The organism is Sphingopyxis sp. UBA6723, from assembly GCF_002454115.1.
Taxonomy (GTDB): domain Bacteria; phylum Pseudomonadota; class Alphaproteobacteria; order Sphingomonadales; family Sphingomonadaceae; genus Sphingopyxis.
Map to the genome: position 1 here is coordinate 50668 of NZ_DKIH01000011.1, position 57671 is coordinate 108338.

The 57671-nt window shown below is 64.1% G+C and carries 39 protein-coding genes and 1 pseudogene (1 of these 40 running past the window's edge); 13 read left to right on the plus strand and 27 right to left on the minus strand.

The window, feature by feature from the left end; genetic code table 11:
- Window positions 1-2516: 2516 nt before the first annotated feature.
- The 4 genes and pseudogenes from B4F07_RS11310 to B4F07_RS11325 form a co-directional block, all read right to left on the minus strand.
- Window positions 2517-3594: pseudogene (locus B4F07_RS11310) on the minus strand (glycosyltransferase family 4 protein).
- On the minus strand, window positions 3591-4472 hold the full coding sequence (locus tag B4F07_RS11315; protein WP_293703793.1) for a UDP-2,3-diacylglucosamine diphosphatase: 882 nt from the start codon (window positions 4470-4472) through the stop codon (window positions 3591-3593). The pseudogene B4F07_RS11310 and the gene B4F07_RS11315 overlap by 4 nt, the downstream one beginning before the upstream one ends.
- Before the next feature lie 233 nt (window positions 4473-4705).
- A complete protein-coding gene (locus B4F07_RS11320; protein WP_293703792.1) occupies window positions 4706-6139 on the minus strand; it encodes an aldehyde dehydrogenase family protein in 1434 nt (477 codons plus the stop codon).
- A 111-nt stretch (window positions 6140-6250) separates the two neighbouring features.
- A complete protein-coding gene (locus B4F07_RS11325; protein WP_293703880.1) occupies window positions 6251-6970 on the minus strand; it encodes an HAD family hydrolase in 720 nt (239 codons plus the stop codon).
- Window positions 6971-7059: 89 nt separating this feature from the next.
- Between B4F07_RS11325 and B4F07_RS11330 the strand changes: the two genes are divergently transcribed.
- The 5 genes from B4F07_RS11330 to B4F07_RS11350 all read left to right on the plus strand — a co-directional run bounded on the left by B4F07_RS11330 (window position 7060) and on the right by B4F07_RS11350 (window position 11465).
- Window positions 7060-8166 (plus strand): ABC transporter permease, encoded by a 1107-nt coding sequence (locus B4F07_RS11330; RefSeq protein WP_293703882.1) that lies wholly within the window; start codon window positions 7060-7062, stop codon window positions 8164-8166.
- Complete coding sequence (locus tag B4F07_RS11335) at window positions 8166-9020, plus strand: ABC transporter ATP-binding protein (protein ID WP_293703884.1); 855 nt, start codon at window positions 8166-8168, stop codon at window positions 9018-9020. The genes B4F07_RS11330 and B4F07_RS11335 overlap by 1 nt, the downstream gene beginning before the upstream one ends.
- Before the next feature lie 9 nt (window positions 9021-9029).
- On the plus strand, window positions 9030-9971 hold the full coding sequence (locus B4F07_RS11340; protein WP_293703886.1) for an MlaD family protein: 942 nt from the start codon (window positions 9030-9032) through the stop codon (window positions 9969-9971).
- 8 nt (window positions 9972-9979) lie between these two features.
- On the plus strand, window positions 9980-10579 hold the full coding sequence (locus B4F07_RS11345) for an ABC-type transport auxiliary lipoprotein family protein (protein WP_293703887.1): 600 nt from the start codon (window positions 9980-9982) through the stop codon (window positions 10577-10579).
- A 250-nt stretch (window positions 10580-10829) separates the two neighbouring features.
- Window positions 10830-11465, plus strand: coding sequence for a hypothetical protein (locus B4F07_RS11350; protein WP_293703888.1), 636 nt, complete (start codon window positions 10830-10832; stop codon window positions 11463-11465).
- A 60-nt stretch (window positions 11466-11525) separates the two neighbouring features.
- On the opposite strand, the gene pepN is transcribed toward B4F07_RS11350, so the two are convergent.
- The gene (pepN, locus tag B4F07_RS11355) at window positions 11526-14123 is read right to left on the minus strand and encodes an aminopeptidase N (protein WP_293703889.1); all 2598 of its coding nucleotides are present in this window, start codon (window positions 14121-14123) and stop codon (window positions 11526-11528) included.
- A 46-nt stretch (window positions 14124-14169) separates the two neighbouring features.
- Here pepN and B4F07_RS11360 point away from each other — a divergent pair, with 46 nt between their 5' ends.
- On the plus strand, window positions 14170-14961 hold the full coding sequence (locus tag B4F07_RS11360; protein WP_293703891.1) for an SDR family NAD(P)-dependent oxidoreductase: 792 nt from the start codon (window positions 14170-14172) through the stop codon (window positions 14959-14961).
- A gap of 104 nt (window positions 14962-15065) precedes the next feature.
- Here the strand turns inward: B4F07_RS11360 and B4F07_RS11365 are convergent, their stop codons facing one another.
- The 15 genes from B4F07_RS11365 to B4F07_RS11435 form a co-directional block, all read right to left on the minus strand.
- The gene (locus tag B4F07_RS11365; RefSeq protein ID WP_414711732.1) at window positions 15066-16358 is read right to left on the minus strand and encodes a DUF445 domain-containing protein; all 1293 of its coding nucleotides are present in this window, start codon (window positions 16356-16358) and stop codon (window positions 15066-15068) included.
- Between the two features lie 63 nt (window positions 16359-16421).
- Window positions 16422-19838 carry an efflux RND transporter permease subunit gene (locus tag B4F07_RS11370; protein ID WP_293703892.1) on the minus strand — a complete coding sequence of 1139 codons (3417 nt, stop codon included), beginning with the start codon at window positions 19836-19838 and terminating at the stop codon, window positions 16422-16424.
- A gap of 37 nt (window positions 19839-19875) precedes the next feature.
- Window positions 19876-21057, minus strand: a complete 1182-nt coding sequence (locus tag B4F07_RS11375) for an efflux RND transporter periplasmic adaptor subunit (RefSeq protein WP_293704061.1) — start codon at window positions 21055-21057, stop codon at window positions 19876-19878.
- Between the two features lie 319 nt (window positions 21058-21376).
- Window positions 21377-21646, minus strand: a complete 270-nt coding sequence (locus tag B4F07_RS11380) for a GlsB/YeaQ/YmgE family stress response membrane protein (RefSeq protein WP_088441227.1) — start codon at window positions 21644-21646, stop codon at window positions 21377-21379.
- Between the two features lie 125 nt (window positions 21647-21771).
- A complete protein-coding gene (locus B4F07_RS11385; RefSeq protein ID WP_039572182.1) occupies window positions 21772-22035 on the minus strand; it encodes a GlsB/YeaQ/YmgE family stress response membrane protein in 264 nt (87 codons plus the stop codon).
- Window positions 22036-22968: 933 nt separating this feature from the next.
- The gene (locus tag B4F07_RS11390) at window positions 22969-23688 is read right to left on the minus strand and encodes a toll/interleukin-1 receptor domain-containing protein (RefSeq protein WP_293703902.1); all 720 of its coding nucleotides are present in this window, start codon (window positions 23686-23688) and stop codon (window positions 22969-22971) included.
- A gap of 1 nt (window position 23689) precedes the next feature.
- Window positions 23690-24679 carry a quinolinate synthase NadA gene (gene nadA / locus B4F07_RS11395; protein WP_293703904.1) on the minus strand — a complete coding sequence of 330 codons (990 nt, stop codon included), beginning with the start codon at window positions 24677-24679 and terminating at the stop codon, window positions 23690-23692.
- Between the two features lie 70 nt (window positions 24680-24749).
- Entirely contained in the window at window positions 24750-25397 is a 648-nt protein-coding gene (locus B4F07_RS11400) for a DUF4230 domain-containing protein (RefSeq protein WP_293703906.1), read from the minus strand.
- Entirely contained in the window at window positions 25394-26194 is an 801-nt protein-coding gene (locus B4F07_RS11405) for a hypothetical protein (RefSeq protein ID WP_293704791.1), read from the minus strand. The genes B4F07_RS11400 and B4F07_RS11405 overlap by 4 nt, the downstream gene beginning before the upstream one ends.
- 1 nt (window position 26195) lies before the next feature.
- Entirely contained in the window at window positions 26196-27113 is a 918-nt protein-coding gene (locus B4F07_RS11410; RefSeq protein ID WP_293703908.1) for an MBL fold metallo-hydrolase, read from the minus strand.
- Between the two features lie 347 nt (window positions 27114-27460).
- On the minus strand, window positions 27461-29134 hold the full coding sequence (locus tag B4F07_RS11415) for a M56 family metallopeptidase (RefSeq protein WP_293703910.1): 1674 nt from the start codon (window positions 29132-29134) through the stop codon (window positions 27461-27463).
- Complete coding sequence (locus B4F07_RS11420; protein WP_293703912.1) at window positions 29131-29499, minus strand: BlaI/MecI/CopY family transcriptional regulator; 369 nt, start codon at window positions 29497-29499, stop codon at window positions 29131-29133. Before B4F07_RS11420 ends, B4F07_RS11415 begins: the two co-directional genes overlap by 4 nt.
- A gap of 672 nt (window positions 29500-30171) precedes the next feature.
- The gene (gene grxD / locus B4F07_RS11425; RefSeq protein WP_293703914.1) at window positions 30172-30501 is read right to left on the minus strand and encodes a Grx4 family monothiol glutaredoxin; all 330 of its coding nucleotides are present in this window, start codon (window positions 30499-30501) and stop codon (window positions 30172-30174) included.
- A 45-nt stretch (window positions 30502-30546) separates the two neighbouring features.
- A complete protein-coding gene (locus tag B4F07_RS11430) occupies window positions 30547-30780 on the minus strand; it encodes a BolA family protein (protein WP_293703916.1) in 234 nt (77 codons plus the stop codon).
- Window positions 30781-30784: 4 nt separating this feature from the next.
- Window positions 30785-31111: a DUF1476 domain-containing protein gene (locus tag B4F07_RS11435; RefSeq protein WP_293703918.1), complete on the minus strand. Its 327-nt coding sequence runs from the start codon at window positions 31109-31111 to the stop codon at window positions 30785-30787.
- Between the two features lie 210 nt (window positions 31112-31321).
- Here B4F07_RS11435 and B4F07_RS11440 point away from each other — a divergent pair, with 210 nt between their 5' ends.
- From B4F07_RS11440 to B4F07_RS11470, 7 genes are all read left to right on the plus strand, one after another.
- Entirely contained in the window at window positions 31322-34420 is a 3099-nt protein-coding gene (locus B4F07_RS11440) for a CHAT domain-containing protein (RefSeq protein WP_293703920.1), read from the plus strand.
- Window positions 34421-34424: 4 nt separating this feature from the next.
- The gene (locus B4F07_RS11445; RefSeq protein ID WP_414711733.1) at window positions 34425-36512 is read left to right on the plus strand and encodes a CHASE2 domain-containing protein; all 2088 of its coding nucleotides are present in this window, start codon (window positions 34425-34427) and stop codon (window positions 36510-36512) included.
- A complete protein-coding gene (locus B4F07_RS11450) occupies window positions 36499-37257 on the plus strand; it encodes a hypothetical protein (RefSeq protein WP_293703922.1) in 759 nt (252 codons plus the stop codon). The genes B4F07_RS11445 and B4F07_RS11450 overlap by 14 nt, the downstream gene beginning before the upstream one ends.
- A gap of 217 nt (window positions 37258-37474) precedes the next feature.
- A complete protein-coding gene (locus B4F07_RS11455) occupies window positions 37475-39262 on the plus strand; it encodes a ShlB/FhaC/HecB family hemolysin secretion/activation protein (protein ID WP_293704793.1) in 1788 nt (595 codons plus the stop codon).
- A 30-nt stretch (window positions 39263-39292) separates the two neighbouring features.
- Window positions 39293-46336 carry a hypothetical protein gene (locus B4F07_RS11460; protein WP_293703926.1) on the plus strand — a complete coding sequence of 2348 codons (7044 nt, stop codon included), beginning with the start codon at window positions 39293-39295 and terminating at the stop codon, window positions 46334-46336.
- Between the two features lie 46 nt (window positions 46337-46382).
- On the plus strand, window positions 46383-47882 hold the full coding sequence (gene cysS / locus B4F07_RS11465; RefSeq protein ID WP_293703928.1) for a cysteine--tRNA ligase: 1500 nt from the start codon (window positions 46383-46385) through the stop codon (window positions 47880-47882).
- A gap of 113 nt (window positions 47883-47995) precedes the next feature.
- Window positions 47996-48940 (plus strand): D-2-hydroxyacid dehydrogenase, encoded by a 945-nt coding sequence (locus tag B4F07_RS11470; RefSeq protein WP_293703930.1) that lies wholly within the window; start codon window positions 47996-47998, stop codon window positions 48938-48940.
- Window positions 48941-49040: 100 nt separating this feature from the next.
- On the opposite strand, the gene B4F07_RS11475 is transcribed toward B4F07_RS11470, so the two are convergent.
- From B4F07_RS11475 to B4F07_RS11505, 7 genes are all read right to left on the minus strand, one after another.
- Window positions 49041-49889: a metallophosphoesterase gene (locus B4F07_RS11475; RefSeq protein ID WP_293703932.1), complete on the minus strand. Its 849-nt coding sequence runs from the start codon at window positions 49887-49889 to the stop codon at window positions 49041-49043.
- A 42-nt stretch (window positions 49890-49931) separates the two neighbouring features.
- Window positions 49932-51866, minus strand: a complete 1935-nt coding sequence (locus B4F07_RS11480) for a cytochrome c3 family protein (protein ID WP_293703934.1) — start codon at window positions 51864-51866, stop codon at window positions 49932-49934.
- A gap of 10 nt (window positions 51867-51876) precedes the next feature.
- Window positions 51877-52758, minus strand: a complete 882-nt coding sequence (locus B4F07_RS11485; RefSeq protein WP_293703935.1) for a hypothetical protein — start codon at window positions 52756-52758, stop codon at window positions 51877-51879.
- Entirely contained in the window at window positions 52758-55193 is a 2436-nt protein-coding gene (locus B4F07_RS11490) for a cyclic nucleotide-binding domain-containing protein (RefSeq protein ID WP_293703936.1), read from the minus strand. Before B4F07_RS11490 ends, B4F07_RS11485 begins: the two co-directional genes overlap by 1 nt.
- A 225-nt stretch (window positions 55194-55418) precedes the next feature.
- Window positions 55419-56183, minus strand: coding sequence for a hypothetical protein (locus B4F07_RS11495; RefSeq protein WP_293703937.1), 765 nt, complete (start codon window positions 56181-56183; stop codon window positions 55419-55421).
- Between the two features lie 61 nt (window positions 56184-56244).
- Complete coding sequence (locus B4F07_RS11500) at window positions 56245-57330, minus strand: hypothetical protein (protein ID WP_293704795.1); 1086 nt, start codon at window positions 57328-57330, stop codon at window positions 56245-56247.
- A gap of 249 nt (window positions 57331-57579) precedes the next feature.
- On the minus strand, window positions 57580-57671 hold the 3' end of the coding sequence (locus B4F07_RS11505) for an arginyltransferase (RefSeq protein WP_293703939.1). 682 nt of this gene lie beyond the right edge of the window; 92 of the gene's 774 nt are visible here — the last part of the coding sequence; the start codon falls outside the window, past its right edge; its stop codon occupies window positions 57580-57582.

Sequence of the window (57671 nt, forward strand, 5' to 3'; positions counted from 1 at the left end):
GTTGGTGGAACTGCGATGGCTCCGACACATTGTTGCGACAATTGCGACATAAATGAACCGCCGACAAAGACGCGCGTCAGCCGGGGTTCAGTCCTGCGGCGCCAATAAGAAGCAAGAAAAAACAAAAGGCTCTCCCCCAATGACCTATGCCCACCTCTCTCTTTCCGCGCGCGCGATGTTGCTCACCGCCAGCGCCGCGCTCGCCTGGCCTGCCATGGCCGAAACCGACGCGATGCCCGTCAGCGCCGCGGTGGCCGCGGTTGCCGACCAGCCGGCGGCGCCAGTCGTCAGCGCGTCCAGTGATCCCGAAGATGATTATGACGACATCGACGGCGACGAAATTGTCGTGACCGCGCCGCGCCTTGCCGGGCAGCTGGAAACCGACATCAAGGCCGAGGCGGAGCTCGATGAGGCGGCGATCGCCAGCTATGGCGTGTCGAATGTGTCCGAACTGCTTGAGGCGCTCGCGCCGCAAACGCGCTCAGGCCGCGGGCGCGGCGGCGGGCGGCCGATCATCCTGGTCAACGGACGCCGGATCGGCGGCTTTGGCGAGGTGCGCAACCTGCCCCCCGAGGCGATCGCCAAGGTCGAGATCTTCCCCGAAGAAGTCGCACTGCAATATGGCTATTCGGCGGACGAGCGCGTCGTCAACATGGTGCTCAAGCCCAATTTCCGTCAGGTCGCGGTCGAGGCCGAGGGCGGCATTCCGACCCAGGGCGGGCGCTTCCAGAGCGAAGTCGAGGGCAGCTTTCTGGCCATCGGCGAGAATGGCCGCGTCAACATCAACGCGGGCTGGGAACAATCGACCATGCTCACCGAGGATGAGCGCGGGCTGGGCCCGTCGACGCGCAGCTTGCTGCCCGAAAGCGATACCTATCTGATCGACGCGACGATCCAGCGGAGCCTGGACAAGGTCACTGACGCCTCACTCAACGTGCGGCTGGACCAGACCGACAGCCTGTCGCTACTCGGCCCCGTGGTGTCAGGCGGCGATGTCCCGCTCGAACGCGACAGCCGCAGTCGTAACCTGACGACGACCGCCAGCGTCAACGGCATGCTCGGCGACTGGCGCTGGTCGCTGTCGGGCAATTATGGGGATGCCGATCAGCGCACCTTCACCGACCGGGTGACCGGCGCGCGCGACCGGTTCGACAGTAGCCAGCAAAGCTTTGGCGGCAGCGCCAACCTGTCGGGCACGGTGACCGAGGGTTGGGCCGGCCCGATCCGTCTGTCGATGACCGGCAGCTATTCGGGACTGCGCTTCGACAGTCAGTCCGAACGCTCGGGCCTGATCACGACCACCGACCTTGGGCGCGATACGCCCAGCGTGTTCGGGTCGCTGACCCTGCCGCTGCTCGATCCCGAATATGAAATCGGCAACATCGGCCGCGTTTCGCTGACGCTGAGCGGTCAGGTCGCCAATCCCAGCGATTTCGAAGCGCTCAAAAGCTGGGGCGCGAGCCTCAACTGGGGCGTCACCGACAATCTGTCGCTGCTCGCGAGCTTCAACAATGACGAGGCGGCGCCCGGAATCCAGCAGCTGGGTGCGGCGCCGCTGGTGACACCCGCGGTCACCTATTACGACTTTGCGACCGGGCAGACGGTGGAGATCACGACGACGACCGGCGGCAATCCCTTCCTGCTCGCCGAACAGCGCCGCGACCTGAAGCTCGGGCTGAACTGGGAAGTGCCGATGGTCGAAGGGCTGCGCCTGTCGGTCAATTACAACCGCAACAAGAGCAATGACACGTCGAACAGCCTGCCGCTGCTGACGCCCGAGATCGAAGCTGCGTTCCCCGACCGCGTGACGCGCGACGCCAACGGCGTACTGATTGCGCTCGACCAGCGACCGGTCAATTTCGATCAGGTCGAAAATTCGCAGATTCGCTGGGGGCTGAATTTCGGCAAGAGCTTTGGCCAGCAACAGCCGGGCGGTCCCGGCGCAGGCCGCCCCGGTGGCGGACGTCCTGACGGCGCTGGGGCGGGCGGCCCGCGCGCTGGTGGCGGTCCGCGCATGGGCGGTGGCGGTCGCGGTCGCGGTGGTCCCGGCGGAATGTTCGGCGGGCCGCAGGGCGGGCGCTGGCAGGTGTCGCTTTACCACACCTATAAGCTGACCGACAAAATCCTGATCCGCCCAGGCGTTCCCGAACTCGACCTGCTGGACGGGTCGGCGACCGGGAGTGGCGGCGGCAGTAACCGCCATCTGCTCGAACTCGACGGCGGGCTGTTCAACAAGGGGATGGGGGTCAGGCTCAGCGCCAAATATGACAGCGGCAGCACGGTCACCGGCGGCACTGCGGGTGACCTAAAATTCGGCGACCTCGCGACGTTCAACCTGCGTTTCTTCGTCGATCTGAACCAGAAGCCGAAACTGACCGAGAAACTGCCGTTCCTGAAAGGTTCGCGCGTGCGCCTCGCCATCGACAATCTTTTNNNGGGTTGGTGCCGCTGAACTATCAGCCCGGCTACATCGACCCGCTGGGCCGCTATATCGAGCTGGAGTGGCGCAAGACGTTTTAGGCTGTGAGCGGTTGCGTGCGAGGTGCAGTCTCGGGCGCGGCATCGGTCGGTACGAACGTCAGCGCGTTGGCAAACTGCGTTGTGCAACTGGCCCAGCTATATCGTGCACCAAGCGCCGCGGCATCGGCGCGGTCGCATGACAGTGCGGTGTCGATCGCGCGGCCCAGATCTTCGTCGAGCGCCCCGGCGCCCTCGCGGATGATGTCGCCGGGGCCGGGAACCGGGAACGCGGCGACCGGGGTGCCGCAGCTCAGCGCCTCGATGACGACCAGGCCGAAGGTGTCGGTGCGGCTGGGAAAGACGAAGACGTCGGCGCCTGCATAGGCTGACGCCAGCGCTTCGCCGCTGAGCTTGCCGAGGAACAGCGCGCCAGGATGCTGCGCCTTGAGCACGCCAAGCGCAGGGCCATCGCCGACGATGACTTTTGTCCCCGGGCGGTCGACATCCAGAAACGCGCCGATATTCTTCTCGACCGCGACGCGCCCGACGTAGAGCTGGATCGGCCGCGGCAGCTCGGCGTAGGCGGGGTGCGGGGCCCGGTCGGCGTGGAACAGGTCGTGGTCGACGCCGCGCTCCCACATCATCGTCTGGCCCAGCCCCTGTTCGGCGAGTTCGCGCGCCAGGCTGCGCGTCGCGACCATGATGTGCCGTGCCGGACGATGGAACCAGCGGATGAAGCGCCACACGAAGGCAGGGGAGAGCGGCAGCCGCGCCGCGACATNNGAGCGCCAGCCGCGCCGCGACATATTCGGGAAAGCGGGTGTGGTAGGCGGTGGTGAACGGAAAGCCGTGCTTCAGGCACCAGCGCCGCGCCGCCAGGCCCAGCGGGCCTTCGGTCGAGATATGGATCGCTTGTGGCGCAAAGGCGCGGATATGCCGTCCGACCCTGCGCCACCCGGCAAAGGCGAGGCGGATTTCGGGGTAGGAAGGGCAGGGGACCGAGCGAAAGACGTCGGGCGAAACGACGCCGACCTCATGCCCCGCCTTGCGCAGTTCGGCGACGGTCGCCTGCAGCGTGCGGACGACGCCGTTGACCTGTGGTTCCCATGCGTCGCTGACGATCAATATCCTCATGCAGCGCGCGCCGGGGCGGGGAGTTCCAGAACGGTCGGCACGGCGCGTGCCGCGACTTCCTCGGCCCAGTGCAAAATTTCCATCGTGCCGTCATGATTCTCGACCAGTGCGGTGCAGCCTTCGACCCAGTCGCCGTCATTGTAGTATTCGGTGCCCTCGATCTCGCGCATCTCGGCGCTGTGGATATGCCCGCACACCACGCCATCGACCCCGCGCGAGCGGGCGGCGTGGGCGACGACTTCTTCGTAACGGCCGATAAACTGGACGGCGTTCTTGACTTTGTGCTTGGCGACCATCGACAGCGACCAATAGGGCAGGCCGAACGCGCTGCGGATGCGGTTCACGACCACATTGCACTTCATCAGCGCGGTGTAGGCAGCGTCGCCGACGAAGGCGAGCCAGCGGTGCGCCAGCATCACCGCGTCGAACTCGTCGCCATGGACGACCAGCAGTTTGCGCCCATCGGCGGTTTCGTGGATCGCCTCGCGGCGGATTTCGACTCCGCCGAAATCGAAGCCATCAAACGGCTTGACCATCTCGTCATGGTTGCCGGGGACATAGACGACACGGGTGCCGCGCTTGGCGCGCTTCAATACGCGCCAGACGACGTCATTATGCTCGGGCGGCCAGAAATGGCGCTTCTTGAGCCGCCAGCCGTCGATGATGTCGCCGACCAAGTAGAGCGTCTCGCAATCGACATGGTCGAAAAAGTCGATCAGCATCGCAGCGTTACAGCCGCGAGTGCCGAGGTGAATGTCGCTGACCCACACTGCTCGGTAACTCCGCCGCTCGCCGATCAGGCGCTCGGGGACGTGCGGGTCGGTGGTGAAGGGATCGGGAAAACGCGCGGGGATGGGCAGGGTCGAAATCGTTGCCATGTCACACTCCGTAAACAGCCTTGGGCTGCTCACGGCCTAGACAGGAGTTTTGTGACACTGTGCGATTCAAAGTGGCGTCGGTTTGACGACGGTTAGGGGACGGATTTGTGACGGTGAGGCTCCCGATCCTCCCTGTGGCGAAGCCANNGGTGGAGGGGCAGCGACGGTAGTGTCATCGCCCCTCCGTCAGCGCTTCGCGCTGCCACCTCCCCATCGCTTCGCGACAGGGAGGATCAGGTCCGCCGGATCACCAAATTCCGGATCTCGCTCATATCTTCCATGGCGAAACGTACGCCCTCGCGGCCCAGCCCCGAATCTTTAACCCCCCCATAGGGCATATTGTCGACGCGGTAGCTCGACACGTCGTTGACGACGATGCCACCGACATCGAGATGATCCCAGGCCTCCAGCACCTTCTGGATGTCGCTGGTGAACAGCCCCGCCTGCAACCCGAACTTGCTGTCGTTGACCTCGGCCAGCGCGTCTTCCCATTTGGCGAATTTCGACAGCACCACAACCGGCCCAAACGCTTCTTCGACGACGACATCGCTGCCCGCCGGGACATTTTCCAGCAGCGCCGCCTCGAGCATATTGCCGTCGCACCCGCCGCCCGCGAGCAGGGTCGCGCCCGCGGCGACCGCATCGTCGATCCAGCCCTTCAGTCGCTGCGCTTCCTTGACCGAAATCATCGGGCCGATGAAGGTGTCGCGATGCTTGGGATCTCCCGATTTCAAGGCCTTGACCTTCACGGTGAGCATGCCGCGGAACTTGTCGTAAATGTCCTCGTGGATAATCACGCGCTGGACATGGATGCAGCTTTGCCCCGACTGATAATAGCCGCCAAAGATGATCCGCGCGAGCGCATGGTCGAGGTCGGCGTCCTTGTCGACCACCACCGCGGCGTTGCCGCCCAGTTCGAGTACGACCTTTTTCTTGCCCGCCTTCGCCTTCAGATCCCAACCCACGCCGGGTGAGCCGGTGAAGGACAGCAGTTTCAGCCGCTCGTCGGTGGTGAACAGGTCGGCCCCGGCGCGGCTGGCGGGCAGGATGCTGAACGCGCCCTCGGGCAGGATATCGCACTCCGCAAGTACCTCGCCCATGATGATTGCGCCGAGCGGGGTCAGCGACGCGGGTTTCATCACGAACGGACAGCCGATCGCAATCGCTGGCGCGATCTTGTGCGCGGCGAGGTTGAGCGGAAAGTTGAACGGCGAGATGAAGCTGCACGGGCCGATCGGCACGCGTTTCCACATCCCCATATAGCCCTTGGCGCGCGCCGAAATGTCGAGCGGCTGGACCTCGCCATAATTGCGGGTCGCTTCCTCGGCGGCGATGCGGAAGGTGTCGATCAGCCGGGTGACCTCGCCCTCGCTGTCGGCGATGGGCTTGCCCGCCTCGACGCACAGCGCATAGGCCAGCTCGTCGAACCGCTCCTGAAAGCGCTTCACGCAGTGCAGCAGCACGTCGCGCTTTTCGAAACTTGCCAGCCGCGCCATCGGTTCGGCGGCGCGGACGGCACCCGCGATCGCTTCGTCGATCACATCGGGGGTCGCCAGCGCGGTGCGGAACGCGACCTCACCGGTAAACTTGTCGGTCACCTCCAGATCGGTGTTCGGCTGCACCGCCTTGTTGTTGAGGTAGAGCGGATAGACGTCCTTGAGTTTCATTCGGCTTCTCCACCCCTCCCCTTCAGGGGAGGGGCCGGGGGTGGGGTGTCGAGGCATGGAGCAAGGCCGATAGGCCCCACCCCAACCCCTCCCCTGAAGGGGAGGGGCTAACTACTTCCGCGCCCGCCAATCAACAACCGACCACCCCATCTGCGGCGCCAGTTTCTTCAACCCCCGCGACGGCGTTGTCGCGACCGCTTCGTCGGCAAAGCGCAGCATCGGGTGGTCGGACACATGGTCCGAATAGGCGCGGATATGCGCGGCATCGCGGGTGATCGCGTTCGCCGCCATCCAGCCGTCAATGCGCGCGAACTTCGCGTCACCATAACAATTGTCGCCCGACAGCCGCGCGTGGATATGGTCGGCGCCGTCGGGCTCGTCGAGCTGCGTCGCCAGCACATCGTCGATGCCCAGCCGCTTGGCGATCGCGTCGACATACAGATGGAACGATGCGGTCGCGAGCACCAGCCGGTAGCCCGCTTCACGGTCGGCAGCGATCTGTTCGAGCGCGGCGGGATGCAGCCCACGCGCCACCACTTTATCAGCATAGCTTTCGGCCAACGGCGCAATTTCGGCGCGGGCAAAGCGCTGACCGACCAGCAGCCGCAGGTTGATCGCCTTCAACCGCGACCGGTCGATCAGACGAAGCGCATAGGCAACTCCCGCCAGCCCGACGAGCGGCAATAGCAGCAGACGCCATTGCTGCCGCCGCCGCGCAACATGGATCAAGAACCCGCTGTAAGTCCCTGATCGGGTTATCGTCCGGTCCATGTCATACATCGCCACGCGATGCGCATAGTCGGGCGGCGGGGCGATCGGCGGTGTTTCCATCCCCCGATCATAGAAGCGCGCCGCGTCCGGGCCAAGGGGGCGGGATTAACTTGCCGTGGTCGGGCAAATAAGACAATGTCCTCCGCACGATGGTGGCCAGAGCGGATTTCGAACAGAGCGAGGGTGCGGGTGGCACCGACATCCGCTTCACCGGTCGGCTGACGCTGGCCCGGCTCGGCGATTTGCCGACGCGGCTCGACGCGCTCGGCCCGATCGCGACGCTCGACCTGTCGGCGCTCGAACGGATCGACACCGTTGGCGCGTGGATCGTGACCCGCACCGTCAAGGAACATGGCGCCAAAGTCATCGGCGCCAGCCCCGAAGCGCAGCGGCTGCTCGATGCGCTGGCCAGCGACAAGAGCGAATATCGCGTCCACCGCGACCGCCGCCCGCCGCTCACCCGTATGCTCGAACAGGTCGGCACCGCCAGCGTCGGCGTGTGGAACGAACTGCTTGGCATTGTCGGCTTTTTTGGCGCGATGATCATGGCGCTCGGTACGCAGCTGCGCGCGCGGCGGCGGCTGCGCTGGCACGCGATTGTGACCCGGTTCCAGACCGTGGGCCTCGATGCGCTGCCGATCATCGGCCTGATGACCTTCCTGATCGGCATTGTGGTCGCGCAGCAAGGCGCAGTGCAGTTGCGCCAGTTCGGCCTCGAAGTATTCACCGTCAACCTGGTCGGCCGCGCGTCGATTCGCGAGCTAGGCCTGCTGATGACCGCGATCATGGTCGCGGGCCGCTCGGGTTCGGCGTTTGCGGCGCAGATCGGCACGATGAAGCTGACCGAAGAAATCGACGCGATGCGCACGATCGGCGTCTCGCCGATGGAAGCAATTGTATTGCCGCGTGTTGCCGCCGCGACGATCCTGATGCCGCTGCTCGGCTTTTACGCCAGCATTTGCGCGATCATCGGCGGCGGGGTGTTCTGCTGGATCGGGCTCGACATTCCGCCCGTCACCTATGTCCAGCTGCTGCGCGACATTATCCCGATGACCGATTTCTGGGCGATGCTGATCAAGGCACCGGTGTTCGGCATATTGATCGGCGTGACCGGCTGTTACGAAGGCATGCAGGTGCGCCAGAATGCCGAGGAAGTGGGCAAACGCACCACCTCGGCCGTTGTCGCCGCGATCTTCTTGGTCATCGTGCTCGACGCGATGTTCGCCGTCTTCTTCTCGTCGATCGGATGGAATTGATGAGCGACGCACTCGACGATCAGGTTGCCGAAGAGCTTGCCGCCGCCGACGCGGTGCGGCCCGAAGAGTTTGAACATGCGATCTGCATCCGCGGCCTCGTCAACCAATTCGGCGACACCATCATTCACGACCATCTCGACCTCGACGTGCGGTCGGGCGAAATCCTCGGCGTCGTCGGCGGTTCGGGCACCGGCAAATCGGTGCTCATGCGTTCGATCATCGGCCTGCAGACCCCGACGTCGGGCGAGATCGAGGTGTATGGCAAGACGCTCGACACCATCTCCGACGAAGAAGAGTCGCGCGATCTCCGCCGCCGCTGGGGCGTGATGTTCCAGGGCGGAGCCTTGTTTTCGACGCTGAGCGTCGCCGAAAACATCCAGGTGCCGCTGCGCGAATTTTATCCGCGCACCGACCAGAAATTGCTCGACGAGATCGCCGCGTACAAGGTCGCGATGGTCGGCCTGCCCCCCGATGCCGGGCCGAAATATCCCGCCGAGCTGTCGGGCGGCATGGTCAAGCGCGCGGGCCTCGCGCGCTCGCTGGCGCTCGATCCCGCGCTGCTGTTTCTCGACGAGCCGACCGCGGGGCTCGATCCGATCGGCGCCGCCAAGTTCGACGAGCTCATCCGCGAGCTGGCCGACACCATGGGGCTCACCGTTTTCCTGATCACCCACGATCTCGACTCGCTCTACGCCACCTGCGACCGCGTTGCGGTGCTCGCCGAAAAGAAGGTGATCGCGGTCGGCACCATCCCGGAACTGCTTGCCACCGAGCATCCGTGGATACAGGATTATTTCAACGGACCGCGAGGCCGCGCTGCGGCAAGCGGGAACCAAACCGCGAAGCGGCGATAGGAAAAGCTGATGGAAACTCGCTCAAACAACGTCCTCGTCGGCGCTTTCGTCCTGTTCTTTACCGCGGCGCTCGCCTTTTTCATCGTCTGGCTGGCCAATGACAGCGGCGGGGAGAAGCGGGAATATGACGTTTTCTTCAAGCAATCGGTGGATGGGCTGAACAAGGGGTCGGCGGTGCAATTCTCCGGCGTACCCGCCGGGCAGGTGCGCGAAATCGCGCTCTGGCCCGATGACCCGCAGTTTGTCCGCGTCCGCATAGAGGTGAACGAGGGCGTCCCCGTACTGCAAGGCACGACTGCGGCGATTGAGGGCGTCGGCTTTACCGGCGTCTCGCAGATTTCGCTCGATGGCGCGGTCAAGGACGCGCCGCCGATTACCGACAAGGGACCGGCGGGCAAGCCGGTCATCCCGACCCGCGTCGGCGGGCTCGGCGAACTGCTGAACACCGCGCCGCAGCTCCTCCAGCGCCTGTCGACCCTGACCGAACGATTGGCCGAGCTGGCCGACGATGAAAATCAGGCGAGCATGCGCGGCATTTTGAACAATGTCGAAGCCTCGACCGCGATCCTGGCGCGCAACGGCCCCGCCATCGAACGCGCGCTTGCCGACACGCGCATCGCGATCCAGCAGACCGGGGTCGCCGCCGAACAGATCGGCAATCTCGCCGCCGCAACACAGGGGACGATTGACCGCAATGTCGATCCCGCGATGCGGAACCTGCGCGATACGCTGGCCTCGGCGAATGAATCGATGAAAACGCTGGAGGGCGCGATCGCTGACGCGCGGCCCGGCCTGCAAACCTTCAGCCAGACGACGATCCCCGAAGCCAATGCGCTGATCCGCGATCTGCGCCGCACCTCGGCCTCGCTGTCCAGCCTGACCGACAAGCTCGACCAGCAAGGCGCCGGCGCCGTGCTGGGCGGCAGCAAGCTGCCCGATTACAAGAAATGAGGACGATCATGATCCGCCATCTCCGCACCCCGCTGCTCGTCGCTGTCGCCGCCGTCTCGCTGTCGGCGTGCGTCGGTCTGGGCGGCAAGACCCCGCCCTTCCTGCTGACGCTTGACGCCGCCGCCGCACCATCAGCGGGCGCAGCGCGCACCGCCGCCGACGCCTCGACGCTGACGATCCTGATCCCGACTGCACCGCAGAAACTGCGCACCACGCGCATCCCGGTTCAGCAGGACAATAGCAGCGTCACCTACGTCAAGGACGCGCAATGGGTCGAAGCGCCGCAGCGCCTGTTCCAGCGGCTGGTGTCCGAAACCGTCTCCGCCAGCACATCGCGCGTCGTGCTCGACGAGGGCCAATATCTGACCGCGCCCGGCGAACAGCTCGCGGGCCAGCTGATGGAATTCGGCGTCGATGCGCGGACCGGCGAAGCCGTCGTCGTCTATCAGGCGATGTTAGTATCCGCGGGCGGCAAGACCGTTAGCCAGCGCCGCTTCGAAGCGCGCGAGGCCATCGGCGGCGAGGTCGAGGCGAAGCTGGTCGGCGAAGCGCTGACGCGCGCGGCGAACAAGGTGGCGGGTGACGTTACGGGTTGGTTGGGAGGCTGAGCGCTGCGCTTTAAATGGCCGGTAGCGGTCAGAAGCTGTAGTAATTTACATCGTCATCCCGGACTTGATCCGGGATCCATGCGCCCTTTCATCAGCGGGCGGTGAATGGCCTCATGGACCCCGGATCAAGTCCGGGGTGACGAATCCATGAGGGCCGCTCACGGCCCCATAGCCGTAGTCGGGCATGCTTGGTTGACTGCCTGCCTTAACTGGCAACTTTCGGCTCGGCGGGCGTCCCGAGGATTAAAAAATGCATGTATTCTGCAATCTTGAAGATACTGACGACGGCCTGCCGCCCTTGTGCGACATGACTTTTGAGGTGGTCGAAAAATCGTTTGATGAGGGAACATCCACTTGGCGGTTAACCCTGCGTGCCCGTGCTACTCCATATGAGCCCGTCGGCTTTGCTGTCGACATCCCGATGATCGGTTGGAAAGAGCAAATCGATGGCGAAGAAGATGACGCCTTCCATAGCTTCTGGGGGCCGGTGACCCTCAGAACATTGGGTCATGAAAGCGACAGGCTGTTGGCTCTTTTGGCTGACTATTACGGGATTCCATCATCATCGAACAAACGCCTTGGCTGGCCATTTAAGCCTTTCCAATCTCGCGACAGCCTGTTGAGCAAGGGATGGATTTTTCCTCAAAGGGTCAACTGCCTCGGTGTAGGCATCCAATCAGACCCTACGCTCATTGCTGACCATCCGGTGCATTTGAAACTATTCTTCGATGATGGGGAGGAAGATGGTCACTACGCCGAAGTTTTCTTGGATGTCGATTTGCCTCAGGGACTTTGCGGCTTGAACGAAAAAGATGAGGAATACAGGCCAGCCTTAATTCATTGGCTGTCTTTGCCGGGAATCGTCAATGCCAACCCGCATAGCTGAGCGGGGCCCCATTTTGTGCGGTAGCAGCCATTCAACTCCCCACCCCAGCGCAGCCCTTGCCTACCCCAGCAAACTCTTGCTCGCCTGCTCGGTGACATCGCGCGACAGCCCCGGCTGCGCCAATATCCGCTCCAGCTCGGCCTTCATCATCGCGGCGCGTGCATCGTCGAAGCGTTTCCAGCGGCCGAGCGGGGGAATCATCCGCGCCGATGTTTGCGGGTTTTTGGGGTCGAGCGCGATCACCAGATCGGCGATCAGCCGGTATCCCGCGCCATCGGCCTGATGAAACGCCGCCTGATTGCCCGACAGCGCGCCGTAGAGCGACCGCACCCGGTTGGGGTTGGCCAAGGTGAAGTCGGCGTGCTGCGCCAGTTCCTTCACCGCATCGACCGTATCGGCACGCAGCGACCACGCCTGCACCTGAAACCATTTGTCGAGCACGAGCGGATTGTCGCGGTAACGCTGGTAGAAGATGTCGAGCGCCGCGACGCGCTCGTCGCTGTCGCCATGCGCCAGCGTCGCCAGCGCCGCTTGCCGCTCGGTCATGCCGTCGGCGTCGGAGAAAATCCGGAACGCCAGCGCCGGCACCTCGTCCATCGCCGTCGCCGCCAAATAGGCCAAGGCTACACCGCGCAGGCGGCGGCCGCCCTTGGCCTTGCGCGACAGGTCGGTCGCGGCCGGTGCCTTACTATCCAGGATCGCGCGCCACTGGTTTTCCAGCGCGGTGCCGATCGCGGCCTGCAACGTCAGCCGTTCGCGGCGGATCGCGTCGGGATCGACCGTCACCATCTGGTCGCCGACAAAGGCTTCGCTCGGCAGCAGCACCGCCCCGGCGACGAACGCAGGGTCGGTCGCTGCGCCCGCCAGCGTCTGGCCGATCGCATCGATCACCGCCTGTTGGCCCCGCGCCCCACCCGACACCGCGGCAACCAGCGTGTCGAGCATCAGTTGCTGCAAAGCTTCGTAGCGCGCAAACGGATCGTCGTCGTTCGCGGCGAGCCACGCCAGTTCGCCGTCTTCGCGCGCGAAATCGACGATGACCGGTGCCGAAAAGCCACGATTGAGCGACAGCATCGGGCGGCTGTCCCCAGCGCCCAGCGGCACCGCCATATCGGCACTGTCGAGCAGCACCAGTTGCTCGGCCGCGGCGTCACCGCCGTCGCGGTCGAACGCCTTGATCCGCAGCGGGATGAGCATGGGCTGCTTGTCGGGCTGACCCGGGGTTGCCGGAACGCTTTGCGCCAGGTGCAGGGTGCGTTCCCCCGTCGCCGCATCGGTGTCGATCCGCGCGGTGACCCGCGGCGTCCCGGCCTGGCTGTACCACAAGCGGAATTGCGTCAAATCAATCCCAGCCCCCTCCTCTATCGCCCGGACAAAATCCTCACACGTCGCGGCCTCGCCATCGTGGCGATCGAAATAGAGGTCGGTGCCTTTGCGGAAGCGTTCGGCGCCGACCATCGTCGCCATCATGCGGATGATCTCGGCGCCCTTGTTATAGATGGTGGCGGTGTAGAAGTTCGAGATTTCCTGAAAGCTGTCGGGACGGATCGGATGCGCGAGCGGCCCCGCATCCTCGGGGAATTGCGCCGCGCGGAGCAGACGAACATCCTCGATCCGTTTGACCGCGGGCGACCCCATATCGGCCGAAAAACATTGGTCGCGATAAACGGTGAAGCCTTCTTTCAGCGACAGCTGGAACCAGTCGCGGCAGGTGACGCGGTTGCCCGACCAGTTGTGGAAATATTCATGCGCGACGACGCCCTCGACCCCGTCATAATCGACGTCGGTCGCGGTGTCGGGATCGGCCAGGATGTAGCGGGTGTTGAAGATGTTCAGCCCCTTGTTCTCCATCGCCCCCATGTTGAAATCGCTGACCGCGACGATGTTGAACAGATCGAGGTCATATTCGCGGCCATAGACGCGCTCGTCCCACGCCATGCTGTCCTTCAGCGCCTGCATCGCGTGGCCCGTGCGATCGAGATCGCCGTCGCGAACCCATATGCCGAGTTCGACCTTGCGCCCCGACATGGTCGTGAAGCTGTCGCGGTTGACCACCAGATCGCCCGCGACAAGCGCGAACAAATAGCTCGGCTTCGGCCAGGGATCTTCCCACAGCGCCCAGTGATTGCCCCCCGCGCCGTCGCCCTTGGCGATACAGTTGCCATTCGACAGCAGGATCGGGAACGCCGCCTTGTCGCCCTCCATCCGCACCTTGTACCGGCTGAGCACATCGGGGCGGTCGGGGTGAAAGGTGATGCGGCGGAACCCCTCGGCCTCGCACTGGGTGCAGAGCATGCCGTTCGACGCATAGAGCCCCATCAACTGGGTGTTCGCCGCGGGGTGGATCAGCGTGTCGATCTCGACCGTCGCCGAAGTGCGCTCGCCCAAATCGACGATCAGGTCGGCGCCGTCCATGCGCCAATCGTTCCACACTTCACCATCGACACGCACCGCCGCCGGGGTCAGCCCATCGCCGCGCAGCACCAAGGGGACAGCCGTATCCGTCTGGCGCACGACCGACAGCGCCGCGGCGACGCGCGTCGCTTCGACCGCCAAGGCGAAATCGAGCGCGACGTCGGGCACCTGCCAGTCGGGCGGGCGATAATCGCCGCGGTGGATGGTGACGGGAATGGCGGGGGTGGAAGAGGCGTCGGTCATGTTTCGGGTCTAGGCGCGGGGCGCGAGCCGCGCAATAAGGCGGACGATGGGACAGATGCTGATTTTCGGGCTGGGCTATGCCGCGAGCCACCTTGCGGCCCGGTTGCGCGCGCGCGGATGGGATGTGGTCGGGACGACGCAAGACGGGCGCGAGGGCAGCCTTGCGTTTGGTGACGAGGGCGCGGTGCTCGCGGCACTGCGGTCGGCGACGCATCTCCTGTCGTCGGTGCCGCCCGTCGCCGGCGCAGATCCGGTGCTGGGGCGCTATGGTGATGCACTCGCGCTGGCGCCCGCAACATGGGTCGGCTACTTGTCCTCGACCGGCGTCTATGGCGACGCGGGCGGCGCGTGGGTTGATGAAAGCGCACCGGTCAGGGGGCGCCGCGCCGACCGCAATGTCGCAGACGCGGCGTGGCAAGCATTGCGCGGCGATGTCTCGGTCTTCCGCCTCCCCGGCATCTATGGCCCCGGCCGCTCGATCCTCGACCGCATCAGCAAAGGCCGCGCGCACCGGATCGCCCTGCCCGATCAGGTGTTCAGCCGCGTTCATGTTGACGACATTGCGGGCGGGGTGATCGCGTCGTTCAGGGGACCGCCGGGGGTCTATAATCTGGCCGATGACGAGCCGTGCCATCAGAACCGGCTGGTCGAATGGGGTTGCGCGATGCTGGCGGCGCCGCTGCCGCCGTTGCAAACGCTGGACGAGGCAGGGCTATCGTCAGCGGCGCGCGCCTTCTACGCCGAGAACCGCCGGGTCGCGAATGGCAAGGCGAAGAGGTTGCTGAGCTGGACGCCGCGCTTTCCGACGTATCGCGAGGGGTTGGCGGCGTGTCGCTGACGCCCCGGTAAGTCGTCATTGCGAGCGAAGCGAAGCAATCCAGAGCGGTTTATGCTACGCTGGATTGCCGCGTCGCTTTGTTCCTCGCAATGACGGCTGTTAGCTCAGATCAACACATCCACCGTGTGGATCAACACGCCCACCAGTCCACCGACCAGCGTCCCGTTGATGCGGATATACTGCAGGTCGTCGCCAACCGCGCTTTCCAGCCGGTCGGAGATCGTCTTGGCATCCCAGCCGCGGATCGTGTCGGACACCAGTTTCAGCGCGGTTTCGCCATAGCTGTCGACCATGCCGACGACGGCGCGGCGCGCGTAGCGGTTGAGCGTGCGCTTGATATGGGCATCCTCGCCCAGCATCGCGCCGAATTGCGTCACCAGTTCGCCGATCCGGCCCGCCAGCATGGTGTCGGGATTCCGCGCCGCCTTGAGCAGCGCGCCGCGTCCCTGTTCCCACAAGCCGTCAAGCCAGCGCTTGACCGCCTTGTTTTCGAGCAGCTCGTCGCGGACCTTGGCGACCTTGGCCTGCACCGCGGCATCATGTTGCAGGTCGAGCGCCATCTTCGCCAACCCCTCCTCGACCCGGATGCGCAGCGGGTGGGTCTCATCGACCGCCATTTCGCTGAGCAGCTTCGATAGCCCGGCGACGATGCGCTTGGAAATGCTTTCGTCGAGTCCGGTGAAACGCACAATGGCGTTCGAATTGTCGTGCACCATCTGGTGGATCAGATGCTCGTTGAGTTCGAGCGTCTTCGACCCCCATTTGACCATCGCATCCAGCAACGGCTGGTGCCGTCCCTCGGCCAGCGCGGCCTGCAACGCCTGCCCCAGTAGCGGCGCGACATCCAGCTCGCGCAGGCGATCGGCGATGGCCGATTTGACCATCCCGCCTAGGCGCTGTTGATCCAGCGCACCCAGCGCGTCGGCGATGATCCGCGAGGCGCCGAGCTTCAGCCGTCCGCCGCCTTCTGCCGGCTGCGACAAAAACGCCCCCACCGCGCCCGCGACATCGAGCGTCTGCATCTTGCGCGCGATCAGGCGCGGCAGCAGAAAGTTGGTCAGCAGGAAACGCGCCAACGTGTCGCCGATACGGTTCTTGTTGCGCGGGACGATCGCTGTGTGCGGGATCGGCAACCCCATCGGGTGACGGAACAGCGCCGTGACCGCGAACCAGTCGGCCAGCCCGCCAACCATCGCGGCCTCGGCAAAGGCGCGGACAAAGCCCACTGCAGGATGGACATCCTGATAAAATTTGGCGGTAACGAACACCAGCGCCATCGCCACCAGCATACCGGTGGCAACGACACGGATGTTCAAACCGCCGGTCGGAACGGCAACGCCCACCCGCAGGGGGTGGGCGCTTCCGGTTTCATCCGGGGTCGAAATTTTGTCCATCATCCGCCTAAAATGGCGAAGCGCCGCAAAAGTTGCAACCGACGCAGCACATTCGGCCGCGCCCGATCACTCGGCCGGTTGCGGCGCAGGCACACCATGCGGTTTGGTATCGTCGCCTTCTTCATAGGTGAGCAGATTGCGGGAGAAGAAGCGGCCGAGCCGTTTTTCAATGCTGTCCGCCAGACTGAAGCCCGCCGGGACGATCAGCAGCGTCAGCAGCGTCGACAGGATCAGGCCGCCGATCACGACAACACCCATCGGGGCGCGCCACGCGCCGTCGCCCGACAGCGACAATGCGGTGGGCACCATGCCCGCGACCATGGCGACTGTGGTCATCACGATCGGCTGCGCACGCTTGCGCCCGGCATCCAGCAAAGCCTCCATCTTGCCGACGCCATGGTCCATTTCCTCGATTGCAAAATCGACGAGCAGGATCGAGTTTTTGGCCACGATACCAAGCAGCATCAGCAAGCCGATATAGACCGGCATCGAAATTTCCATGCCGGCAATCGCAAGGCCGAGCAGCCCGCCAAGCGGCGCGAGCAGCAGCGAGGACATATTCACCAGCGGCGACAGGAAGCGGCGATAAAGCAGGACCAGCGTCGCAAAGACGAGCAGCAACCCCGACACCACAGCGATGATGAAGTTGTTGATCAGTTCGGCCTGCCACTTGGCATCGCCCTGCACCACCCTGCGGATACCCTGCGGCATATTCTTGACCGCAGGCAGTGCGTCGATCTTTTTCTGCGCTTCGCCGGTGACCAGCCCCGGCGCCAAGTCGGCGCCGATCACGATGCGCCGCGTTTGGTTATAGCGGCGCAATTCGGTCGGCCCCGCGCCGAACCCGATCTCGGCCACCGACTTCAGCGGTACGGTGCCGCCGCGCGAGGTTGGCACCGGCAGATTTTCGATCGTCGCCAGACTGCGCCGCGAATCTTCGGACAACAGCACCCGGATCGGGATCTGGCGATCGGACAGCGAGAATTTCGCGGCATTCTGGTCGATATCGCCCAAGGTCGCGATACGGATCGTCTGGCTGAGCGCCGCGGTGGTCACGCCGAGTTCGGCGGCTAGGTCCATGCGCGGATTGACGATGATTTCGGGACGCGGAATGTCGCCCTCGATACGCGGTGCGCGCAATTCCTTTACCCCGCCCATCTGGGTGACGATGGTGCGCGCGTGTTTTTCCAGCGCCACCGGATCGTCGCCGCCGATGACCATCGTGATGTCGCGGCCCGAAAAGCCGCCCGATTGGCTTTGGAACGACACCCGCGCGTCGGGGATCGCCGCCAGTTTCGGTTGCAGGTTGCGTTCCCAATCGACGCTGCTGATCTCGCGCTCCTTCTTGAGCGTGATGAAACCATTGCCGCCGCCGACATTGACGTCGTAAAATGCGGTTTGAACCTCGGGGCTGTTGTCGAGGATATCCCCAATCTGCCGCACGATATTCTCGCTTTGCGCCAGCGTCGAGCCCGGCGGCAATTCGTAGCGCACCTGGCTGTAATCGCTGTTCGTCGTCGGCTGGAACTGTTGCGGCAGCACCATGAACAGGCCGATGCTGGACAGGAAAGCGAACAGCCCGATACCGACAATCCAGACCCGATGATCATGCAGGCGCGCCCAGGCACGCTGGACCATGAACTTTGCCCAATGGGTGAACGCCCATTGGCGCATCCCCATCGCATAGGCGATTGCACCGATCAGGATAGCGAGCAGGCTGGCTACCAGAAAGGTGACGATTGCCATGGACGGCGTCAGAACGAGAAAATGAATCGCCGGGTTCGGGCCATCCTGTCCGGCGGCCACCGGCTGGAAAAAGGTGATGGTCGAATATACGACATAAAGGCCCGCCAGTACGAGCGGGACCGCCAGATAGGCGATCTTGGTCCGCGTACCCTCATAGCGCGCCCGCACCGCCTGCTGCTTCCGGCTGTCGAGCGTCCACGCCAGCAGCCGCTCATAGCGATCGACCCACGGCCCCGCCGCATGTTCCTGTTCGCCCTGCGCCGACAGGAAATAGGCAGCGATCATCGGCGTGATCATGCGCGCGACGGCCAGGCTGACGAGCACGGCAAAGACGACGGTCATCCCGAACTGGATAAAGAACTGGCCCGAAATGCCGGGCATCAACGCGACCGGCAGGAACACCGCAACAATCGACATCGTCGTCGCCACCACCGCGAGTCCGATTTCATCGGCGGCGTCGATCGACGCCTGATAGGCGGTTTTGCCCATGCGCATATGCCGCACGATATTTTCGATCTCGACGATCGCGTCGTCGACGAGCACCCCGGCCACGAGGCTGAGCGCGAGCAGCGACAGGCTGTTCAGCGAAAAGCCCATCAGGTCCATGAACCAAAAGGTCGGGATCGCCGACAGCGGGATCGCGAGCGCCGAAATCAGCGTCGCGCGCCAGTCACGCAGGAACAGGAACACGACGAAAACCGCCAGCACGGCGCCCTCGCCCATCGCCAGCATCGAGCTGCGATATTGTTCCTTGGTATATTCGGTGCGCGTGAACAGGATCTTGAAATCGACCTTGGGATTGGCCTTTTTGATCTCGGCCAGCTTCTTCATCGTCTCGTCATGGACGGTGACGTCCGACGCGCCTTTCGCCTTTTCGATCGAGAAGCTGAGCACCTGGCGGCCCTTGATCTTCGCCAGGTTGCGCTGTTCGGCATAACCGTCGGTGACCTTCGCCACGTCGGACAGGCGCACGGTGCGACCGTTACCGATCGACAGGCGCGTGTCGCCCAATTCGAACGCGTTGGCGGCGTTGCCCAGAACGCGCACCGCTTGTTCGGACCCGGCGATTTCGGTGCGACCGCCCGCTGCGTTGACATTGGTCTGGCGCAGTTGCTGGTTCACCTGGCTGGCGGTGAGGCCATAGCTTTGCATGCGCGCGGGATCGAGGATGACGCGGATTTCGCGATCGACGCCGCCCGAACGGCGCACCTGGCTCATACCCGGGATCGACAGCAGCTCTTTCGCGACGCTGTTATCGACATACCATGACAGCTGTTCCAGCGTCATGTCCGATGCCTCGACCGCAAAATAGGTGATCGGGCCGCCGGCAATATCGACGCGCACGACTTGCGGCTCCAATATGCCATCGGGCAGGTCGCTGCGGATCTGCTGAACCGCCTGATTGACATCGTTGTAAGCGCGGTCGATCGGGGTACCAATCGCAAACTGGACGAATGTGCGGCTGTTCCCTTCCCCCACATAAGATGACATCTCGTCAACGCCGCTGACGCCGCGGATCGCCGCTTCGACGCGCTGGGTGACCTGTGTTTCCAGCTCCGACGGCGCCGCGCCCGGCTGCGAGACGATCACCTGCACGGCCGGAAATTCGACGTCAGGCTGATCGTTGACGTCCATCCGGTTGAAACTGACGATCCCCGCCAACAGCAACAGGACGAACATGACGATCGGCGGCACCGGATTGCGGATGCACCAGGCGGAGATGTTGCGAAAGCTCATGATTCAAACGCCTTTTGCGCGCACGCGGTCGGGAGAATTATTGCGACGATTTCTGGATCACCGGCTTCACCTTGTCGCCGACGTTCAGAAACGCCCCGGCCAGCACGACCACCCGTTCGGTGCCGTTGAGGCCCGAGGCAATCGACACGCCGCTGTCGGTGACGGTGCCAACCTTGACCGGTTTGCGCTGGATCATGTTCTTGTTGTCGACGACCAGGACATAATTGCCTTCAGGACCGCTCTGTACCGCGCTTTCGGGCAGCAACGGAGCTTCTTCGGTACCCGACACCAGCCGCGCGTCGGCGAAGCCGCCGGGGCGCAGCGCCGCGCTGTACGGCACCGCAATGCGGACCATGCCCTGGCGCGTGTTGGGATCGATCACCGGCGACACCTGCCACACTTGTCCGTCGATATTCAGATTGCTGCCGACCGGGGTGATCGTCGCACGGGTACCGACGCGCACGCGTTGCAGATCGGCTTCGGCCATCTGCGCCATCAATTCCATCTCGCCGCCGCGCGCCATGCGGAAAAGCACGCCGCTGCCGGCGCTGACGATCTGGCCTGTTTCGACCTGCCGCGTCAGCACCAGTCCCGCCGCGGGAGCGACGATATTGAGGCGGCCGTTGCGCGCCTGCGCCTCGGCATATTGCGCCTGTGCCACGCGGACGCGCGCATTCGCAGCATCACGGGTTGCGCGCTTGCGGTCCATGTCCGCTTTCGAAATAAAGCCGCGGGCGACCAGCGCATCGGCGCGGGTCAGTTCGGCCTGCGCCAGATCGGCATCGGCCTGCGCAACGCGGATCGAGGCGGCAAGGCTGGCGGCCTGCTGAGTCTGAACCGCGCGATCGATGATCGCGAGCGGCTGCCCGGCACCGACCCATTGGCCGGGCTCGACCAGCACGCGGACGACCTGGCCGCCTTCGCCAGCGACGCCAACCGGCATTTCGCGGCGGGCGGCGATCGTGCCGTTGGTCGAAATCGTCGCCTGCACCGACTGACGGCCGGGGATCATCACGGTGATGCTCGGCACCGCCGCCGCACCCTCGCCGCCCGCCGCACCGCCAGCGCCCGCGGCGCCGTCTTTGCTCGAACTGAACGCGTACCACGCCGCTGCCAGTGCCAGTGCGATCAGCACCAATGCGATGATCAGCCGCGTCCGCTTGCGGCGGCTGTCCGCCTCGTCATAATAGCTCTGGGTCGAACCCGCGAGGCTGTCCATCGCATCCACTTTCCGCTCGAAATTCACGCCTATTCCTCCCTGCCTCCAGCGGCATCCGATGCGACGAGCACGACAGCGCTCCGCCCCCTCAGGCCCGCACGACAGGACCGAAATCCCGCATGAGGTGTGTTACCCGATTAAATCACCATATGCAAGAGGCCAATCTTTGCCCCTCTGCCTGCGCCCCGGGGCGCGGGTCATAAGCGGATATGATCGCGATTTCCAGTGGTTGCAGCGATGAAAAAGGGCGGCGCGCCTGACGGCGAGCCACCCTTTGATCCGGCCGGCCCCGAGGGACCGCTGCCGGTTATCTAGCGCGTCAGCGAACGCGACCGCGGCGCACCAGATTGACGATGGCGAGCAGCACGACCGCGCCGATAAAGGCGGTGAGCAGGGTCATCGGGTCAAAGGCGTTACCACGCAGGTGACCGCCGCCCAAGAACTGACCGAACAGAAAACGGCCCAGGATGGATCCGATACAGCCGACGATGATGTTCAGGAAAATGCCCTGCTGCGCATCGGTGCGCATCACGATGCTGGCCAGCCAGCCGATGACGCCGCCCATGATGATTGCGATAATGAAATCCATGATATTGACCCCCTACGATCATTGATGGTGCCCGACATTGCGGGCAGACCTTTGATAACCCGGATATTTGAAAACGCCTAATAGAATGGCGGCGGTGCCATCTGCACCGCCGCCATTGGCTGTTTTTAACGCACGCTGCCGCGGCGGATCAGGTTGATAATGCCAAGCAGCACCACCGCACCGATAAACGCCCACAACAGGCCGATCGGGCTGAACGTGTCGAGGCTGGCGCCCATGCCGAAAAAGCTGCCGAGGAAGTTGCCGAGGAACGCCCCGACAATGCCGACGACGACATTCAATATGATCCCCTGCTGCGCGTCGGTGCGCATGACGATGCTCGCCAGCCAGCCGATGATTCCGCCAACGATCAAAGTGATGATCAAGCCCATGATTTTTCCCTTCCTGAACCGCCGGGCAAACGCAGATACCCGGCTGAAATAAAACGTCCGGTCGCGCCCAGACATCGTTTCAACGATGCCGACACAATGCGGAAAGGAAGCGAAAGGTTCCCGGCCGGCCCAAAGGACGCGGCCGGGAAAGTGGGATCAGTTCCAGATCGAGAACTGCTCCGGGTCGCAATCACGGCTATAAGCAGCCGCGTTTGACGGCGATGTGACGATCGTCACATGGGCGAAAATAAATGTCGAAAACAGGTGTGGCGCGGGTTGGCCACGGGGCGCGCGGCGCCCAAACGAAATGGGGGCCGACATTGCTGCCAACCCCCACTATCCGGTCCTGCTCCACACCCACCACCTCACTTCATCCCGGTCCGCTTCTCTTGCGATCAGCAGCCCGCCAAACGATGCGTTGCGGCGCATGCCGGAACAATCCGGCGACGGTTTGGTCGGCCCCCTTTCGGGGGCCGGCCGCACCTGGAAAGCCCTTCATCATCTCTTCCTGCGTCCGCCGAAGCGGTCGCTGTCCAAGCGATGGACTGCATTTCCTGTACCCGATCGGGTTCGCATCAACTCGTGGGAATCGCTACGTTCCGTGACCAGGCTATCGGTCGATTTCTTCGTAAGTCCGATCCGTTCTCTTCTGGCTAGTCTTGCAACTACCCTTGATGTCCCGGCGGTCTTTCGTCTCTGTCGTCCGATGGTTTGAAGCTGACATGAAGCGTTCGGTGCGCCAACCGAAAAACGCCCAATTGCCCTGCCCGAACGTCAGCCGCTGTGGATAAGTCCGGCATTAGCAACAAGCGGATTCGGTGCAGCATTTTTGTAACAAGGGTGCAGCATTTTCGGATTCGGATTTCACAGATAGTCAGTCGAGCAGGAAGCCGAATCGGCAAAAAGAAATTGATGCCAGTCGGCGAGTCGTTTTCAAAATGGCGGCTCATCGTCCGACGTCTGTTCCGCCTTGGATAGCGCGTAACGCACCTTTGTTCGATCATCGGCAAGGAGCAAAGGCTCTATTTCCTCGGCGATCTGCTCAGCCGTTTTGCTTCCGCGAGAAAGAGCTTGGTGCTTAGATATGAAACCTGTCGGATCTTCGCCCATACGCAAGGCAATGATCTTTGTACCCTTGGCGACGGCAAATCCAATCTCTTGCTGACACCATACGCTTTTCGCATAGCCAACCGTGTGGATAGAAATGAAAAGCTCCATTGATTGAAGTGCTCGTTCAATTTGGACTTGCCACTCTAGGGTCGGCTCGATGTCCTCATGCGCGACAAAGGCAGAGATGCCATACCCCGCCAAAACGTCCCGAAGCCGCTTCGCCTTGTCCTTTTCCAATGATAAATGACTTACAAAGGCGCGAAATCGCTTTTGGTCTTGCCAGATTTTCGGAGGCTGTATCGACGCGGAAATCGTTCCAAATGATTCAAGGCCCAAATCATCGATCATTTCGCCCAAAACTGAGTCCTGCGCATCAGTCAGCGCGTAAAAAACCAGCTCTTTGACGTCATAAAAGTCTTCAGAATTAGCCCTAAATTTAGGGATGAACGCGCGTAAAAAGGCCGAGGCACGGGCGAAATCATATCGTTCACTTAGCTCTGAGCCAAGCCGATCAACGATCGCGAGACGCTCGGTGACTTTCATATCACGCCCGCCCCAAATCACCCTTTCCCACCGTCCCCGCCGCCATCTCAAGCATCCGGTCGAGGCTTTTGCGCGCCGCCAGTCGCAGGCCTTCTTCCATCTCGATCTGCGGTTTCAGGTCGCGCAGCGCGAGGTACAGTTTCTCCATCGTGTTGAGCGCCATGTAGGGGCAGATGTTGCAGTTGCAGTTGCCGTCGGCGCCCGGCGCCCCAATGAAGCTCTTTTCGGGGATCGCCAGCTCCATCTGGTGGATGATGTGCGGCTCAGTCGCGACGATCAGCGTGTCGCCCGGAAAGCTCTTGGCGAATTGCAGGATGCCGCTGGTCGACCCGACATAATCGGCATGGTCGACGATGTGCGGCGGACATTCGGGGTGCGCCGCGACCGGCGCGCCGGGGTGCTGTGCCTTCAGCTTGATCAGCTCGGTCTCGCTGAACGCCTCGTGGACGATGCACACGCCCGGCCACAGCAGCATCTCGCGGCCAAACTTGCGGTTGAGATAACCGCCAAGGTGGCGATCTGGGCCAAAGATGATCGGCTGGCTTTCAGGGATCTGACTGATGATCGTCTCGGCGCTCGACGAGGTGACAATGATGTCGCTCAATGCCTTCACCGCGGCCGAGCAGTTGATGTAGGTCAGCGCGATATGGTCGGGGTGCTTTTCGCGAAAGCGCTTGAACTGTTCGGGCGGACAGCTGTCTTCCAGACTGCACCCGGCATCCATGTCGGGCAGGATGACGATCTTTTCGGGGCTCAGGATCTTCGCGGTCTCGGCCATGAACTTCACGCCGCAAAACGCGATGACATCGGCGTCGGTGTCCGCCGCCTTGCGCGACAGCTCGAGCGAATCACCGACGAAATCGGCCAGATCCTGAATCTCGGGCTTCTGGTAATAATGCGCCAGGATCACCGCGTTGCGCTCCTTGCGGAGGCGCTCGATTTCAGCGCGCAGGTCGATGCCCGAGAGATTCTCGCGGATGGGAGCAGTCATCGTTCGTCCTTGTCATGCAGGAGATTGCGCCCCTCCTACACGCGGCCACCCCTGGGAGCAATTCGGCGGTTCAGCTTTCAGGCGTGTTGGCAAAGCGCGCGGTCACCTTCGCATCGATCCCCGCAGCCTTGAGCGGCATCGCGAAACTTTGTTCGACGGCATTGCGCGCCGCGCCCTGCGCCAGCCGCATCGGGGTCGCCCCCCTCGCCTGCTTGATCAGTTCATCCTGCGCTGCCTTCTGGTTGGCGGCGTCGAGCGAGGCTTCGGCGTCGGTCAAGGTCAACAGGATCGTGCCATCGCGAAACTCGCTGATCGCATTGAGGTCGATTTCGGGTCCGGCGAGGCGCAGCGGCGGCAAGGTGACCGTCAAGGCGTTGGTGGCGGCATCCCATTCGAGATCGGACTGCTTGAGCTTGCCCAGATCGACCTCATAGCGCACCGTTCCGGGCATGATCAGCGTCTTCTTCGCGCTCAACCCCATCCGGCTCTGCGTCGAGGTCACCACCGCGACATAGCGCGCCGTGAATGGCACCAGCACATTCTGTTCCTGCAAACCCTGCAAGCTCGCGGCGACGACGGTTTCGGGATCATAGCCCTTTTGCCAGTCGCGCCACGCCGACATCGCCCACCAGACGGCGAGCAACAGCATTGCGGCAGCAGCGAGCAGGATCAGGCGCGAAAGAAGGCGCGGGGCGGACGAGGAGGGATTCGTGGTCATGGGGTTGTATAGCTCGAACAATCGGGGGCGGGGCGATCCATTTCATAACGACCTGTCGCAGGATTGTGGCGCAGCACGCGTTCATAGCTGCACTCGGCATCCTTCCAATGCGCAAGGTCGCCGATCTTGAGCTTCAGCCCGCTATTGTCCTCGCTCCGCCGCGACGTCTGCGGATAGGCGGTCGCAAAGCTGCGATAGGTGAGTGACGGCAATTCGCCGCCGTCGTCGGGGCCCGGTTTCAGCACCGCTTTATACTCATATTCGTCGTGACAGGCGTCGAGCCGGTCCTTGGCATCCTGCTCCGAAAAACATGCGCGGATCATCAGCGAACTGTTCCAAACCACATCGAGCACGGCGCCACCGAGTGCTATCGCGTGCGGCCCCATCCCAAAGCGCAGCAGGTGGAGCCGACTGCCCGTGCCACCGCCGCCCGAATACGTCGCGCGCTGTTCACCAATCACCCCGACCAGCATCTCCAGCCCTGGTTGGCCATCGGCTTCATCGCCGCTGCGCACCCAAACCGCCTGTGGCCATAGCCGCAGTGCCTGCGGCTCGCCCGCGATGACGGGAAGCGGCAGCACAGTCTTTTCAGCGTCGCCTGCGCCGGGAAAGGATATGACCAAATTGGCGGGCAGTTCCTCCGCGTCAGCCTCACCAGGCAGCGCGAAACATATTTGCCCTTCGGGCAGGCAATGCGTGCCGTCGTCTTTCGCGACCAGCGCCACGATACGCGGAGTTGAAGCAGGCGCGGTGTCGGCGGCGGGCTGCGCCGCGGCAAGCAGGATCGTCAAGATCATGTCAGGCCAGTTCCCATTCGTCATCGCGTTCGCGCACCACGCCGCGAGCGCGCAGGTCGAACAAATGCGCGAGCACCGAACGTCCGGCGGCGCCGGTCAACCGCGGGTCTAGCCCCTTGTACATATGCGCGACCATGGCTGGGATGACCCGGGTGCCCTTTTCCAGCTCGCGCAAAATCTGTCGCTCGCGCTGCTTGCGATGCCCCAGCATGCCGCGGACGAGCTGTCGCGGCTTGGTGACCGCGGGGCCATGCGCCGGATAATAAACGCGATCCTCACGGTCATACAGCTTCGACAGGCTGGCCATATAGGCCGCCATGTCGCCGTCGGGCGGGCTGACGACGCTGGTCGACCACGCCATCACATGGTCGCCGGTGAACAGCGCGCCGCTTTCGACCAGCGCGAAGCAGAGGTGGTTCGACGTGTGCCCGGGGGTCGCGACCGCCTCGATCGTCCAACCATCGCCGGAAATTCGTTCACCATCGGTCAGCACGCGGTCGGGGGCATAGTCGGGGTCGAAGGCCGAATCGGCGCGCGGGCCGTCGTCGCGCAGCGCCAGCGGCGCACAGCCGATAATCGGAGCGCCCGTCGCGGCTTTCAGCGGCGCCGCGGCGGGGCTGTGGTCGCGGTGGGTATGCGTGCACAGGATTGCGGCGACACGTGCATCACCAACCGCGCGCAGAATCGCATCGACATGCCCGACACCGTTGGCGTCGGCAGGGTCGCCCACGCTGAAACCGCTGCCGGTCGGCCCCGGATCGATCACTGCAACATCGCTGCCCGCACCGACAATCCACGTTTGGGTACCGGTGAAGGTATAGGGCGACGGGTTCGGCGCCAGGACGCGGCGGACCAGCGGCTCATGCTGCTCGCAATCGCCGGCGCGGATGCTGTCGGGCCAAGGCTTGTCTTCGCTCATGGGTGTCATGTGGCATTGCGGGGCGCGGAACGAAAGGGGTGGTGCGCAAAATGCGGGATGGGGACTGCCGATCTGGCATGATGGCCGCTGACGACCATTTGCGGCCATAAACTTTCGTCATCCCGGACTTGATCCGGGATCCATGCGCCCTCTCAGCAGCGGGCGGCGTATGGCCTCATGGGCCCCGGATCAAGTCCGGGGTGACGAAGAAACCAAGGGCAGCTCACCACCCCAACCCAGCCACGACCGCATCCCCAAAAGAAAAAGGGAGCGGTCGCCCGCTCCCTTCCCCGCCCCTGCCGCCAGCCCCACCGGGGAGCAAAGGCTGGCGCCGAAGCTGCTCGGACCTAGTGGTCCGATTTCTCGATATCGGCGATCGCCTTTTCCAGGTCGGCGGCGACCTTGGCGCGCATGTCGTCGGACAGGCCGCGGGCGCGTTCACCCTCGACAAAGGCTTCGCGCGCTTTTTTCAGAGCCGACAACCGCGCCGCCTTGCCTTCGGCGCTGTCGTTGCAGGCGAACAGATGGACGCGGGTGCGCTTGTTGCCATCGGTTTCGTCACGGTTGACGATCGGCGCCGCCTTTTTGCTGTCGCCGCATTTGCCGAGCACCATCGTCTGGCCATGCACCGACGACCAGGCGCCATTCGGCATCGGCGGCATGGGCGGCATGGGCGGCATCGGCGCCAGCACCGTCCGCATCCGTGCTTTGCGCTTCGCTTCCAGCTTGTCGGCGATCGCTTCGGCCTGCTGGCCGGTGACCCCCTGTTCCTTCAACGTTGCGAGCACATCGTCGCGCGACAGGCTGCCCGGCATGCGGACATCAATGCGGCGCAGCTTGTCCTTGCCGTCGGCGGGCGCGAACATCACCGTCGGCGCCTTGCCCGCGTCGGCGTTGTCACGGCGGATGACGATGCGATGCACTTCGCGCTTCTTGCCTTCCTTGTCGGTGGCGACGTCCTCGCTATGGTCGGTGAAGACCATGACGTTAGGCGCATCCGGGGCGGCGGGCGCATCGGCGGGCAGCGGCGCCTCGGGCGGCAGCGGCGGCGCGGGCGGTTCGGCCATATCGACCGTCTGCGCGGTCGCCGTCTCTACCGCGGCCGGCACCAGCGTCGCGGTCGCCGCCAGCACCGCCAGCGTCGCCCCGCCGATCAGCAACCGGCCCGCCAGCCCGCGCTGTTTCGAAATATCCCTCCGCATCAACATCGTCAGCCTCTCCTGCAAATTATCATGAACCGCCATCGGCGCCGCGAGCGACAGGCGCGAACCGACCGCAGCCTTGGCGATCGCGGTCGCATAGCGCGCGGTGCGCTCGCCGCGACTATCCGCGTCGGCCATCATCAGTACGCGCGCGTCGCATGCCGCCTCCTGATCGAAGCGAAAGGCGCGGATTGCGCGCCAGGCAAACGGATTGAACCATTGCGACGCCAGCAGCACGAGCGCGGCGGCATTTGCCCACAAATCGCCATGGCGATGGTGCGCCAGTTCGTGATCGACCGCCAGCGCACGCTCGTCGGCGGCATAGCGGGCAAAGAAGTCCTGCGGCACGGCGACGATGCGGTGCCACAGACCGAACGCGACCGGACCATCGACGGCATCGCTCATCACCAGCCGGATCGTCCCGATCGGCTCCAGCTCGACCGCTTCATCGAGAACCTCGGCGCGGAAGCGGCGATGCGACAGCAGCGCCATGGCAAGCACCGCGACCATGCCCATCGCCCATATGACAAAGACATAAGGCATGGCATCGGCAAACGACCATTCAGGCGTCGCCGGAACCGTCATCGGCGCGTCAACCGCGATCAGCATGAGTTCGCTCGCGCCGGAAACCGTCACCGGCTCCGCGAACGGCAGCGGTGGCAACACCAGCCGCATTGCCGGGATCAGCCACAGGCTATACGCCAGCCGCGGCCCGAAATGGCGCGCGAAGGGTTTGCGGATCAGCAGCACCGCGAGGACGAGCAGCGCGGTGGTGAGCATCGTGTCGCCCCACACCTGCATCCAGGTCGCGGCGCTCATGACTTGAGCTTCCGCAGCAGCGCTTCAATTTCGGCGATGTCGGTGTCGGTCAGCGCCTCGCGATCGGCAAGATGCGCGATCAGCGGGCTGACGCGGCCGCCGAACAGGCGGTCGACGAACCGCTGCGATTCCTCGCCGACGGCGTCGGCGCGTTCGATCGCGGGGCTGTACAGATAACGGCGACCGTCCGCCTCGGCGGTGACGGCGCCCTTTTGGACCAGCCGCGCCAGCAACGTCTTGACCGTCGCCTGTGTCCAGCCGTTGGCCTTGCCGATCCGGGTGGTGAGGTCGGCCGCGGTCTGCGGGGCATCGTCCCATAGGGCCGACAGCACCTGCATCTCCGACTCGCTTGCTCTTTCTGCCATCAGAACCCCTCCCATTGGCACCGCTCAACTGCGATGCGACTACAAATGTAGTCAACGGGCTGAATGGTCGATGAACGAAGCTGAACGGCAACACATTCCCGTCATCCCGGCGAAGGCCGGGATCACGCCAGTGCGTCAGGGCGCGAGGGTGAGATCCCGGCCTTCGCCGGGATGACGTCTTGTCGTGTCGGGATATTTGACAGTGCGCGATGCCGGTAAGGAATCGCTAACCACCGTCTCCCGCCGATATCCGTCGCCACGCCAATTTGGCACGGCAATTGAATAGTATCAGATGTTCCCGAGTGTTCCGCTCAATTGGAGCGGTGGGGGGCATCGGTCTGGTCCCTGATGCCCCCTGCCCCCACCGGGAAATCCCCACTTGCCCCCGACGCAGACGGGGGGCGGAGCGGTCGAAAGGCCCCGCCCCCCGGACGCTTCATTTTCTGATTTTTGAAACGGGCGGACCGTTGGACACGACCGAAAGCAGCCGCTCAATCCCGTCCCCGTTCGTATCGAGCGCAGTCGAGATACGCGTGGCTTGGCGTGAGCGCGGCGTGTCTCGACTTCGCTCGACACGAACGGAAATAGAAGACGGTCGGCAATCCACCCCAAATCGGACAAAAAGCCCGCCGGAACGTATATTCCGCCGGGCATTTGATCTCTAAACTCGGCTTACTCCGCCTTTGCAGGAATCCCGGTCATCAGCGTGTGAAGCTCGCCCGCTTCCCACATTTCCATCATGATATCGCTGCCGCCGACAAATTCGCCCTTAACATAGAGCTGGGGGATCGTCGGCCAGTCGGAAAATTCCTTGATGCCCTGGCGGATTTCCATGTCCTGCAGCACGTCGACGGTCTCATATTCGACGCCCAGCCGGTCGAGCATCGCGATCGCGCGCGAGGAAAAGCCGCATTGCGGGAACAGCGGCGTCCCCTTCATGAACAACAGCACGGGATTGTCGGCGACCAGCTTGGCGATGCGGTCATGCGTGGGTTCGGTCATAATCGTCTCCGGTGGCGCTTTGCGCCAGAAATTTGATGCTGGCCCCTATGAAGGAACGGCGGTGGTCAATTGCAAGGCGTGAAGTTCGCCGCCCATGCGGCCGCCGAGCGCGGCATAGACCGCCTTGTGCTGCGCGACCCGCGTCATACCGCGAAAGGATTCGCTGATCACGTGCGCCGCATAATGGTCGTTATCGCCGGCCAGATCGGTAATCGCGACCTCGGCATCGGGAAAGGCCGCGGCGATCATCGCCCGCAAATCATCGGCGCGCATCCCCATCGGATCAGCCCTGACTGTCCATGAACTGGCGCCGGGCCTCGACCGCCTTGTCGTTCAGCGCGGCGCGGATTTCGGCGTCGCTGATCTCCACATTTGCGGCGGTCAGATCGCCCGCCAGTTTGCGGATCACGTCCTCGTCGCCCGCTTCCTCGAAATCGGCTTGCACCACAGCCTTGGCATAAGCGTCGGTTTCTTCGGGGGTCAGTCCCATGCGCGCGGCGGCCCATTCGCCGACCAGCCGGTTGCGCCGCGCAGTGATACGGAACTGCACATCCTGATCACGGGCAAATTGCGCCTCGAAGGCGCGTTCACGATCGTCGAATCCGCTCATATTGTCCTCACGGGTTTGAAACTGTCGCCTTGCAGATAGGTGGCGCGTCCCATGGGTGCAAGCGACCTGTGCCGCTGATCACTTCCCTTTTATCCGCGAAGGGGTTAGGGTTCATGTCAAGGGAATGGGTCGTACCGCAGCAATGAAGACTGCGCCTTGCCGCAAATGCGTCGGCAGGGCGCCTCTAGCCTTGTGTTTGGGGGATTGGTGATGACCGTTCGACGTCCGTTTTGCCTGCCGGTACTGGCGGCGCTTGCTTTGGCGGCGCCGGGAGCCGCGCAGGCGCAAAGTACCGACCCGACGCTGCGCGACAGTTTTTCGATCGGCGATCAAGGCGGTTCGCTGTGCGCGGTGCAGGCGACCGTGCGCGACCGCGTGATCGACGGCATGTTCGACCGCGCCTGGGTGATCCTGTGCCGCGACGCCAGCCAGCCGGTCGGATATGTCCGGATGCTGCGGGCCAGCCCCGACAGCGCCCGCACCCGCATCGAACGCGGCCGCGCCGACACCATCACCTGCGCCACCGACGGAACTTGCACGGTCAGGGACAGCAGCGTCGTGTGGCAGACGCGGATCGAGGCCGACGGGAATACGGCCTATACCGTCGAAGGCTTCGCTGCCTACAGCGACGCGCTGAACCTGGCGCTCGAATCGATTCGGCAGCGCAAGGTCGTCCCTGGTGTTATCAAGGTTGCCACCACATCGGTGGGGGCGAACGATGGTTTCGCCCGCACCCTGGCTGGCGCCATCGACGTCGACAAGGCCTTGGCCGAGGGATATCGCCGCAACCACAGCGGCGATTATGCCGAAGCCGCCGAATTTTTCGAAACCCTGTCGCGCCGTACCCTGAGCGATGAAGGCGCCGCCGACATCGATCCGACCGAATTCACCCTGAACCGCGCGCTGCAACGTTCCAACCTTGGCGAATTCGGCGAGGCCGAGCGGCTGTTCGCCGAAACCGAAGCGGTGCCGACCAGCGATCCCGTCCAGCTGCGCCTGCGCCGCAACTTTCGCGCCATCCATGCCCTCAATCAGCGCGATTACGACGGCGCAGCCGAATTGTTGCAGCAACCGATTACGCCGCTGACCAGTGCGGTCAGCGTCGAGGGCGCCAGCGTCACCCTGTCTCCGACGATCGTTGCCGGGGTCAACAGCGGCAGCACCGCCCGCGCGGTCCAGCAGAGTTCAGATCGCGAACGGCTGACTCCGCTCGAACGCGCGCAGATCATCGACGCGCAGGCGGTTCATCTGCTCGGCACCGTTGAGCGGCTGCGCGGCAATGGCGCCGCGGCCAAGACGGCGCAGCTCAAAGGCCTGTCCGACGCGCTCGCGGTGCGCGAAGGCCGCGTCACCTCGATCGTCCGCCTGCGCTCGCAGATGCTGGGCGAACTCGCGCTCGCCGAAGAGGCCTTGGGCGATGTCGCCGCCGCCGATGCGCGTTTTCTGGAATCGGTGAACGCGCTCGCGGTTGAATATCCCGAAACCAACGCGCTCGCCTCGGCCCGCGCGCGTTACGCCGCCTTCCTGACCCGTCAAGGCCAGGACGACAAGGCGCTGGCGATTTATCGCGATGTCGTCACCGCGCTCGCCGGGTCGCAGCGCTCGACCACCGGCATGGCGAACATGATGGCGCCCTATTACCGGCTGCTCGCCAGCCGCGCGGCAACCGATCCGACCGCGATCGGCGATTTCTTCGTCGCCAGCCAGTTGCAAGTTCGCCCCGGTGTTGCAGACACGCAAGCCGTGCTCGCGCGCGAATTGTCGAGCGGCAGCGACGATGGCGCGCGGCTGTTCCGTCAGGCGACGACGCTGAACCGCGATATCGAGCGCGCCCGGATCGAGGATGCGCGGCTGGCGCAATTGCCGGTATCGCCCGAAATCAATGCGCTACGCGCCGATCTGAAGACCCAGCTCGACAATCTGTCGTTCCAACAGGCCGAAACGATCGTCGCGCTGGGCGCCTTTCCGCAATATCGCGTCGTCGCCCCGGGCAAGCTCGACCTGCCCGAACTGCAACAGGTGCTGCGCACGGGCGAAGCCTATCTGAAGATGCTGGTCGTCGGCGATTCGGTCTATGCCATGCTGATCGAGCCGACCGGCGCCCAGCTCTGGAAATCGGACATCAGCGCCGCGGCGCTCGACACCGCGGTCGATACGATCCGCTCGACGATCTCGATCGTCGAAAATGGCCGCCGCGTAACCTACCCCTTCGATGCCGCAACCGCGTATAAGCTGTATGGCCAGTTGTTCGCACCCGTCGCGGCCAAGCTGCCCACGGTGGCGCATCTGATCTTTGAACCCGATGGCGGCATGTTGCGGCTGCCGATAAACCTGTTGATTACCGCCGATACCGGGCTGGCCGCCTATGAACAGCGGTTGATCGACCCCAACGCCGATCCGTTCGACATGCGCCAGGTGGCGTGGCTCGGGCGCACGACGCGCCCCAGCACCGCGGTCTCGACGCTCGCGTTCCGCAATGCACGGCAGGCGGCCCCGTCAAAGGCGGCCAACCAGTATTTCGGGCTCGGCCAGAATCTGCCGATCAATGGCACCACCCTGCCATCGCTCGGCACTCGCGGCGCGGCGGGCGGCGCCGTTGACAGCGATTGCCAATGGGACGTGTCGCAATGGGCGCGCCCGATCTCGGCCGACGAACTGGTGACGGCCAGCAACGCCATGGGCCGCGATGCCGCAACCCTGCTCACCGGCGGTGCTTTTACCGACACCGCGGTGAAAAGCCGTACCGACCTAAACGACTATCGCATCATCCATTTCGCTACCCACGGCCTCGTCACCGCGCCGCGCCCCGCCTGCCCGGCGCGCCCGGCGCTGGTCACTTCGTTCGGGGGCGACGATTCGGACGGGCTGCTGACCTTCCAGGAAATCTTCGACCTCAAGCTTAACGCCGATCTGGTCATCCTGTCGGCGTGCGACACCGCGGGCGCCGCATCGGTCGCCGCAACGCGCGAAGCCGGGCTGTCTGGCGGCGGCAACGCGCTCGACGGGCTTGTGCGCAGCTTCATCGGCGCCGGTGGCCGTTCGGTAATCGCCAGCCACTGGCCGGCGCCCGACGATTTCGACGCGACCAAGCGTCTGATCGGCGGCCTGTTCGGTGCCAATCAAGGCACCAGCGTCGCCGATGCAATGTGGGGCACGCAGATGCGGCTGATGGACGACAAGCAGACGTCGCACCCCTATTATTGGGCAGGGTTCGCGATCATCGGCGACGGCGGTCAGCCACTCCTGCACGGAGGCAGCGCGACTGTTGCTGCGCCCATCGGGGAGGTAGCTGGCCGCGCCGCCCGCTGAGTCGATGACCCTGACCGAAACCACAACACCCGGGGCCGATCCGGCCGCGTCGGATAGCCAGCGGGCCGTGGTCCCGCTGGGCAAGCGGGTGCGCCGCCTGGTCATGCAGCTTGGCCCGTCGCGGTTGGCGGCGACGATCCTGTTCCTGATCGTCGCGATCCTGATCGCGCGCTTCAGCTGGCAGATGCCGCTGATCGATGCCGCCGAACGCGCGCTGTACGACGCCCGCGCGACGCTGATGGCGCCGCATGTCGAACAGGACAAACGCATCGTCCTCATTACCTATAACGACGAGACCCTGTTCAACACCGGCATCCGCTCGCCGCTCGACCGCACCCTGCTCGCCAACGCGCTGGGCAATATCGACCAGATGGGCGCCAAAGCGATCGGCATCGATATCGCCTTCGACTCGCCGCGCCCCGACGACGAGGTGCTGAAAACGCAGCTGCGCGCAATGACGACACCCACCTGGCTCGCCTACGCCGAGCAAGCGAGCAATCCGAACACGATTTTTTACGAACAGCAGAAATTTCTCGAAGCCTTCATTGCCGACGTCGCAACCGACAAGACCAAGCCGACCAGCGTCTTGTTCCAAACCGACGACGACAGCGTGATCCGCAAATGGCCCGGCCGACCCAGGAATCTGCCGCCATTGATGTCCAACGCCATGGCGCCGGTCGATGCGGCACATGCAAGTTTTCGCGGCAATATCCGCTTCCTCGTCCCCGCACGCGCCGCAAAGGGACAGGAAGAACCGGTTTTTGCCAGTATCCCGATCGACACCTTTGCGATGCCGATGGACGCCGACATGCGCACGGGCTTTTCCGAGCTGGTGAAGGACCGTTACGTCCTGATCGGCGGCGACATCATCGACAATGACCAGTTCAACACGCCGCTCAGCCGCTTCACCGATCCGATCACCGGCCAGCACGAAACGATGATCGGGCTGGAGGTGCACGCCCATATGCTGGCGCAGCAGCTCGACAAGGCGTGGTCGCGGCCGCTCGCCGGACCGGTGCTGTGGATCCTCGCCGTCCTGATCGTACTCGCGGGCGGGCTGACCAGTCTGATCGACCTGCGCGCGCGCTGGGTGGCGCTCGCTTTTCTGGGACAGATGGCGTTCTTCATCGCCTTCCCCTTCTGGCTCCACGGTCGCGGCGTCGATACCACCACGCTGCCGACCTTTGGTTGGGCGATCGGCTGGTTGTTCGGTTACGCGGCGGTGGGGACCGCCGCACGAACCGTCGGATCGCGCCAGCGCGCCTTTGCCCAATCGGCGCTCGGCAAATATCTGCCCGCCGACGTCGCCGCACAGATCATGCGCGACCCAGACCAGCTGTCGCTCCACGGCGAGCGGCGCAACATCTTCTGCGTCTTCACCGACCTTGAGGGGTTCACCAAGCTCAGTCATGCGGTGACGCCGGAAACCGTCGCGCGGCTGCTCAACGAATATCTTGATCGCCTCTCCGACATCGTCCTCGATCATGGCGGGACGATCGACAAGTTCGTCGGCGATGCCGTCGTTGCCTTTTGGGGCGCGCCGCTCAGCCGCCCCGATGACGGGCCAAAGGCCGCAGCCGCTGCGCTCGCCATGTATGAAGCTGGCGAGAAGTTTCGCATCGACATGGCCGAAGGCGTCCCGCCGCTCGGCATGACGCGCGTCGGACTGCACGTCGGTGACGCGATCGTTGGCAATTTCGGCGGCGAAGGGCGAATCCAATATACCGCGCTCGGCGATGCCATGAACACTGCCTCGCGGCTGGAGGCCGCCAACAAGGCGCTCAAGACCGGCGTGCTCATCTCGGCCGAAGCGGCGGCGCGCGCCGATCGCGACGATCTGATCCCCATGGGGCGGGTCACGCTGCGCGGCCGCGCGCAGCCGGTCGATGTCCTGACGTCGCGCCCCGACCTATCGATCGAACAGCGCGCCCGCATCGCCGCGGTGGTCGCTGCGCACACCGCGGGCGACAAAAAAGCCTATGTGATGGCCGCCACAGCGGCGGCGACCGAATTTAGTCAGGATGCAGCCATCATGTTCCTGATAGAACGCCTGAACAATACGAAGAATGGAGAAAGCTATGTCCTTTCCTGATCTGGCCATGCGCCGTCTGAGCCTCACGGCCGCCGCAGCCGTCATGGCGGTGGCCGTCGTCGGTACCGCCGCAGCGCAATCGATGGTCGTCCGCTCGACCGGGCCGTCGGCGGCGAAATATCCGACCGGCGCCAAGCTGAAATCCACCGACAAGCTGACCCTGGTGTCAGGCGACAAGGTGGTGCTGATGCAGGCGGGCAAGACGCGCACCCTGTCCGGCCCCGGGACGTTCGGTGCCAGTGCGACGATCCAGACCAGCCAGTCGATGAGCGGCACCGTGACGCGGATGCTGGCCAAGGGGCCAACGATGCGCTCACGCGGCGGATTTTCGCGCGGTCCGAACGATCCGGTCCCTGTCGAAGCGCGCGCGCCGAACCTGTGGCTGCTCGATTATCGCGAAGGCGGCACCTTTTGCGTTGTTGATCCCGCGACCTTGATGCTGTGGCGCCCGAACATGGAAGGCGACACCGCGCTGGAAATCGAAAGCGCCGGCAAAAAGACGACCGTCGCGATCGTCGACGGCGCCAATTTCCGCAAATGGCCGACAGATGTGCTGCCCGTGCAATATGGGGTAGATTACCGGCTGTCGGGCGGCGGCCTGGCCGCACCGGTCAACGTGCGTTTCGCAGCGCTGGAAAATGCGCCCGATACCGTGGAGGGATCGGTCGATATGCTGATGGCCAAGGGCTGCGCACCGCAGCTCAACCGACTGGTCGATGCCATGTCGGATGCCGAAGCGGGTTGAGGTGAACGGATTCGGGCGGGCATTGAACCCGGTCGAGCCATCTGATAACGAATAAAAGAAAATCTGCTGATCTAGCGGCAGAATCTTTCCTTGGGTCGAACAATTCGCACTGCCGGTTCCCGGCAGAGCCATAGAAATTTAGGCACCGCGATTTCGCGGTCGCGTTCGTGCTCAAGGGGTGGTGATGATTACGGGGGATTTGGGACATATTGCGCGCGTGCGGCCGAAACGGGCTGTGCTGCGCCGGACATTGGGCTGTTCGGCAGGATTGATCGCCTTCGTCTTGCCCACCGCCGCGCTGGCGCAGCCGACGCCGCAAATCCCGACGCGCGAGGAAATTCAGCAACCGACGCTGGCGCCGCTGACTCCGCCCAATGAACAGGTCGTATCCGCCGACGACAGCATCGAACGCGCGCCCTGCCCGCTCGCCAATCCCGAATTCGCCAATGTCCGTATCACGCTGCGGGGCGTCGAATTTTCCAGTGTCGACGGCATTGATTCGGCGATGCTGGCGCCAAGCTGGTCGGACAAGATCGGGCAGGATCTGCCGATTTCGGTCGTCTGCGACATCCGCGATCGTGCCGCGACGATGCTGCGCTCCAAAGGCTATCTCGCCGCAGTTCGCGTCCCGCCGCAGACGATCGACGACGGCATCGTCCGGCTCGACATTCTCGCCGCGCGCATGACCCGGATCGAAGTTCGCGGCGATGCCGGTGCCAACGAACGCCTGCTGCAACGCTATCTCTCGCGGCTCGACGACCAGCCAGTGTTCAACATCGTCGATGCCGAACGCTATCTGCTTCTGGCGCGCGACATTCCCGGGCTGGATGCGCGGTTGACGCTACGCCCCGGCGATGCCCCCGGAGATGTTGTTGGCGAGGTCACCGTGCTGCGGACGCCTTTTACATTTGACGCCAATATCCAGAATTTTGGATCACGCGACGTTGGGCGCTGGGGCGGCGTGGCGCGCGTCCGTTTCGCCGGGTTGACCGGCATGGGCGACCTGACCACCGCCAGTTTTTATTCCACCCCCGATTTCGACGAGCAACAGGTCGTCCAGCTGGCGCACGAGTTCCGCGTCGGCGGCGAAGGGCTGCGCTTTGGCGCCAGCTATACCTACGCCTGGACCCGGCCCGACATCGCGGCGTTCCCGATCAAGTCAAAGACGCAGATCGCCAGCCTGTTCGCATCCTATCCGGTCACCCTGACCCAGGCGCGGCGGTTCACCATCGGCGGCGGGCTCGACCTGATCGATCAGGACATCGGCCTCGGCGGGGTGCCGATCAACCGCGATCGCTTGCGCGTGTTCAACCTGCGTGTCGACGCGAGCTGGATCGACCCTGCCTCGGTCGCCGGCCGCAGCGGCTTCAGCCCCAGCGAACCGCGCTGGGCGCTTTCGACTGCCATCGAGGCGCGGCAGGGGGTCAATTTTCTGGGCGCCAGCGACGATTGCGGCCCTGGCGGCGCGACCTGTTTCCTGCCCGGAGCGGTGCCGTTGACCCGCGTCGAGGGCAAGCCCGACGCGTTCCTGCTGCGCGCCAATACGCTCGCCGAATGGCGGCCGCACAAATTGTTCACGTTGTCCGCCGCACCGCGCGCGCAATGGGCGAGCGATCCGCTGCTTGCATATGAAGAATTTTCGGGCGGCAACTTCACCGTCGGGCGCGGCTTCGATCCCGGCACGATTATCGGCGACAGCGGCGTCGGCGTTGCGGTCGAGGCGCGCTACGGATCGTTCGTCCCCGCCAATACCAAGGCGTTAGCTTTTCAGCCCTTTGCCTTTTTCGACGCCGCCTGGGTGTGGAACAAGGATGCCGCGTTCAACGGCCTTAATCCGCAGAAACTCTTTTCCGCGGGGGGCGGCGTGCGCGTTGCTTATGGCGATGTCGCCCGGCTCGACGTGACGATGGCGGTGCCGCTCAACCGCGGCGGCTTCCTGGCGCAAAAGCCCGATCCGCGCTTGCTGGTGTCGCTGACGACCCAATTTGGCGTGAAGGCGCGCTGACCCATGACGATGACATCAAGGACCATTGATATGCGTTCGACGGCCAACCCTGCACCGATCCACAACGGCAAGCGCCGCCTGCTCGAAAGCTGCGCGATCGTGGCGGGGCTCGCCGCCCTCGCTTATGGCGGTCCTGCGCTCGCCCAGGTCGCCGGCACGGGACAAGGCGTCACCGGCCCCGGGCTCAGCAACCCGACAATTTCGGCGCCGGGACCGGGACCGACGACCGTCAACACGACGGGTGATCAGACGATCATCAACTGGACGCCGTCGAACGCGCCTGTCGGCGGGGTGATCGACTTTCTACCCACCGGCAACTCGCTGAACTTTACCGGCACCGGCCAATATATCGTCCTCAACCGGTTCGTATCGGGTACGGGCGTGCCAATTGCCGATCAGATTGCCATCAACGGTACGGTCAACAGTGTGGACTTCGCCACTTCCGGCGGGCGTGGTGGCAATATCTGGTTCTACAACGCCGGCGGCATCCTGATCGGCGCGACCGGGGTGATCAATGTCGGCAGTCTGGTGCTGACCGCCAACGATGTCCTGACCACCGGTGGCCTGCTCGGTCCCTCGGGCGAAATCCGTTTCCGCGGCGCTGCGGGAGGTACGTCGAACGTGACGGTCGCGGCTGGCGCAGCAATCAACGCCAACAACCCGTTCAACCCAGGCGATAGCTATGTCGCGCTGGTCGCGCCGCGCATCGTCCAAGCGGGCGCCGTCCGCGTTGATGGCGCTGCGGCCTATGTCGCCGCCGAACAGGCCGATATTCGCATCAACAATGGCTTGTTCGACATCAATGTGCTGGTCGGCGCCGAAGGCGGCAACGTCATCACCCACAGCGGCACAACCACTGGCCCGGCCCACCAACAGGGCGATATCGATCAGAGCCGCATCTACATGGTCGCCATCCCCAAAAATGACGCGGTGACGATGCTGGTGTCGGGCCAGGTGGGCTATGAGGACGCGGTGACGGCGCAGACCGACCCCGATGGTGCTGTCGTACTGTCGGCGGGCTATAATGTCGTCAATGGCCAGATTGACGGCAGCCCGGTGGGCAATGCGGCGGCGAACATCACCGTCAACGATACGATTTTCCTCAGCGACACCACGGCGCGCGCCAGCGGAACGTTCCTGGGCCAGCCGCTGAGCACGATTCCCACCGGCCTGCCGATCGCCTTCATTCCGCCGCAGCTTGGCCGTATCGCAGTCCAGGGCAATGCGCTGTTCATCGGTGACGCCGGAGCGACAATCAACGTCAACGCCGGTCGTGCGGTTTCCGCAACGGGCGATATGATCGTCCGGTCGGGAGGCAATGCTGCCGGACCCGGCGCCGCGGCGGTCAATGTCACGGGCGGCGCCTTTGGGGTGCTCGGCGATCTCGTAATCGAAGCTGGCGGTGTCGTCGATGGCGTCACGGGCGACAGCGACGGTGGCGACGCACGGCTGACGATCAGCGGGGGAGCTGCGCAGGTTGGCGGCTTGGTGACGATCGCCGCCAACGCCACCGGTGGCGACATCTCCACCCAGGGCTCAACCGGCGGCAGCGGTCGGGCCGGGTCTGCATCGCTCGTCCTGACCGGCGGCGCATTCACGGCGAGCGACATCACCGTCAGTGCCGATGGTATCGGCGGCGACGGACTTGGATCGGGCGGTCTGGGCATCGGGGGAACCGCCACCATCGACCTGCTGGGCGGCACGATCGACGTGGCTGACCTCATCGCCTCGGCCTCCGGGACAGGCGGCCAGGGGTTGGCGGGCAACGACGGAGAGCCGACCAACATCATTCCGGGCGGCGTCGGCGGGGTCGGCGCTGGCGGACAGGCGGCGATCAATATCGATGGCGCCACCGTCCAGGCGAGCCTGGTTGCCGCCTACGCATCCGGCCAGGGGGGCGAAGGGGGCGGCTTCAACAATATCTTTTCCTTCAGCGGCGTCCCCGGCACCCCGGGCGATGGTGGCACGGGGAACGGCGGCAGCGCCGCCGTCAACGTGGCGAGCGGGACGCTCGACACCGGCAGCCTGATTGTCGATGCCGCCGGCATCGGCGGTCAGGGCGGCAGCTCATTCTTTTCCAGCAGTTCGGGCAGCAGCACCGGCGTTGGTGTCGGCGGAACGGGCGGCACCGGTCAGGGGGGGGTAGCAACGCTGGCCCTTGCCACCGATATCGACGCCGGGTCGGTTCAGGTGGCCGCTCGCGGTCAGGGCGGCGCAGGCGGGTTGCACAATGTCGGTGGCAACGGCGGCGACGCCGGGGGCGGACTGGCGCAGATGATCGTCAGCGGCTTTAATGCCGGGCTATTCTTTATGAACCTTGATGCCAGTGCCACCGGCGGCAATGGCGCAGCGGGGCGCGACGGCAACGGCGGCAATGGCGGCAGCGCGGTTGGCGGAACGGCCAGCGCCGTCGCCGAGGGCACCGACGGACGGTTTGAAGCCCGCGGTATCGTCTTTGCAACCGCCGGACGCGGCGGCAATGGCGGCGCGGGCGGACTGGCCCCCTTTGCTTCGATCACCGCCGCGCCGGACGGTGGCGACGGCGGCAATGGCACCGGTGGCGTTGTCGAACTGTTCGCGACCGACGGCGGCGTGATCAGCCTGACCCCGGGAAGCAGCGGCCCCCAGACGCTGGGGAGCAATGGCTTCGGCGGTATTGGCGGCCAGGGTGCCGACCATTTCGGCGCCGGGCGCCAGTCGGGTGATGGCGGCGATGCGGGCGCAGGGAGCGGCGGCGTTGTCCGCTTGATCGCCGACGGCGGTACCATCACGACGACGCAGGCGGTGACGATCACGGCACAGGGCGTGACGGGGTCCAGCGGTGGCGGGGGAACCGGATTCGGCGGCGCCACAAACGGCGTGGCGGGCGCATCGGCCATCGCCAGCACTGGCGGGCGTGCCGTGCTGGAATCGGCCAGCGGCGGGCTGATCGCGCTCGGCAATACGATCATTGACGCGGATGGCGATCTGGCAGGACGCATCGAATTGCGCACTGATGAGAATGCATCGAGCAGCATTGCCTTTACGACGCTCTCAGCCAGCGCGCTCGGTGAAGCCGCGCCGACCGGTGGCAACATCGAAGAAGCCTTGACCGGCATTTTTGTTGCCGTCGATGGCGGCACCATTGGCACGACCGGCGACGCGACGCTGGAGACGGGAAGCGCAGTGGGCGCCCATGCGCGCAGCAGTGGCAGTTTCAGCGCTGGTGGCAACCTGTTGATAGAGGCGGGCGAACGCTTTGACGTGCGCCATGATGCGCGAAGCGGTACCGCGGCGACGATAGGCGCTGCCGGTGACTTTACCATCACTGCACCACAGGGAATTTTCGGTACCCCAGGCAGCCTGCTGGGCGCCGGTGGCGATTTGACGCTGTCGGTCACGGCGGGACCGATCCAGGTCGATGCGCTCGATTCGGGCAATGACATCGTCATCACCGCCGCGGGCGCCGTTTCGGTTGAACATGCCGAAGCGGTCAATGATTTCACCGCCAGTGGCGCCAGTTTCCGCACCGGGCTGAATTCGATCATCACCGGCGGCGATATCCTCATCACCTCGCCCGGCGCGGTCGATCTGGGCAATTCAACCGCGGGCGGCTTCGTTCAGGTCAATGGCCAGTCGATCCTGTTCAACAACATCGATGCCGGGTCGTCGGTCTTCCTGACCGCGACCGGCAACACCCCCGGCGCCGAAGGGATCAGCGGCGGATCGATCGATGCAGGCGGCAGCATCAACCTCAACGCAACCCGCATCGCCATCAACGGCGAGATTGCGGGCGGCGGAGCCCTGTTTGCCAACGGCAGCGCCGGACCGGTAGCCATCGCGCTGGCAGATATGGGCGATTTCATATCGGTTTCAGCCACCGGTGACATCACCGGCACCTATAATGCCGTGGGCAGTATCCAGCTCACCTCGGGCGCCAATATCAGCGCATCGGCGAACGCAACGGGCTTTGAAAGTTCGAGCAGCGGCACTCCGATCGCCGCCAGCGTGTTCATCGATGCGGGTGGCGACGTCGTCCTGACCAACAACAGCGCCACCGGCATGTTCGGGGTGCGCGCGGGCGGTACGGCGTCGGTCAATGGCGTCAATGCCGGCGAAGATGCGCTGGTTTTGGCGGGCACCACCGCGGCGCTCACCAACATTACGGCGGGCGACGACCTGACGGTCACGGCACCGGGAGGAATCGTAGCCAACGGTCTTGCGACGACCGGCACCGGCCCCGACAATCGAGCGCTGATCTATGGCCCGTTCAGCCCGTCCGGCCCCAGTTTCTTCCAGATCACGTCTTCGCCGCCCAACCAATCGAATATCGTACTGACCGCATCGACAGGGACGATCACCGGCGGCGGCATCAACGCGTTCGACAATCTGACGCTGACCGCTTCGGGCGCCGTGGCTACGACCGGCACGCTGGCATCGGGCCTTGCGACACGGATCGAAGGTAGCAGTATCAGCTTTGCCGCGATCGACGCCGGCAACACCGTCGACCTGTTGGCCGCGAACGCCATATCCGGCGTCGGCATTGCGGCAGGCGGCGACATCAATCTGATTGGCGACAGCGTAGGGCTCACCGGTGCTGTGACCGGCGACGCATCCTTCTTTGCCTTTGGTCTGGGCGGCGCCGTTGCGGTCAATCAGGCCGACGTGGCTGGAACGATCTCGATCTTTGCCGATGGAAATTTGACCGGCAGCTATGTGGCGGGCGGCGACGTCCGGCTGAATTCCAACGCCAATATCGACGTCTCGGCGACCGCGAACGGAGGCTATATCGATGCTAACGGCGTGACCACCCGGGGCAACCTGTTTGCGGAGGCCGCGGGGAACGTCGTGCTGGCGAACAGCGCGGCGGCGCGCATGTTCGGCGTCAGCGCCGGTGGGTCGGCGACGATCGCGGGCGGCAATGCGGGCGAGGATATGCTGGTCCTGGCCGGCACGACCGCATCGCTCAGCGGCATAACGGCCGGCGACGATGTTGACGTCAGCGCAGGTGGCGATCTCACCGCCAACGGCGTGAACGCCACGGGCGCCGGGGCCGATACTGCGTTTCTGAGCTTTGTGCCGGGCAGCGGCTTTACGATCAATTCAGGCGAGGGGATCTCGGCGACCGACGGATCCGACGTCAGGCTGACGGCGGGTGGTTCGATCGGTGCGTCGGCCCTGTCGGCGGGCGATGACATTTTTGCCGCAACAACGGGCGCGATCGCGATCAACGGCGCGACCACATTTGGCCTCGGCGCCACGGGGGGCAGCAGCAACATCCGGACGCAGGGCGGCGACACCACCCTTGCAGCGCTGAATGCCTTCACCGATGTCCTGGTCACATCGACCGGCACGATGAACGCCACCGGCCCAATCGCCGCCGGGCGTGATGTTACGATCACCGCGTCAAGCGCGAATCTCGAATCGCTGGCCACCCCTGGCGGTACGATCATCGAAACGGTGAGCGCCGGAAACAACCTGTCGATTACGACGTCGGGCGACATTGTGGGCGGCCGCGTCCGCGCGGGGGGCGATCTGACGCTCACCGGCGACAGCATCGACATCACCCGCGCTCAGACGACCGGCACGGGTCAGCTAACGCTGACCGGCGCAAGCGGCGTCAATTCCACCAACATTCAGGCGGGCGGCGCGACATTGCTTAATGCAAGCAACGGCGCTGTAACGTCCGACGGCCTGATCTCGACCGGCCCGGTGACCGCGACCGGCAACAGCATCAACCTGCGCACCGGGGGCAACATCGTCTTTGCCGTCCTCGATGCCGATGCTGGCGACGCGGTGGTAACCAACGGGTCGGGAACGCTGACGATCACGTCGAGCGTCGTCGCGGGTCGGACCACCCTGACCTCTGAAAACGGCAATGACATCGTCATTTCAGCGTTGGCCGCCGATGCCACCGACATCACGTCGGAAGGCGACATCGTGATCAACGGTGTGCTGACAGCGCGCAATATCGCGCTGCGCTCGAACGACATCATCATCGCCAGCGGCGCACGCGTCGGCACGGCAGGCAGTACCGAGGGGCTGTCGATCGAGAATAACGACGTGTTCAGCCAGACATTCGTCGGCGGCACCGGCACCCGCAATGGTTTCCACCTCGATGCCAGCGAACTCACGCGGCTGTTCGGCACCGACATCGAAGTCTTTGCGCCCGAAGTCGAAGCCGCCAACAGTGCATCGGTCGGCAGCAGCGCGCCGCCCGACATCATCGTCGATAGCTTCACGATCGCCGGGGGCGCCGCTGGATCGAACCTGGGCGCCAATGGCGCGCTGACCATCCGCACCCCCGGCAAGATGCGGGTGATCGGCAATGTCCAGCTGACCGGCCTGTCCGACACCAATGCGCTCAACCTGTTCGCAGACGACGCGCTGGAAGTCATATTGGGTCAGGGGACAGTGCGGCTGGTCAACGGCAGCAACGCCGCCGGACAGCTCAACATGGTGTCCGACGACATCATCGTCGCCACGCCCGCCGCGATCGGCGACGTCGGCGCCGCGACAACAACCGATGCGATCGAAGCGCGCCTCGCACAGAATGACGGTGTGCTCCTGGACGAAGGGTCGCTGTTCGCGCGCGGCATCCGCGCCGAAGTCATTGGCGGCTTTTATGTCCAGAACAGCGGCACCGGCACCGAATTCGCCAATCGCCGCGGGCTGACTTTTGGCGGGGGCGGGCTTGACGTCCTGACCGAAGGCACATCGCGGATTGTCATCAACGGCGTTCAGATCAGCACGGATGGCCAGGTCACCGGGCTCGACACGGTGCCATTGCTCACCATCGGCGGATCGGCGCCGACGGCGGGCAGCTTTGATCCGCGCTCGACCTTCAACGGATGCCTGATCGGCAATGTCGCCAGCTGCTCGGCGGTGACGTTCGATTTCGAAAACAGCTTCCCGGTACAGGATGTGATCGAAGAAGCCGCAGATGCCGAGGATGAGGATGGCAATGGTCAGAGCCTGCCAGTGCCGCTGATCACCATGCGCGACCTTGATCCGCTCAGCGGCGAACCGTTGCTCGACGATCCGGTAACCGGCGCGGGCAACGACGATCTGTGGACGCCGACCGAGCAGCCGTAAGGCTTTCGGTTGACGGAGCCGCTCGGGGCGGGGCATGGGCGGCGGTATGACCGACGTCCCTGCCCCGCAGCCGCTGATGCTGTTCAACAGCCTGACGCGCCAGCTGGAAGAATTCCAGCCTGTCCACCCCGGTGAAGCGCGCGTCTATAGCTGCGGCCCGACGGTCTATAATTATCCGCACATCGGCAATATGCGCGCCTATGTCTTTGCCGACACATTGGGCCGGACGCTGTCGTTCAAGGGTTACAAGCTTACCCACGTCATCAACATCACCGACGTCGGTCATCTGACCGACGACGCCGATGCGGGTGAGGACAAGATGGAGAAGATGGCTGCGGAGAAGGCGCAGTCGATCTGGGACATCGCGCGCCACTATACCGAGGCCTATTGGGCCGACGTGAAGGCACTCAACATCCGCCAGCCCGCCCACTGGTCGATCGCCACCGATTACGTCCCGCAGATGATCGAGTTTGCGAAGGCGATTGCCGACAAGCATTGCTACGAGCTGGAGGGCGGCCTCTATTTCGACACCTCGACGGTCAGCGACTACGGCGCGCTGGCACGCGCAAAAACCGATGAAGGTGAGGGCCGCATCGACGAAGTCGAGGGCAAGCGCCACGCCGCCGATTTTGCGATCTGGCGCAGGACGCCCGCGGGCGAGACGCGCCAGATGGAATGGGATTCGCCCTGGGGCCGCGGCGCCCCCGGCTGGCATCTGGAATGTTCGGTGATGTCCGAAGCCTTGCTCGGCTTTCCGTTCGACATCCACACCGGCGGCATCGACCATCGCGAAATCCACCACCCGAACGAGATCGCGCAGAACCAGGCGCACAGTTGCAGCGACGCCAGCGGCGCGCGCATCTGGATGCACAATAATTTCCTGATCGAACGCAGCGGCAAGATGAGCAAGAGCGCGGGCGAATTCCTGCGCCTGCAACTGTTGATCGACAAAGGCTACCACCCCCTCGCCTATCGCCTGATGTGCCTGCAGGCGCATTATCGCAGCGAGCTGGAGTTTTCGTGGGAGGGGCTGGGCGCGGCGCTGACGCGGTTGAAGCGGATGTATAAAGCCGTCGCTGTTCGAATGTGGGAGGAATTCCAGCAAAAAGGCGATCCAATCGACGCGCCCTCACAATACGAACCCATTGCTCGTGACAAATGGCACGAAAGGGAAGTATTAGGTTATCTTCAGGATTTCGACGAAGCAGTGTCGGATGACCTGAACACGCCTAAAGCCCTCGTGGTAATCGAAGCGATCCTAGGCGATCCGACGATAAGCGATAGGCTCCGCTGGCATCTTATCGCAACGATAGATCAAGTGCTTGGTCTTGACCTGCTTCAGCGTAAGCGCACCGACCTCCGCATCCGCCCCAAAGCCGCCACCATTACCGAAGAAGAAATCGAAGCCGCCCTCACCCGCCGCAAGGAAGCCCGCGCGGCCAAGGACTTCGCGACCTCAGACAAACTCCGCGACGAACTCACCGCCGCGGGGGTCGAGGTGATGGACGGTGACCCGCTCGGCTGGGACTGGCGGCTGGAGGCGTAAACGAACCTGATAATCCGTTCGTGTCGAGCGAAGTCGAGACACCCGGAAGGAATGCACTAGACGATCGGCATCTCGACTTCGCTCGATGCGAACGGGAATGGGAGAACAATGCAATGACCAAAACCATCACCATCCTGTCGGGACTCATCCGCCCGCTCGTCGAAAACCGCCTGCCCGACTGGGTCGAACCGCGCTTTTTTCAGTCGAAGGACGAAGCGCTCGCGCTCGCGCCCGACGCCGAAATCGGCTGGTTCGACATGTATGACAAGAAAGACATGGCCGCGGTGATCACCGCCGCGACCCGCCTCAAATGGCTGAACTCGATCTACGCCGGGGTCGACGGCATGCCGCTCGATCTGCTCGCCCATCGCGGTACGGTGGTCACCAACGGCGCGGGAATCAACGCGATCACCATCGCCGAATATGTCGTGATGGGGATGCTGACCGTCGCCAAGGGCTACCGCGACGTCGTCCGCGCGCAGGAGCGCCGCGAATGGTTGATGGACTCGCCGGGCAAGGTCGAACTGTTCGGGTCGAAAGCGCTGCTGCTCGGCTATGGCGCGATCGGTAAGCTGATTGAGGAGCGGCTGAAGGCATTTGCGGTCGACGTGACCGTGGTGCGTCGCTCCCCCGGACCCAACACGCTGACCCCCGACCAATGGCGCGCGCAGCTGAGCGATTTCGACTGGGTGATCCTCGCGGTTCCCGCGACCCCCGAGACCGACGGCATGATCGGCGCCAGCGAACTCGCCGCGATGAAGCCGACCGCGACGCTAATCAACATCGCGCGCGGCAGCGTCGTCGATCAGGACGCGCTGGTCGCCGCGCTGAACGAACAGCAGATCGCGTCGGCCTTCCTCGACGTCACCACCCCCGAACCGCTGCCCGCCGACGATCCGCTATGGAGTCTCGACAACGCCCACATCACCATGCACCTGTCGGGCCGCGCGCAGGACAAGATGTTCGTCCGCTCGGCGGAGCGGTTTCTGGAAAATCTGGGCCGCTGGAATAGGGGCGAGGCGGTGGAGCCGCGGGTGGATTTGACGCTGGGGTACTAAATATCTCGTCGCCCCCGCGAAGGCGGGGGCCGCTGTCGGTTTACGCAGCGAGGCAGGGAAAAGCCGACGGCGGCCCCCGCCTTCGCGGGGGCGACGGTCATTAGCCCGGCCGTTCCGCTTTCAACTCGCGCACCAGCGGCTGCAGATGCGCGTCATATTTCGCCAGCATTGTATGCGCCCCGGCGAAGTCGTAAAAGCTCACCAGCTCGCGGCCATTCCAGCGGTGCAGCGCATAGGCCGGGTCTTCGGCCACAATCATCGGGCGGTCGTCGGGACGGTTCTCATCGATCGGACGGAGGTCGAGTGAGACTTGCGGCGCGGTCGACGAGCAGATCGCCACCGTGCGCCCTTCCCACGCCACGGTCACGCTGCGATGCAAATGACCGCAGATCAGCCCGCGCACCTGGCTGTGCTTGCGCACCACCTCGGTAAAGGTCGCGACCCACGGCTCATCGGGATGGGTGTTCATCCACTCGATGCCGCTTTCGATCGGCGGGTGGTGCATCACGATATAGGTCGGCTTGGCCGGATCCTTCGCCAGTTCGGCGTCGAGCCACGCCGCGCGCACATCGCAAAAAGCGCCGCCATGGCGCCCTTCCTCCAGCGTATCGATGGTCACCAGCCTGAGCTCGGGCAGCTCGATCGCATATTGGACAAAGCCATTGCCGTCGTCGAGCCCGGGAAAGCGCGCATGAAAATTGTCGCGCAGATCATGATTGCCGACGCTGACCCACACCGGAAAGGGGCAGCGTGAAAAGGCGTTGGCGAGGCGGCGATAGCTGTCCTCGTCGCCGCGGTCGGTAACGTCGCCGGTTGCGAGCAACAGGTCGGGACGGTTCGGCCCGTCGATCAGCACGTCGAGCACCTCGTCGAGGCGTTTGCGGTTATATTCGGCCGGATTGTCCGGATCGAACCCCAAATGGATATCGGTGATCTGCGCGATCAGCACATCCGTCCCCTGCTGCGCCGGTTAGCGACCCCGGTCCCGACCCTATCCGCCCCGTCTTGCCCCATGCAAGGCTGGTGTGCGCCACGTCACATTGTACAGACCCCGCGTGCCGCTGCCTGTGATCCCACTCACACCATAGGTAGCACGCAGGGGTTTATTTGTGATTGCCGCGGCATTTACCTTCCGCTGACGGTTCGGAACCCACGGCTGTCCGCCGTCCGAATGATATTCGTGGCACATCGCGCAGGACGATTCGGTCGCGGTTTCGACCTTGACCAGCCGCGCCCCGCCCTCGCCCACATGGCAATCGCGGCATTGGCGCAGGCCAGGAATCAGCAGCTCGGTCGATGTTTTCGACGCAGGCGCGGCGGTATGGCAATCGGCGCAGTCGGTTTCCCTGTGCGCATCATGGTCGAACCAGCCCTTTTGCAGGTAACGCGCGGTCTGGCTCACCGCCGCAACGCGCCAGTTGTTCCCGGCCTGCGGGGCAAAGATCGTGTGGCAGTCGTAACAGGCGCCGCCTTTCGAGAACACCGCGCGCACCGCGTCCTGTGCCCGGCTGGGCCGCACCGCCACCTCGTTGAAATAGATGTTGTACACCTGCCCTTCGGCATAGGCACCGGGGCGCCGCCGCTGCATCCCGCCAAGCTGCAACGGCCGCGCGGGCGGGGTCGAGCGGTAATAAGCGGTGAGATCGGCGACGACCTGATCGGGTTCGCCATGACGCAGCGTGCGCGTCGTCCCGCCGACGGTCTCGAACGCCAGGCTGTGGCACATCGCACAGTCGCGCTCCATCTCGACCGGCTTCACGCGCACCCCGTCGGCCTCGACCCGGTGGCAATTTTCGCACTCCAGCTTTTGCCCGAAATCATAGCGGCCGCGGAAACTCGCCGCCATCCGTGCGACCCCGCCGGTCGCTTGCAGGTGAACATCGTGCGGGAATTTTAGCCCGTTATAATCGACCGTCCCTTTGCCGGGCGCGGCGCGCGCCAGCTTGGCACCCGGCGCAGCCCGAACGAGCGGGCGAAACTCGGGGTGGCCGGTCCCGAAATCGGCGGCATCGCCCAGCATCGTCGGATGCCCCGCCGTCTTCAGCCGCCCCTGCATCCCGTCGTGGCAGTCGGCGCAGAATTTCTGCGGCGTCGCGGGCATCGGCCCGGCGCCTTCATGCTCGGTGTGACAATCGACGCAGCGCCCTTGCGGCCGGTTGAACACCTCACCGACATTCGCCAGCAATTTGTCGAAGCCGCCGTCGGGCGCCCGCGCTGCAAGCAGCATCGCGGTCGGCGCTCCGGCGTGGGCGGTGCTCATCGCCTTATGCTCGCCGGTGTGGCAGCTGACGCACGCCGTGTCGGTGACCGCAACGAACGGTTCGACATGGCACGACTGGCAATCGTCCTTCAGGCTCGCGTGCGCGCTCGACAATGGTCCCGACGACCAGCTGCTATCGGCATGGAAGCCTTCAGGACGCTCATCGACATTCTTATAGCTGTACCAGGCCCAGATCGGCCCGACCAGAAAAGCGAGCAGCATCAGCAACCCGAACGCCCACGCCCCCATCCGCTTGCCCAGCATCACGCCTTGCAACGAAAACGCCTTGGCCTCGTCGACATCCTTCGACGATTGCGACAGTTCGTCGATGCGCTCGACAAGCAGGATGATCTTGTCATCCTCGCGCGCGATCGTCAGCCGATGCCCGCCGAAACGCAGCTCGCCGCCCGAACCGCTGTCGATATCGGCGACGGTCTCGCTGCGTCCGTTGAGGTCGAATCCCAGCCCCTCGCTCGCGGCGACGCGGACATGACGCCCGTCGCCGCTGCTGATCGTTGCATGATGCGGATTCACCGCCAGGTCGGCGACGTGGATGATGTTCGAACTGTCGCGGCCCAGCGTGATCGTGTCACCCGGCAGCGGCTGATCGCGGACAATCTGCTTGCCCGTCTTGGTCGTCGAAATGCGGCGCAGGATGAAGCTCATCGTCCCCGCCTCACCAGTAGAAAAAGACGCTGATGATGTGCGCCGACAGCGCCGCGATCAGCGCAAAGGTCAGCGGCACATGCACATAGAGCCATATTTCGAGCAGTGCGCGCAGCCGCAGATGCGCGCGGAGCCGCGCCAACGCCGCAACCTTTTGCTTGAGCAGCCCGACAACCTTTTCGCGCGCCGCGGCATCGCTGCTCTGCGACGCCGCCAGCGTGCGGAGCGCCGCCGCGGTCGCGCAATTCGGATAACGCCCGCTGAGCCGCGCGCCGATGCCCCCCGCGAACGGATCTTCGTCGAGCGCAGCCAGCACCGGCGCGGTATCGGCGGGGGTCAGCGGCTGAGCGGCGGTATGCAGCTGGCGGTCGAATGCGCGGATCGCCTCCAGCATCTGCATCTGCGTCATCTCGTCGCGGTTGTTCGACAGCGCCGCGGGCAGGGTCGCATAAACGATCACCCCGTATAGCCCCGACAGGATCACCAGCATCATCAGCGCCCACGCCAGCGTGTGGACGTTCCAGCCGAGCTGGAAACCGGTATGCCAGGTGCCGATGACGATCAGGCTGAGCCCCAGATAGACATGCGCCGACGTCCAGGCCTTGAGCGACCAATAATCATTCGTCATCTTGCGCTTGCGATAGCCGAGCGCGGTCAGCCACAGGATCAGCCCCGCGCCGATCGTGCCCAGCGTGTAGCCGTACCAGCTGCCGCCATTATGCCGCGGCGTCACATCGACCAGCGCATAGGAAATGATGATCAGCAGGCACAGCCCGCCCGAAATCTTGGCCCAGCGGAAGCCGGCGTAACGCAGAAAGCCCTCATGCTTGCGCTCGCGCACCCGCTCGGTCTGCGTCGCCCTGTTGCGTCGCCGTCGAAAGAGCGAGGCCATCAGTCGGTCCCCTCTTCCAGCCGCGCGATCGACAGGAATTCTTCGGGCGAGACGCGGATCGCAGCACCCGTCGGACACGCGCGCACGCACGCCGGGCCACCCGCGATTCCCTTGCACATGTCGCATTTGACCGCGATTTTCTTGGGCTTTTCGTCGCCCAATTGCTTCTTGGTCCATTTTGGCGACGGTTCGCCCGGTCCCGGACCAAAGCCGGTGAGCAACCAGCGCAGCAGGCTGGGCTTTTCAGGCGGCGCCGCTTCCATGCGGATCACGCCATAGGGGCAGTTACGCATACAATTGCCGCAGCCGATGCACCCGGGCTCCATGAAGACTTCGCCGTCGGGGCCGCGATGGATGACGTTCGGCGGACAGTCGGCCATGCAGTGTGGATGCTCGCAGTGGCGGCAGCTGGTCGGCACGTGCAGATGGGCAAAGGTCTTGCCCGCCTCGCGGTCGAGCCGCGACAGGCCTTCATGGCTGTCGGCGCATGCTTTCTCGCAATTGTCGCAGCCGACGCACAGATTCTCGTCGATCAGCAGCGCGTCGGTCGCCTCGCCCAGCCCCTCCTTCATGATGAAGCTCGCGGTGTCTGAATACAAATCGACCGCGCTCGAATAGCTGGCCTTGCGAGATTCGATGAAGTCGTTCATCGCCGCGCGCTCGGCGACCGCGGCCTCGGTCGCCGCGCGCACCTGCGGCCGCGCGGCGAGCATCTTGCGGAAGCTCTCGCCGGTCAGCTTGATCAGTTCGGCGCCGACGGCCGCCTTGACCGTGGCATTTCTGGGCTGCCCGCTCAGCACCCCCATCTCGCCGAAAAAACTCCCCGCCGGCAAATAGCGCAGGAAGATCGGTTTGCCGCCGATGTCCTTCTCGACCACCATCGACCCCGACCGGATGACATAGACATCGTCGCCTTGCTCGCCCTCGGTCAGCACGACCTTGCCCGCGGGGACGCGCTCGACCTCGGCGGTATCGACCACCGGCGCCAGATCCTCCACCGTCAAACCGCCCTTGAAGATCTGGAGTAGCTGGCGTTCGAGCGAGATGCGGTTGATCACGCGCTTGGCGCCCGGCACCGCCGCCATCAGCTTGAGCGCCGCGGTGCGCGACACTTCGACAAAGATGCTGTCCTCGCCGGCGCGGATGGTCGCGCCGCGCTTGCGGCCCGAAATTAGCCCGACCTCGCCAAAGATCGACCCCTGTTCGATCGGCACGGTGAAATCGGGACCGACTTCGACCACCGCATGGCCGTCGGCAATCGCGAACAGCGACGATCCCGGATCGCCCTTTTCGAACACCGCCTCGCCCTTGCGATAGAAAGCGACCTTCGAATCGAGCATGAACTCGCGCATCTGCAGCGGCGACACATCGGCAAAGATGCGGATGCGGGTGCGCAGATATTCCAGCCAGTCGCTGACCGACTTTTTCTGCGGCAGATCGGCAAAGATCGCCGCCAGATCCTTTTCGTCGGCGGGGGTCAGTCCCGTGTTGCCGTTCAGAAACTCGACGACGTCATAGCCCTGATTCATGCAATGCTTGATCAGCGGATAACCCGCCAGCGCGCCGATGACATAGAGGCCGGGCACCGTCGTCTCGAACGTCGGCGACAGCTTCGGAAACGCCTCGCGGTCGGGGCCGGTGAACTCGATCCCCATCGATTCGACAAAGCCGCGCGGCGCGACCGACCCCAGGCGCGCGACGATCACATCGCACTGGATTTTCTCGTCGCCATTGGGGGTTTCGAGCGTCAGCCAGCCGGGTTCGACGAGCTTCGGCTGGGTTTCGGTGCGGATCGACATAAAGCCATTCTCGCCCGCCTCCATCATGTCGGCGACATTCTTCGCCTTGGCGCGCGCGAAATCCTTTGAACGGTTCAGGATGGTGACGGTGTTTTCCAGCGCCTCCTCGGCGACCCCCAGCGCGTTCTCGATCCCCGCGTCGCCCGATCCGACGACGGTGATATGCTTGTCCTTGAAATCTTCGGGATCGTCGACCTGATAGATGATGTGCGGCAGGTCGGCGCCGCCGCAGCGCATCCGGTTCGGATTGCCCTGCGTCCCGATGGCGAGGACGATATTTTCGGCGTGAAAGACATCGCCCTTCGCGGTCTTGATCGCGAACGATCCCTTTTCGCCGGTCACTTCGGCAACCTCGGCGTGATATGCCACATTCACCTTGTTGTTCGCGGCATCCTCGTCCCAATTGCCCAGGATATATTCGCGCGCGCCCTCGGCAAAACGGCAGTCGGAGCGCAAGTCGAGCCGTTCGGGCGTCGCCAGCACGCGCTTGCCCTTCTGATATTTGAAGATGGTGTCCGACAGATGGTCGGTCTTTTCGAGCAGGATGTGACTGAGCCCCAGCTGCGCGGCGCGCGATGCGGCGCTGAGCCCCGCCGGCCCCGACCCGATGATCGCGACCTTGACGGGCTCGCTCATGCGCGCACCAAGCTGCGGCGAAAGCCGATATCGCAATCGCTGGTCGTGATGCTGACGAACACGCGCACGGGCATCCTACCCCCCTCTCGCCAGCCCCCCGGCGAATATATAACGGATGCGACCCGGACTATATGTCCTGGATGTAGAGCTATGCCCTTGAAAGCGGGGAAAGGTCAACCGCTAGCGGCTTTACGGCAGCTGCGAGTGGCGGTGGCCGGGACCAGATCAACTACGCGCACGCCGCGCGACGCATTGTTTCAGCCGGTCACGCGCCGCGTGTCCGCCCGTCCAGTCCACCTTGGCAACCGATTTACCCTTGATTTGCAAGTCGAAGCCGTGGGTGTCGAGCATATTGTCGAGCAACGCATCGACCGACGGAATGGCCAGCGCGATCGCCCCATAGGCTTCCCCGGGCAAACGGTAATTATATGCTTCGACCGTCTGCGGCGGGCTTCCGTCCGACTGGACCAGCGTCACCTTGATCCTGTCTACTCCGACCGGCTGCGGGATGTCGTCGCTCCAAAAGGTGAGCAGCGCCCCCTCATAGTCGCCCCCTGGGCCGGAAACACGGACCAACCCGTCCTTTTTCCAGTAAAAGGCGGCACAATATTCGCCTGGCGCCGGTTTGGCATGATCCTGAAAAAAGTCCCAACCACCATTTTCGTAGCGGGCGTAACGCGGGTCTTTCATCATTTCGGCCCGCCGCGCCATGTTGTCGACATTCTGCTGCATCAGCGCGATCATGCCCGTGGCGACGCTCATCCGGTCGCGCATCGGGTCCGCTGGCGGTTCTGCATAGCGCGGGCCGCCGTCGTCTGGTTCGCCCTGCTGCGGTGTCGCCGCGATATCCATCATCTGCCGGTGATGCTCGGCATTCGCGGCGCAGATATTGGGCAGGTCGGAACAGGCGGCGGCCGGGCCGCCAAACGACAGCGCGAGCATCGCCCCCGCACCGGACAGCAGGCATTTGATCAACAAGGGGCGTGGCATCGGGCGTCTCCGAAATAGCGGGGCAAGACAACAGATGGGGGAAGGCTGGAAAGCGACATCCTCACTTCACATCCTCGATCACCTGCATCCGCGGCGTCGCGGCGTCATAGGTGGCGATGACGCGGCATGACGACGGCGGGCAAATCCGGTCGATGCGTTCCTTGACCGTGACAGGATCGGGATAGGTCGGCAGAAAACCACCGAGCGGCGACTTTTTCCTCTTTTTCTTTGGCGCCCCCGGCAAGGCCGTGGTCCAGCGGTTTTTCCCGCTGCCATCGACAAAGTGAACCAGGACGGCGTTCGTGTTGACCACGCCGCGTTCGGCGATCTTCTCGCCGTTCAGGGCGTAAGCGGTGATGGCGCAAGGTACCCCGGCATCAGCCGTGCAGCGATCGAGAATGGTTTTGCGCGTTGCCGCCGAATTCTCCTTTCCGCTGATCAGCCAGCTTTTTTTGTGCGACGCCGCCGTCGGGTTCTCCGGTTGGGCAACCATCGCCCAGCGGTTCTGGTTCAGCTTGCCCTTCGGAAAATAATCTTCCGACTGATCGAGATTGGGGTCGAGGTCGAGGTAGATCGAACCCGGCTCGAACCCGTTCAGCGTGTCGCAGCCAAAAGATTTGCTTAAACAGTCGCGCATTGCCGGATCGGGATTGACAAGCAAGCCATTGCCGGTCGCTTCCTTCAACCAGAACTGACCCATGCCGTCTTGTGAAACAAAGACTTGGCTGGCGGTCTTGTCACCCCCACCCCCCACGGCGGCGGCGATATAGCATCCGCCGCCGGTTGCAGCGTTGCAGCCCGCCAAAGCCCGCTTCTTGGCCGCATCGATCGTTTTATGGGCAGCCGACGCCCAAATGGACCCCGTATCGGCATGATAGGCGACCGCCACGAACCCGGGCCTTTTGGGGCGAGGCGGCAGGGTCGCGGATGGCATCTCATAGGGTTTGGTGGCGGACCCCTCGTCACCTCCTTGCGGCGGGGTCGCAGCGATGTCGTTCATGTCGCGGGCATGTTGCCCGGCCGATTGGGCCTGCGCGGTATTTGCGAGCACGGCCAGCGCGGTTAACCCCAAGGATAGCGCGAAAGTAAGGGAACCGAGCGACACGGAAGACATTTGCCGTTTCCGCGAACGCGGAAATTCTTGCAATAATTTCATTTATTTATCTTCCATCGTAAGGCCGGGAGATAAACTTCTCCAGTCATAGCTTTATCGGGTCGCGAGGCGGAGGTCATCGGTCCACATGACCCGGGTCATTAACCCCGGGCCTGTCAAAATCCTGTGAAAAGCCAATGCAGTAGGAGTCAGGTAACAGCGCATGGGGCAGGCTTATGCCGCCCGCCATGCTGCTCCTATGACGCACGTCACAACTAGTACACCGCCGTCGGCAGCGTCCGTTCAGGCGAGTTCGAACATCGCCGCAAGACCGCTCGACGCAGTCGGCTCGAACCGCGACCAGCCATCGGGGCCAAGGCGCTCGATCGGGCGGA

Bases quoted from the DNA above. Each gene is read 5' to 3' on its own strand.
- B4F07_RS11405 (WP_293704791.1), bottom strand. From the start codon at position 26,194: ATGATCTTGACGATCCTGCTTGCCGCGGCGCAGCCCGCCGCCGACACC.
- B4F07_RS11495 (WP_293703937.1), bottom strand. From the start codon at position 56,183: ATGCCACGCCCCTTGTTGATCAAATGCCTGCTGTCCGGTGCGGGGGCG.
- grxD (WP_293703914.1), bottom strand. From the start codon at position 30,501: ATGACCGAACCCACGCATGACCGCATCGCCAAGCTGGTCGCCGACAAT.
- B4F07_RS11435 (WP_293703918.1), bottom strand. From the start codon at position 31,111: ATGAGCGGATTCGACGATCGTGAACGCGCCTTCGAGGCGCAATTTGCC.
- B4F07_RS11320 (WP_293703792.1), bottom strand. From the start codon at position 6,139: ATGAAACTCAAGGACGTCTATCCGCTCTACCTCAACAACAAGGCGGTG.
- B4F07_RS11325 (WP_293703880.1), bottom strand. From the start codon at position 6,970: ATGGAAACACCGCCGATCGCCCCGCCGCCCGACTATGCGCATCGCGTG.
- B4F07_RS11410 (WP_293703908.1), bottom strand. From the start codon at position 27,113: ATGAGCGAAGACAAGCCTTGGCCCGACAGCATCCGCGCCGGCGATTGC.
- B4F07_RS11420 (WP_293703912.1), bottom strand. From the start codon at position 29,499: ATGGCAGAAAGAGCAAGCGAGTCGGAGATGCAGGTGCTGTCGGCCCTA.
- B4F07_RS11330 (WP_293703882.1), top strand. From the start codon at position 7,060: ATGGTGGCCAGAGCGGATTTCGAACAGAGCGAGGGTGCGGGTGGCACC.
- B4F07_RS11485 (WP_293703935.1), bottom strand. From the start codon at position 52,758: ATGGCCTCGCTCTTTCGACGGCGACGCAACAGGGCGACGCAGACCGAG.
- B4F07_RS11460 (WP_293703926.1), top strand. From the start codon at position 39,293: ATGCGTTCGACGGCCAACCCTGCACCGATCCACAACGGCAAGCGCCGC.
- cysS (WP_293703928.1), top strand. From the start codon at position 46,383: ATGACCGACGTCCCTGCCCCGCAGCCGCTGATGCTGTTCAACAGCCTG.
- B4F07_RS11315 (WP_293703793.1), bottom strand. From the start codon at position 4,472: ATGGCAACGATTTCGACCCTGCCCATCCCCGCGCGTTTTCCCGATCCC.
- B4F07_RS11350 (WP_293703888.1), top strand. From the start codon at position 10,830: ATGCATGTATTCTGCAATCTTGAAGATACTGACGACGGCCTGCCGCCC.
- B4F07_RS11380 (WP_088441227.1), bottom strand. From the start codon at position 21,646: ATGGATTTCATTATCGCAATCATCATGGGCGGCGTCATCGGCTGGCTG.
- B4F07_RS11385 (WP_039572182.1), bottom strand. From the start codon at position 22,035: ATGGGCTTGATCATCACTTTGATCGTTGGCGGAATCATCGGCTGGCTG.
- B4F07_RS11360 (WP_293703891.1), top strand. From the start codon at position 14,170: ATGGGACAGATGCTGATTTTCGGGCTGGGCTATGCCGCGAGCCACCTT.
- B4F07_RS11480 (WP_293703934.1), bottom strand. From the start codon at position 51,866: ATGAGCTTCATCCTGCGCCGCATTTCGACGACCAAGACGGGCAAGCAG.
- B4F07_RS11375 (WP_293704061.1), bottom strand. From the start codon at position 21,057: ATGGACAGCCTCGCGGGTTCGACCCAGAGCTATTATGACGAGGCGGAC.
- B4F07_RS11450 (WP_293703922.1), top strand. From the start codon at position 36,499: ATGTCCTTTCCTGATCTGGCCATGCGCCGTCTGAGCCTCACGGCCGCC.
- nadA (WP_293703904.1), bottom strand. From the start codon at position 24,679: ATGACTGCTCCCATCCGCGAGAATCTCTCGGGCATCGACCTGCGCGCT.
- B4F07_RS11440 (WP_293703920.1), top strand. From the start codon at position 31,322: ATGACCGTTCGACGTCCGTTTTGCCTGCCGGTACTGGCGGCGCTTGCT.
- B4F07_RS11370 (WP_293703892.1), bottom strand. From the start codon at position 19,838: ATGAGCTTTCGCAACATCTCCGCCTGGTGCATCCGCAATCCGGTGCCG.
- pepN (WP_293703889.1), bottom strand. From the start codon at position 14,123: ATGACCGACGCCTCTTCCACCCCCGCCATTCCCGTCACCATCCACCGC.
- B4F07_RS11390 (WP_293703902.1), bottom strand. From the start codon at position 23,688: ATGAAAGTCACCGAGCGTCTCGCGATCGTTGATCGGCTTGGCTCAGAG.
- B4F07_RS11430 (WP_293703916.1), bottom strand. From the start codon at position 30,780: ATGGGGATGCGCGCCGATGATTTGCGGGCGATGATCGCCGCGGCCTTT.
- B4F07_RS11400 (WP_293703906.1), bottom strand. From the start codon at position 25,397: ATGACCACGAATCCCTCCTCGTCCGCCCCGCGCCTTCTTTCGCGCCTG.
- B4F07_RS11490 (WP_293703936.1), bottom strand. From the start codon at position 55,193: ATGAGCGAGCCCGTCAAGGTCGCGATCATCGGGTCGGGGCCGGCGGGG.
- B4F07_RS11345 (WP_293703887.1), top strand. From the start codon at position 9,980: ATGATCCGCCATCTCCGCACCCCGCTGCTCGTCGCTGTCGCCGCCGTC.
- B4F07_RS11340 (WP_293703886.1), top strand. From the start codon at position 9,030: ATGGAAACTCGCTCAAACAACGTCCTCGTCGGCGCTTTCGTCCTGTTC.
- B4F07_RS11335 (WP_293703884.1), top strand. From the start codon at position 8,166: ATGAGCGACGCACTCGACGATCAGGTTGCCGAAGAGCTTGCCGCCGCC.
- B4F07_RS11470 (WP_293703930.1), top strand. From the start codon at position 47,996: ATGACCAAAACCATCACCATCCTGTCGGGACTCATCCGCCCGCTCGTC.
- B4F07_RS11365 (WP_414711732.1), bottom strand. From the start codon at position 16,358: ATGATGGACAAAATTTCGACCCCGGATGAAACCGGAAGCGCCCACCCC.
- B4F07_RS11415 (WP_293703910.1), bottom strand. From the start codon at position 29,134: ATGAGCGCCGCGACCTGGATGCAGGTGTGGGGCGACACGATGCTCACC.
- B4F07_RS11445 (WP_414711733.1), top strand. From the start codon at position 34,425: ATGACCCTGACCGAAACCACAACACCCGGGGCCGATCCGGCCGCGTCG.